The sequence below is a fragment of the Nocardioides nanhaiensis genome, from assembly GCF_039542785.1.
Taxonomy (GTDB): domain Bacteria; phylum Actinomycetota; class Actinomycetes; order Propionibacteriales; family Nocardioidaceae; genus Nocardioides; species Nocardioides nanhaiensis.
Window position 1 is genome coordinate 1,594,068 of the sequence record NZ_BAABIM010000001.1, and the last position, 57,671, is coordinate 1,651,738.

Sequence of the window (57,671 nt, forward strand, 5' to 3'; positions counted from 1 at the left end):
AACCAGAACACCCGCTGGGGCTCGTGCACGCCCGGTGACCGCACGATCCGGCTCTCCGAGCGGCTCCAGTCGATGCCCTCCTGGGTGATCGACTACGTGCTGGTCCACGAGCTGGCCCACCTGCTCGAGCCCGGCCACGACGCCGCGTTCTGGTCGTGGGTCGACCGCTACCCGCACGCCGAGAAGGCCAAGGGCTACCTGCTGGGCTGGTCGGCCGCCGCGCGGCTCGAGCCCCCGCCGTCGGAGGAGGAGCCCGCCGCTCCCGAGGCCGAGCCGGCCTGACCTGCGTGACGGCGGCGCGCCAACGCCCGCGCCACGAACGGAGCGAGCTCGGCGTCGGGGAGGCCGTCGACCGGCCACCAGGCCAGGTCGAGCGACTCCTCGCTGATCGACGGCGCGGCCGAGGCCGCCGCGTGCGCGACGAACATGACGTCGAGGTGGTGCACGTTCTCACCGGGGCCGCAGAAGGGCACGTGGTGCGCGTCGAGCAGCAGCGGCACGGGGTCGAGGGCCAGGTCGGCGCGCGCGATCCCGGTCTCCTCCAGCGCCTCGCGCAGCGCGGCACCGGCGAGCGTGGCGTCCTCCGGCTCGGTGTGGCCGCCCACCTGGAACCAGCGGCCCGACTTGGCGTGCAGCGTCAGCAGCACCGAGGTGCCCGCCGCGTCGAGCACCAGGGTGCTGGCGGTGACGTGGTCGGGTCGGCCCGCACGCAGCATCCCGTCGGGGTGCCGCTCCAGGTGCGTCAGGTAGCGGCGTCGCAACGCCTCCTGCTCGTCGTCCGGCGCTTCCCAGTCACGCAGGGTGGTGAGCGCGTCGGCGTGCAGGCTCACTCGTTCGTGGTGTCGGACCCGGAGCCGCCGTCGCCGTCGAGCAGCTTGCGCAGCTCGGCGTCGAAGTCCTCCTCGCCGAGCCCCTCCGGCGCGACGGCGTCCTCACGGAAGCCGAGCGGGTCGTCGAGGTCGGCGGGAGTGGGCAGCAGGTCGGGGTGCATCCACACGCCGTCGCGCGCCTCGGGGCCCTGGCGGGTGCGCAGCGAGCCCCACAGCGTGGAGGCCTCGCGCAGCCGGCGCGGGCGCAGCTCGAGCCCGACCAGCGCGGCGAAGGTGTGCTCGGCCGGGCCGCCGGCGGCGCGACGACGTCGCACGGCCTCCTGCAGCTTGGCGGCGGCCGGCATCCGCTCGGCGGTGGCCTGGCCGACGACCTCGTCGACCCAGCCCTCCACGAGGGCGAGCGCCACCTCGAGGCGACCCAGGGCGGCCTCCTGCCGCGGGGACTTGGGCAGGTCGAACAGGCCGCCGTCCACTAGCTGCTGCAGCGACTCGGGCTTGGTGGGGTCGATGCCGCGCAGCTGCTCCTCCATGCGCGCCTGCAGGCCCTCGACGTTGATCTCGACGCCCTGCGCGTAGTCGGTGACGGCGCCCACGAGGTACTCGCGCAGCCACGGGGTGGCGGCGAAGAGCCGCTGGTGGGCGGCCTCGCGCAGCGACAGGTAGAGCACGACGTCGTCCTCGGAGACGTCGAGCCCGGAGGCGAACTCGCGCACGTTGCTCATCACCAGGGCCGCGGTGCCCGGCTGCCCCAGCGGGATGCCGACGTCGGAGACGGTGAGCACCTCGCCGGCCAGCGTGCCGAGGCCGGAGCCCACCTGGGTGGCGAGCATCGCGCCCATCGCCTTGCCGATCATGCCCAGGATGGGGCCGGCGGCCGCCTGCGCCTCCGCGGGCAGTGCGCCGGCCAGGCCCTTGGTGGACTGCTCGGCGACGGGCTCGACGAGCACCTTCCAGCTCTCCATCGTGCCCACGACCCACTCGGCGCGGCTCCATGCGGCGGGGGTCGTGACGCCGGAGGGGAAGTGCGTGGTGGCGTCGAGCCAGTGGTCGGCCAGGCGCATCGCGTTGGCGACGGCGTCGCGGTCGCGCGCGGTGGTGGAGGGGTCGTTGCCCGCGGCCACGGTCTTGCGGGCCAGGTCTGCGGCGACGGTCCAGTTCAGGGCGCCGTCGTAGGGCTGCATCATCGACTGCAGCTGGCCGAAGATCTGGCTCAGGTCGAACCCGCCGGCACCGCCCGGGCCGCCTGCGCCGCCGGGAGTGCCGGGCATCCCCATGCCGGGGAACCCGCCGAGCGCGCCGAAGATCTGCTCGAACGGCGTGCCCTTGAAGGGGTTGTTGCGGTCGTCGTCGTCACCTGGGCCGCGGTCACTGCTCATGACTCCACGGTACGCGGATCCGGCAACGCGCCCGACCCGGTTCGCCACGGGCGTACAGCCGGCTGATCGGGGCCGCCGTTACAGTCCCGGCATGCCCCACCCCGCCGTGCGCCTGCTCGACCTGCGTGAGACCCCGCTCGACGTCGCCGAGGTGCTGGCCAGCCTCGACGAGGACGAGGCCGGGGGAGTGACGCTGTTCGTGGGCCGGGTGCGCGACCACGACGGCGGCAAGGGCGTCACCGGCCTGGACTACTCCGCCCACCCCACCGCCCGGCAGAAGCTGGAGGAGGTGGCCGACGCCGTCGCCGAGCGCCACCCGGTCACCGGCGTGGCCGCCGTGCACCGCGTGGGCACGCTCGCCATCGGCGACATCGCCGTCGTGGTCGCCGCCTCGGCCGCGCACCGCGGCCAGGCCTTCGACGCCTCCCGCGACCTGATCGACACCCTCAAGTCCGAGGTCCCGATCTGGAAGCACCAGCGCTTCGCCGACGGCACCGAGGAGTGGGTCGGCTCCCCGTAGCCGCCGGCGACCGCCCCATCGCTGGTCGAGCCGGACGTCACCGAGACCCCGCCGACCAACCGCCCTCCCGCACCCCCGCGTGTCTGCGCCCCCGCAGCAGCACACCTACCTACCCTCGAGCGCATGGAGGTCCTGCTCTGGCTCGCGCCGGCTGCCGTGGTGACGGCGGTCGCGATGGCGTGGGCGGGGTGGGCCGGGCGGCAGAAGCGCGACGTCGTCGACCGCGACGAGGCGGTGCGCCGCCTGGGCGCCGCCCTGGAGCGCGGACGAGGGACGCCGGGCTACGCCGTCCCGCAGGAGCGCGCCCGCACCACCGAGCGCAGCACCGGCGTCGCGGTCCGTCGTGGCACCCCGACGCCGCCGCGCCCCGAGCCCGCGCCGACGCCGGTCACGCCGGTCGAGCCCGTCGAGCCCGTCGAGCCGGCCGCGCAGACACCGACGCCGGCCGAGCGCGACGACCGCCCGCACCGCCGCGCCTCCTGATCCACGCGCCGGTCTGACGCCGGCGAGCCCACGGCACGGCCCAGCCCGATACCCATCTTGGGGCGGATGAGACAGTAGGGGTCATGAACCAGCGCTTGATCGCCGCGATGGTCGCGGCGCCGCTGGTGCTCGGCCTCCTCCTCTCGGCGGCCTTCGTGCCGCTGCCCTACGTGGTCTACCGGCCGGGGCTGACCGTCGACGTGCTCGGCGCGCAGGAGGACGGCCGCGAGATCGTGCAGGTCGATGGCGCGGAGAGCTATCCGCACGAGGGGCAGCTGCGCATGACCACCGTGACCGTGACGCCGCCGAAGCCGGCGAAGGTCAACCTGCTGGAGCTGATGACGGCGTGGGTCGACGGCCAGGACGCCGTCGTGCCCTACGACAACGTCTACCGGCCCGACGAGACGCAGGAGGAGAACGACCAGGAGGGTGCGGCGCAGATGTCGGGGTCGCAGAACGCCGCCGTCGGGGTGGCGCTGACCGAGCTGGGCTACGACGTGCGCGCCGTGGGCGTGGCCGACGTGGAGCCCGACGGTCCGGCCGACGGCGTGCTGCGGGCCGGCGACGTCGTCACGGCCGTGGGGGGCGAGCCGACGGCGCAGCCCGAGCAGCTGATCGAGGCCGTGGGTGCCGCGACGCCGGGTGAGCCGCTCGAATTGAGCGTGCAGCGCGGCAGCGGCGACCGCGAGCTGAGCATCACCCCGGAGCGCACCGACGGCCAGACCCGCATCGGCATCTCGGTGGCGCCCACGTTCACGCGGTTCCCGGTGGACGTGCAGGTGGGCATCCCGCCGCAGATCAGCGGCCCGAGCGCGGGCCTGATCTTCTCCCTGGCCATCTACGACACCATGACGCCCGGCTCGCTCGTGGGCGACCACACCGTCGCGGGCACGGGCGAGATCTTCGACGACGGCTCGGTCGGCCCGATCGGCGGCATCGACCAGAAGATCGCGGGCGCCCGTCGCGACGGCGCCGACCTGTTCCTGGTGCCGGCCGACAACTGTGCCGACGCCGCGGACGCCGACCCCGGCGACATGCGGCTGGTGCTGGCCACGACGATGCACGAGGCGCGGCTGGCGATCGAGGAGTGGGTCGAGGACCCCGACGCCGACCTGCCCAGCTGCGAGGACCTCGAGTCCGCGACGGCGGGGGCGGCCGCGTGACCGGCACCGAGGACCTGCTGGGCAGCGCCGACGTCGACCCGGCCCTGGCCGCGGCGGTGCTCGAGATCGAGCAGCACATCGCCACGGGCGGCTGGGACCAGCCGGCACGGCTCTACGCGCTGGTCGACACCGCGGAGATGGTGCAGCGCGAGCCCGCGCTCGCAGCGATGATGGGCCTGGACTCGCCCTCGGAGCAGGGCTCGCTGACCGCCGTCGAGCAGGACCAGCTGGACCCCACGCAGCTGCTGGAGCAGGTGCTCGAGCAGATCGAGTGGCCGGCCGAGGTGGCCGGCTGCGCCGCCGTCGTCGAGCGCCTGGTGCTGCCGCCCGGCAGCGACGCCGAGGTGCCCGAGGACCCGGCCGCGGCGCAGGAGTTCGCCCGCGACCACCCGGACCGCCAGGAGGTGCGCATCGTCGCCGGCGCCACCCGGCACGGCGCCACCTACTGCGCGCTGCGGCTGCGCGCCCACGACGAGGACACCTCGGTGGTGGGCGGCGTCGACCTGGTGCCGGGTCTGCTGACCCTGCTGGCCGCCACCCTGGACCCGGCCGACCCGCCGGAGAGTCCCGCCGCGGTGCGGGATACTGACCGACCCACGACCTGATCCACCCCGACTGAGCACGACCCGTCACCGCCGGCCCCGCCGCGCGCGACACGGCCCTACCCCCTGACGAGAAAGAGGAGGACCGGTGAGCGAACTGTTCGACGAGGAGCAGCGCGACCAACCCCCCGCGCGCCCGACCCGTCGACCGCGAGCCCTGGTGATCACCGCCGTCGTGCTGGTGGTCGCGTTCTTCGGCGTCACGGCGTTCGCCAACATCTACACCGACCGGCTGTGGTTCCGCTCGGTCGACTACGGGCAGGTCTTCAGCACCCTGATCTGGACGCGGATCCTGCTGTTCGTGGCGTTCTCCGTGGTGATGGCGCTGGCCGTGGGCGCGAGCATCTGGCTGGCCTACCGCTACCGGCCGCTGTTCCGGCCGCAGTCGCCCGAGCAGACCAACCTGGACCGCTACCGCGACGCCGTGACGCCGATCCGCACCTGGCTGCTCCTCGGGGTGGCCGCCGTCGTCGGCGCCTTCGCGGGTGCCTCCGCGGTGGGGCAGTGGCGCACCTTCCTGCTGTGGCGCAACTCCCAGCCCTTCGGCAGCGACGACGCCTACTTCAACCGCGACATCGGCTTCTTCGTCTTCGAGCTGCCCTGGCTGCACTACCTCGTCGACTTCGTGATGGCGGCCGCGATCGTCTCGCTGATGGCGGCCGCGGTCGTGCACTACCTCTACGGCGGCATCCGCCTGCAGGCCACGCACGACCGGCTCTCGGGTGCCGCGCAGGTGCAGCTCTCGACCCTGCTCGGCGTCTTCGTGCTGGCCAAGGGCGTGGACTACTACCTGGACCGCTTCGACCTGGTCAACGAGAACCGGCGGCTGTTCACCGGCATGAACAACGCCGCGGAGAACGCGGTGCTCCCGGCCAAGAACATCCTGATCGGTGTCGCGGTCATCTGCGCGCTGCTGTTCTTCGTCAACATCTGGCGGCGCACGTGGCAGCTGCCCGTCGTCGGGCTGGCGCTGCTGGCGCTCTCCTCGATCCTGCTGGGGATGATCTGGCCGGCGATCGTGCAGCAGTTCCAGGTGCGGCCCTCGGAGGCCGACAAGGAGGCGCCCTACATCCAGGCCAACATCGACGCCACGCGCGCGGCCTACGACCTGGAGGGCGTCGAGACCCAGGACTACTCCAGCAACACCGTGAGCTCCGACCAGTTCGGCAGCGTGCTGCAGCAGATCAGCACCGCGCCGCTGGTGGACCCGCGCCTGGTGCGCCGCACGTTCGAGGAGAACCAGCAGGGTCGTGCCTACTACTCGGTGGCGCCGGTGCTCGACGTCGACCGCTACGACATCGACGGCACCGAGCGCGCGCTCGTGCTGGGTGTGCGCGAGCTCGACCAGGAGGGCCTGAACGAGGGCGACCGCAACTGGTCGAACCTGCACACCGTGTACACCCACGGCTCGGGGATCATCGCGGCGTTCGCCAACCAGCGCAACGAGGCCAACATCGAGCAGGGCGCCGAGACCGAGCGTGAGGGCGCGGCGTGGGCCGAGGGGCGTCAGCCCGGCCAGGACGCGCTGACGACGCTCAGCGGCGGCTACGAGGAGCGCATCTACTTCGGTGAGCTGAGCCCCGAGTACTCGGTGGTGGGCAAGCCGAGCGAGGACGCCCCGAGCGTCGAGCTGGGCCTGGCGGGCTCCGAGGGCGACGACGAGGAGCGCACCACCTACGACGGTGAGGGCGGCGTCGGCGTCGGCGGCTTCTTCAACCAGTTCATGTACGCGGTGAAGTTCGGCGAGCCGAACTTCATCCTCTCGGGCCGCGTGAACGACAACTCCGAGGTGCTCTACATCCGCAACCCGCACGAGCGGGTCGAGAAGGTGGCGCCCTGGCTGACCGTCGACGACGACGCCTACCCGGCCGTCGTGGACGGGCGGGTGCTGTGGATCCTCGACGGGTACACCACCACCGACCGCTACCCGAACAGCCAGCGCGAGTCGTTCGAGACCATGACCGACGACTCGCTGCAGGACGACCTCGGCCTGCAGACGCTGCCGACCGACGAGATCAACTACATGCGCAACGCCGTCAAGGCGACGGTGGACGCCTACGACGGCACGGTCACCCTCTACGAGTGGGAGGAGGACGACCCGATCCTGCAGGCCTGGAAGGGTGCCTTCCCCGACTCGGTGGTCTCCTCCGAGGAGATGCCGGCCGAGCTGATGGAGCACCTGCGCTACCCCGAGGACCAGTTCAAGGTGCAGCGCTACCAGTTCGCGCGCTACCACGTGACCGAGGCCAGCGACTGGTACCAGGGCAACGACCGCTGGGAGGTCCCCACGGACCCCTCGAGCAACGGCAACAGCCTGCAGCCGCCGTACCGGCTCTTCGCCAACCCCGACGGCAACACCGACGGCGCCAACACCTGGGCGCTGACGACGGTCTTCACGCCCTTCCAGCGCGAGAACCTGGCCGCGTTCATGTCGGTGAACTCCGACGCCACGTCGGACGACTACGGGCAGATGTCGGTGCTGCAGCTGGCCAACACCGCGGACGCACCGGGCCCGGGCATCGTGGCCAACGAGTTCGAGCAGGACACCTCGGTGCGTGACTTCCTGCGCGACTTCACGGTCGGCAACACGCCCCCGGTGTTCGGCAACCTGCTGACGCTGCCGGTCGACGACGGATTCCTCTACATCCAGCCGGTCTACGCGCTGCGCCAGGGTGAGGGTGCCTTCCCGATCCTGCAGCGGGTGCTCGTCTCCGACGGCGACAAGGTGGGCATCGGCGAGAATTCCTCGACGCTGACCGCCTCTTTGGCCGACATGCTCGACGTCGACGCGCCGCCGAACGCGACGCCCGACCCCGGCACCCCGCCGGACGGCGGCGAGGGCGAGCCGCAGGAGCCCCAGCAGCCGCAGGGCAGCCTGGACCAGCAGATCACCGACCAGCTGGAGCGCATCCAGACGGCGATCGACGACGCCGCCGAGGCCCTCGACGCCGGCCGCCTGGCCGACTACCAGGAGGCCAACGAGCGGGCGGCCACGCTGTTCGACCAGCTGCAGGACCTGATCGCCCAGCGCGACGCCGCCCAGGGTGGCGGGGCCGCGGGTAGCCAGGACGGCCAGGGCGACGGCGCCACCGGGGGAGCGGGCGAGGAGAGCACTGCTCCCAGCGAGACGCCCGCTCCCGAAGAGGACGCCTCGAACGCAGCCGGCTGATCCCGTCCCCGCCCGGTGCGCCGCCCTCGTGGTGGTGTGCCGGGCGGGGGAGCGGGGGCCGATTTGGCCGCCCGGTTCGGCTTGTGTAACGTTGGGTTCACCGACGCGGGGTGGAGCAGCTCGGTAGCTCGCTGGGCTCATAACCCAGAGGTCGCAGGTTCAAATCCTGCCCCCGCTACAAAAGAATCGAAAGATTCACACCTTGGCCCCCACATCTTGTGGGGGCCAAGCGCATTTCAGACCACATCTAGTGGCTCGAGGTGCCTTCTCAAGGCCAATTGTCGGCTTGATTGTGGGTGGCACGCCCCTGGTGAACCCGGTCGCACCAGGTGCGCCCCACCTCCGATCCACGCTCACAGCGCCTTGGCTCGCGTGCCGGACCTGGGGCGAGCTGGGGCGACCGGGGGCGCCCGGAGTGGCCTCCCGAGGAGGATTGAGCCCGACCGGTGGCGGGCATTGCGGGACTCCGAACGCGCCGGACGGTCCCCCCACATGAGCGCACCGATGAAGCCCGGCGCCACGACGCCGGCCCACTACAGCCCCGACACGACCCTCACCCTCAGCGAGATCGCCGACCTCACCGGCCGCGACATCAAGACCATCAAGACCTGGAACGACTCCGGCAAGGGCCGCTGGCCCAACGCCACCCAGGACGAGACCGGCCGCAAGACCTGGCGTGTCCCGGTCAGCGACCTCCTCGCCTCCGGCGACCTCGACCCCTCGCGGGTTGCGCAGGTCGAGAACGAGCTCGCCGCCCGCCGCGAGTCCAAGGAGACGAAGGCCCTGCGCGAGCAGGTCATCCGCCTCGAGGAGCAGCTCACCGCAGCCGTCGCGCTCGCCGACGAGCGCTCCGCCACCATCGCCATCCTCAAGAACCTCGTCCGCAAGGGCGGTGCAGCATGAGCCGCCCGCTGAAGGGGTCCAAGAAGCTGACGGACAAGGGCTGGACCGCCAGCCTCCCCATCCACCGCGGCGCCACCAAGCGCCAGACCTACACCTTCACCGCCGAAGAGGCCGCCGACCGCTGGATCGCAGCGGGCATCCCCGCCATCGAGAACGGCACCGACCTGCCGGTCCCTGACGCCGAGAGCCGCGTCGCAGGCAAGCGGAGCACCAAGACCGGAACTGCCTTCCGCACGATGGCGGACCCGTGGCACACCGAGTACTACAGCGAGCTGAAGCGCGCGAAGCACGACCTTTCGACGGCCACCAAGGGCCACATCAAGCGCATCGAGGCCTTCATGAACCAGCGGGGTCTGGTGATGGAGACGATGGTGCGTGACGAGGTGAAGGCGCTGCAGGCGTCTCTCACCCGCTCGACGACCGAGGCCACGGTCACGATCCCCGAGGGAGTCGACCCCACCGGTCTCGTCACGATGGCGGAGGCCCTGGAACTTCCCGGAATGGCGTCGAAGTCGACCCTCAAGCGGCGCAAGGCCGACGGCGTGCTCGTCCCCGTCGACCCCACGGCAGCCGTGCACCGCTTCCGCGTCGCAGACCTCTACAGCGAGGCCGTCCTGGGTCCGACTGGTGAGCTCCGCCGCGGACCGCGCACCAACGGCAGCCTCTCGCAGGACGTCGCCAACGACGTCATGTGGGCCTACAACGAGGTGTGCAAGTACGCCCTCGACCACGGCGTCGACGTCCCGCAGGACCGCACCAGCCTGAAGATGCACCGCACCGACAGGGCCCCCAGTGCGCCGCGCCAGCCCGTCAGCCTTAGCCGGTGCGCGGACATCGCCTCCCGCCTGCACGTCGTGCACCAGCTCGTCCTCTGGCTCATGCGCATCCTCGGCCTCCGCATCGGTGAGGCCTACGGCATCCGCGTGTACGACGTCCTCGACCAGGGTGCGGGGCAGTGCGGCGCCGTGGCCGTCAAGGCACAGGGCGGCAAGAAGTTCACGCAGACCGCCCCGGACGGCACGACGCACACGAGCGACCACACGGACGACCTCAAGACCAGGAACTCCGCCCGCGTGCTCGTGGTCCCGCCCACGCTGATGGACCTCATCCGCACCACCATCGCGGTCTTCCACACCGACGCCGACGGCGTGATCCGCCAGGACGCCCGACTCATCCCGGGTCTCACGCGACGCAACGCCGGCGGACAGGAGGCCTTCCGCGCGGCCCTCGCCGGAGCCGCCGAGGCGGTGAGAGTCGACTGCACCACAGAGGAGGACGTCATCGACGAGGTGTTCTCGTGCCAGCCCCACGACATGCGCCGCACGATCCTGTCCGACCTCGACCGCCTCGAGGTCAAGGACAGCCACACGCGACGGTTCGCCGGCCACCTGCCCGGCACCGCCGTCCTGCACCGCCACTACCTGCTCGACGACCCGAAGCTCCGGCCGGCCAGGGCCATCGCCGTCCTCATCGAGGGTGAGCTCAGCGCCAACCTGCCGGCCGGGCTGCTTCTTCCCACGACGGTCCGCTGCACCACAGGCAACCAGCCCGCCCTGCAGAAGGACGGGCTCCGCATCGACGCCGAGCTCGCCGAGCTCGGCTGGCTCGTGCTCATGACGAACGAGGGCGGCGAGCCGCTCCTGGGCTCGGCCGAGGCGGCACAGCTCTGGGACGTCACGCCCAAGACCGCGCGCCTCTGGATGGCTGAGGGTCGCATCCCGTCGATCCCGTGCGGTGGCCGCGGGACGGGCCAGGAGCGGCGCGTACGTCTCTCAGACGCCATGTCGCTGCGCGAGCGGCTGAGGGCCCAGATCACGCTCGTGCGGCTGGCCGAAGAGGTGGAGACGACCTACCACACGGTCTACCAGCTGGTCCGCGCCAAGGGGCTCGAGCTCGAGGCCTGGGGCGAGCGGGACTACATCGTCCCGCCCGCGACCACCACCGTGCTGCGCGAGCACTACGCGCACCAGGCCGAGCTGCACCGCCGCGCAGTGCCGTACTCCGTCGCCGCGAAGGAGCTCGGGACGACTGTGGCTGCGGTCGAGCACCGCGTGAAGGACGGAATGCTGGACCAGGACGAGCGCGCCCATGACGGTCGCCGCATGGTCACCCGCAAGAGCCTCGCCGAGGCCACCCAACAGCCGGTTCGCCGGCGCACTCCCAAGGTCCGCGACGACCTGATGACGTGGGCCGAGGTGTCGGCCGCAACCGGACTGGCGGGCGCCGACATCGACGCGCTCGTTGCGGACGGCCTGCTGGTGCGTGTGCAGCACCAGCGTCGACGCCACGTCACTCGGGTCAGCGTGCTGAGGTACCTCGTCGAGCACGACCCCTCACGCCTCGCGCTGGCCGTCTGACGGGCCAGGCTCGAGACCCCGAGCTCCACACGACCGATGAGGCGATTCGGCTCGCGTGGAGGGTCGTGGGGCGCCGCTCTCAGAGTGGCTTGTTGTTGCGCAGCGCGAGGTGAACGGCACCCGGAAAAAGGTGCCTACGACCCTTGACCGCATACCCCCTAGGGGTATGGTGGGAGACATGAACGCGCACATGCACGAGTCGGACACGGCCACGACGCACCAGGTCACGGACCCGGTGTGCGGAATGAGCGTCGACCCGGCCGCGACCGAGCACACGCTCACCCACGAGGGGCAGGAGTTCTACTTCTGCTCGGCCAGCTGCAAGGACAAGTTCCAGGCCACGCCCGACCGGTACGCAAGCCGCGACCGGCACGGCAAGTACGACCAGCACGACCAGCACGACCAAGCCGGGAACGCTCGCACGCACGCCGGACACCCTGCGACGGCCAGTGGCATTGCCCCGCCCACGCCCGGCGAGGGGGAGGCAGTGGAGTACACGTGCCCGATGCACCCCGAGATCCGCCGACCCGGCCCCGGAGCGTGCCCCATCTGCGGCATGGCGCTGGAGCCGGTGATGGTCACGGTCGACTCGGGCCCGTCGCCGGAGCTGCGCGACATGACCCGCCGGTTCTGGTTCGGCGTGGCCCTGTCCATCCCCGTCGTCATCCTCGGCATGGGCCGCGACCTCATCGAGCCGCTGCACGACGCCGTCTCCGCCACCACGTCCGCGTGGATCCAACTCGCGTTGGCCACACCGGTGGTCCTGTGGGCCGGGTGGCCGTTCTTCACCCGCGGCTGGGCGTCGGTACGCACCATGAAGCTGAACATGTTCACGCTCATCGCGATGGGCACCGGCGTCGCCTGGCTGTTCTCCGTCGTCGCAACGGTGGCCCCGGGCATCTTCCCCGCCGCGTTCCGCGAAGACGGCGCCGTCGACGTGTACTTCGAGGCCGCCGCCGTCATCACCACCCTCGTCCTGCTCGGTCAGGTCCTCGAGCTACGCGCCCGCGAAGCGACCTCAGGGGCCATCAAGGCCCTTCTCGACCTGTCTCCGAAGACGGCCCGGCGGCTGCGTGACGACGGCACCGAGGAGGAAGTGACCCTCGACCAGGTCCAGCTCGGCGACCTGCTCCGCGTCCGCCCCGGCGAGAAGGTCCCTGTCGACGGTGTCGTCGAGGACGGGAAGTCAGCCGTCGACGAGTCCCTGATCACTGGCGAGTCCATGCCCGTGACGAAGGAGCCGGGTGACAACGCGATCGGCGGCACCCTCAACTCCACCGGGGCGCTCCTCGTGCGCGCCAGCGCGGTCGGTCGCGACACCATGCTCGCCCGCATCGTGCAGATGGTCGCTGAAGCGCAACGCTCCCGTGCGCCCATCCAGCGCACCGTCGACAAGGTGTCCGCGGTGTTCGTGCCCGCCGTCATCAGCATCGCCGTGCTCGCGTTCATCATCTGGGCCCTCGTAGGGCCCGACCCGAAGCTCGCCCACGCGCTGGTCGTCGCCGTCAGCGTCCTCATCATCGCCTGCCCGTGTGCCCTCGGCCTGGCCACGCCCATGTCCATCATGGTCGGCGTCGGTCGAGGCGCGCAGATGGGCGTGCTCATCAAGAACGCCGAAGCACTCGAACGGATGGAGAAGGTCGACACCGTTGTCGTCGACAAGACCGGCACGCTCACCGAGGGCAAGCCGGCCGTCGTCGCCGTCGAGCCGGCCACCGGTCACGACGCACGTGAGCTGCTTCGCCTCGCGGCTGCGGTCGAGAACGCCTCCGAGCACCCGCTCGCCCGCGCCATCGTCGACAAGGCCCAAGCCGACATGGTCGACCGGGGCGATGACTCCACGCGGTTGCCTGAGGTGGCTGACTTCGACGCCCCGGCCGGCAAGGGCGTCCTCGGCACCGTCGACGGCCGCAAGGTGCTCATCGGCACCGCAGGGTTCCTCACCAGCCAGAACATCGACCCGGGCGGCCTGACCGAGACGGCCGACCGACTGCGCCGCACCGGCGCGACTGCCGTCCTCGTCGCCGTCGACGGCACCCCCGCCGGTGTCATCGGCATCGCCGACCAGGTCAAGGCCACCACCCCCGCCGCGCTGGCCGCGCTGCGCAAGGAGGGCATCGAGGTCATCATGCTCACCGGCGACAACCAGGTCACCGCGCAAGCCGTCGCAAGCGAGCTCGGCATCGACCGGGTCGAGGCCGAGGTGTTGCCCGACCACAAGGCCGACGTCGTCAACAAGCTCCGTGCCGAGGGCCGCGTGGTCGCGTTCGCCGGCGACGGCGTCAACGACGCCCCCGCTCTCGCCGCCGCCGACGTCGGCCTCGCCATGGGCACCGGCACCGACGTCGCGATGGAGTCCGCCAGCGTCACCTTGCTACGCGGCGACCTCAACGGGATCGCCCACGCCCGCCAGCTCTCCCATGCGGTGATGCAGAACTTGCGAGTCGGGCTCGGCGCGGCATTTCTCTATAATTCCGCGGGCGTCCCCATCGCCGCCGGCGTGCTCTATCCGGCGTTCGGGTGGCTGCTGTCGCCGGTCATCGCCGCGGCCGCGATGGCGTTGTCCTCGGTCAGCGTCATCATCAACGCGCTACGGCTGCGCACCCAGAAGCTGGGGTGAGACCAGCGGCTCCGTACCATCGAGAACGATGAAGCCAGTGCCTTCCACCGCCGTCAGCGCCCGCAGGCGAGCCCTGCGGGCGCTGACGACGGCTGGGCAGGGCGCCGGCCAGGGCTGGCTGGCCGCGCTCGTGGCGGCCCTGGTCCTCGGCATCCTCGGCATGCACGCACTCGCGAGCCACGGCACTCCCACCGCACCCGCAGCCGCGTCGAGCGCGATGAGCATGCCGGGCATGACCGCCGTCCACGAGGCGGCCATGACCTTCGGCGACTCGCACGCCGCGCGCCCCCACCACGCGTCAGCCGCTCAGCTCTCGGACCACTCCAGCGCCGGCTCTGGGTCCGGCCACGGCATGGCCGGCATGGTCATGCTGTGCGTCGTGATGCTCGCCGCAGCCGGCCTCACGCTCCTGGCGGTGCTCGCCGCGGGACTCTTCCGGCCGCTGCTTCCGGTCGCGTTCATGCCCGCCGCAGTACGCGCGCGGGCGCTTCAGTGGGTGCGTGGCACCGGCCCACCCCACGAATGGCAGTTCTCCGTCATCAGGTGCTGACAGGCCCTGCGACCACCCGCCACCGCTGACCTCGACCGTCGAGTTCGACTTTTCGACAGCAGCGTCCGGCCGGGTGTCGCCTCCGCCTGCCCACACCACCCACCTGACTTCTGGAGAACTTCCATGCACGCCAAGAACAAGACCCGCACGCGCGCGCTCAGCGCGTTCGCGCTCACCCTCGCCCTCGGCGCCGGCCTCACCGCCTGCGGCGACGACACCAGCGACGCGGCCGGCCAGGCCGAGGTCAGCACCACCGAGCACAACGACGCCGATGTCGCCTTCGCCAGCGACATGATCACACACCACGCGCAGGCGCTCTCGATGGTCGACCTGACCCTGAAGCGAGAGCTCGACCCCGAGGTCCAGGCCCTCGCCGAGGACATCCGCGACGCACAGGGCCCTGAGATCGAGACCATGGCCGACTGGCTCACGAAGTGGGGTGAGGACGTCCCGGCGACCATGCGCGACCACGTCAACTCCGGTCATGACATGGGCGACATGTCCGACACCATGGACGACATGGGCCATGACGACATGCCCGGCATGATGACGGCCGAGGAGATGAACGAGCTCGAGGACGCTCCGGACTCCGACTTCCAGGACATGTGGCTCGAGATGATGGTCGAGCACCACGAAGGCGCCATCGAGATGGCCGAGACCGAGCAGGCCGACGGCCAGTTCAAGGACGCCGTCGACCTCGCCGGTCAGATCATCGACGCCCAGAAGCAAGAGATCGAGACCATGAAGGACCTGCTCGGCTCCTGAGTCGCGGCGCGCGCGGACGCCACCCTCACCGGTGGCGTCCGTCCGTCGATTCCACCGCCGCATCCCCCCATCCCGCGTCCCGGCCCTGGGCCGACCAGCCTCACGCCCGGACGCCTCGGACACCCACCTGCAGAAGAAGGCCTCATGAAGACACCCCTGGCGGCCGTCGCCGTCACAGCAGCCCTCGCCCTCACCCTGACCGGCTGCAGCAAAGCCGCCGGCCCGACCAGCTCGTCCGGTTCGAGCTCCTCGGATACGGCCGAGGTCACGCCTGACGCCACGTCCCTCCCGCCGTGTCCCGCACCCGGCGACGTTCCCGCCCGGGTCGCCGCCGCCGGCCTCGACCTCGGCCCGATGGGCACCGCCGAGCACTACCACCCCCACCTGGCCATCATCGTCGGCGGAGAACCGGTCCCCGTCGCGCCCAACATCGGCGTCGACCCCGCCACCGGCGCGATGTCCGCGGTCCACACCCACGAGGGCGACGGCACCATCCACATCGAAGCTCACACGGTCGGGGAGACGTTCACCCTCGGACAGCTGTTCACCCAGTGGGGCGTCGCGCTGACCCCCACCCAGGTCGGGGGCGTGAAGGCGAAGGCTCCGGAGATGGTGAGGGTCACCAGCAACGGGACCCCGGTCGCCGGAGACCCAGTCGACCTGCGCCTCGAGCCCGACCAGCAGATCGAGCTCAGCATCGGGTGAGTTCGCCGGCACGGTGACGCCGCCCGGGGTAGCCGTACCCAGGTCCAGCGCTGGCAGGATGCGCCTGCGGACGAGGGGAGTCGGTGTGGACTGGCAGCGGGACTTGGTGGGCCTGGTGGCTGGGTTCGTGCTTGCGACGGTGACCACGCCGGTGGGTGTGTCCGGGGCGGTGTTCCTGCTCCCGGTCCAGTTGTCGGTGCTCCACGTGCCGAACCCGCGGGTGACCCCGACGAACCTGCTCTTCAACGTCATCTCCGGCCCCGGTGGGCTGGCGCGCTACCGGCGGCGCGGGCAGTTCGACCGCGCGCTGACGCGTCAGCTGCTGGCGGGTTCGGTGCCTGGGGTGCTCCCCGGTCGGCATCGGGCTGGCCATCGCGTCGCTGGCCACGACGCCGACAGCGGCGCCACGGGCGACCGGCCCGGCAACCATCACCTCGTCGGCGCCGCAGCAGCCGCCTGTGCCGTGTGCTGCGCAGCTCCCATTGTCGGGTTCCTCGGTGTGGCCGGCTCCGCCGCCACAGCGGTCACGCTGGCGTTCGCCGGTGTCGTGTTCGCCTTCGTCGTCGGCCTGCTCACTGTCGCCGCCGTGCTCACCCGCCGTGCACGCGTGCGACGCATGTCCTGTGCGCCAGCCGACCCAACCGCCAGCTGCCCTGAGCTCGTCGAGCTCGGACCCACGCGCACCACCGACGACGCCTGACCTCTAGCTCGAACGAGAGCTCCAGACTCGACCACAGCGCGGCCGTCGCCACGCGGCCGCACCCTGGTTGGGAGACTGCACGCATGACCGTCGCGAAGTCCCTGCTCCTGTTCGCCCTCGCAGCCGTCGCCGAAATCGGCGGCGCCTGGCTCGTGTGGCAAGGCGTTCGCGAGCACCGCGGCTGGCTGTGGGTCGGCGCCGGCGTCATCGCACTGGGTCTGTACGGGTTCGTCGCAACGCTCCAGCCCGACGCGAACTTCGGTCGCATCCTCGCCGCGTACGGCGGCGTGTTCGTCGCGGGTTCGCTGGCGTGGGGCATGGTCATGGACGGGTTCCGGCCCGACCGCTACGACATCGTCGGAGCGCTCGTGTGCCTGGTCGGGGTCGCCGTCATCATGTACGCGCCCCGACCCGCCTGACCGGTTCGCAGGACCCCAGACAGCGCTTGATCTACCGCGGGCCGCCGGCGGCGGCGTGCTCGACCTCGCCTTGGGTTTCAGGCTCCGCGAGCTTGTGACGCCACGGGAACACCCACCGGAACAGGCTCAGGCCGGGACGGCGGCACCAGCAGCCCTCCGGACATCCGCAACACCTCGCTCCGAGAGCTTCCGCAACGCGAGTGCCTCCGGCTACCGCGACGTACGCCCCGACCACGACGAGGAGACCCTTCCTCACGACAACGCCTCCACGAGCTGCTCGACCTCCGGTGAGCCCCTCAGGCCAGCCGGCGTGGGGTACATGCGGCACGACAGTCCGACCTGTTCGCCGCCAGTGACGAACGGGTCTCGTCCGTTGATGCGGATGCTGGGAGAGCCGATGAAACCCAGCTCGCCGGCCTGCTCGGGGGTCTCGACGCACCGCCGGTGCACGGTGACGTCATCCCGGCCCGCCAGAGAGAGCGCCTCCTGGAGGCGCTGGTCCGCGACCTGCCAGTTCGGGCACCCGTCGAAGTACAACAGCTCGACCTGCACGTAGAGCTCCTCATCGGTTTGAGCTGGAGACGGCTCGGCTTTGTCTCTGGACCTCCACTGTCCCACCTGGGTGCCGAGTCGACACCCCTCGCCAGCAACGGTACGTGGTTGCTGTTCTCAGGGGGGTTCCGCAGGCGGGAGACTGCCTCATGGTGTCGCAAGAGCCGGTCGACCGGGCGAGCATCCACGCCGAGCTGGAGCGGGTGCGCATCGACCTGCACCAGCTCGTCTCTCGCGCCACCCCGGACGACCTACGCCGACGAACGAACGGGACCCGGTGGTCGAACGGTCAGATGCTGTGGCACATGGCGTTCGGGTACCTGATCGTCCGTCGGCTGCTTCCGCTGGTGCGGCTCCTCCGACAGCTACCGGACCCGTTCAGCCGCACCTTCGCCGCCACCTTGAACGCGGGCACACGACCCTTCCATCACATCAACTACGCGGGTGCTGTCGTCGGCGCCCTGGTCTTCCACGGTCCTCGGCTGACCCGTCAGTTCGACCGCACCATCGACTGGCTTCATCGACACCTGGACGTCGAGTCCGACGCGGCGATGGCCCGTGGGATGCACTTCCCGGTCGACTGGGACCCGTTCTTCCAAGAGACGATGACGCTCGAGCAGGTCTACCGCTACGCGACGCAGCACTACGACTTCCACCGCGCGCAGCTCACGCTCGAGTAGGCCCGCTTCGGCTCAGGCTAGGACGGAGGGCGGCAGCTCGATGTCGGAGACGAGCTCGAGGAGGAGCGTGGGGACGCGGCCGCCGATGTCGCCGATGGTGGGCGCGCAGGGTCTCCTCGTCCTGGCCGCCCGGGTCGGCGACCGGCCAGTCGATGTCCTTCACGTCGGGCACGTAGGGGCTTTCTTGCGCCACAAGGCTGCGCTTCCCAGCCCCCTCCTCGCCATCACACGAGAAGGAGGGCCGGCCTCATCGGGGACTTGAGATGGTGCGCGGAGCCTCCCGGAGGCTCCCGCCGCCGCCGGCGCTGGTCCAGCGCCCGAGGTACGTGGCCGGGTACTGCGTCACCGGCCAGGCGCCGTCCTCGGCGGGCGTGCGACGGCAGTGCGAGCAGATGACGCCGTAGCCGCTGGCCGCGACCTCAGGGAGTAGTGAGGCATGGTCGGCGTAGCGACGACGTCGGCACTTGCCATGCGGGCACGGGATCGCCTTGACGTGCGACTTGGCCTGGTTGGCGTACGCCAGGTAGATGGGCCGTGTGAAGCCTCCGGATCGCCGCTGCGGCTTCACCAGCTCCCGGACCTCGTCCTCGGTCTTGCCCAGGGCTAGTGCGACGTCGAGGATGGGGAGGCCGTGCTGGCGGGTAGGTGTGTCGACGGTGAGCAGGGCGATGGCGTCGGTGATCCAGACGGTGTCGTCCGGGACCGCAGCGTCGCCCCACGCCAGGCCCGGATCGGTGTAGGTCGAACGAAGCCGCTCCGTGTAGGCGCTGGTGAGCGACTTCGTGCCGTCGTCTGCTGCCCGCGTCACCCATCGGTGGAGCTCTTGGCGGACCTCGGCGATCGGGTGGTCGACGAGGGCGCACTTGGCTCCGCGTGAGGTGACGCCGTTGGCCACCAGCCAGGGCATGACACGCTTCTTCAGCAGCGTCGCGCGGGTCACCTGCAGCAGGTCTGCCGTTGCGGTCAACTCGCGGCCTTCCTCGAAGAGGTAGCGCACGACGGTGTCGGTGTTGGCGAGGTTGCGTCCGGTGCGGGTGCGGACGTTGCGGATCCGGCCGGTGAGGGGGAGCTGGGCGTGTGCGCCGGACGCGAGTGGGAGCAACGCGGTGCAGGACCACAGGACGTCCTCACCGTCGACATGGAAGCGCCATTCGATGAAGGTCTCGTCGCACAGGGTGCCGAACTTGGAGGGGCTTTCTCCGTTGTTTCGTGCCGCGGACTCGAGTCCGGCTACGAGGTGGACAGCGACGGAGACGTCGGTGTGGTCGTGTCGCACAGTGGCGGATCCGGACTCGTGCTTGCGGATCTTCGCCTTGAGCCGTTCGATCTCAGCGTCGTACGCGGCGACCTTCGTCTTCACCTCGGTGACCTGGGCTGCATAGGCCTTGGCCTCGTCCTCGTCGCCTGCTGCTGCGCTGATGGCTGCCATCGTGCGGTGCCCCTTGATCTCGCCCTCCAGCGGCGTCCTAGCCGGTGTCTTCAGTGCGATCTGGTGGCGCCAGGTCGTGGTGGGGTCGGCGTCGTCGCTGCGTCGCTGCGCCTCTGTGAGCTGGGCGATCGTGGTGGGGTCCAGCAGGCTCCTCACACCGTGGTCGAGGCGGGAGGCGACGGAGGCCTCGAGCTCGATCAGGGAGAACGTTGCGGCGGTGTGGTCGGGGCGGCTCTCACCCACGCCGAAGTAGGACCAACCGCGGCCGGTACGGCTGCCCGCAGCGGCCGACTCACGCCGGAACAGCAGGATGGCGTTGGCGCGCCCACTGGTGTTCACGCGGGCCTGCACGCCCCACTGCGTGGGCTCGTCGTCGTACTTCGACCCGAAGTGGCCGGGCGAGACGACCCAGTTCGGGAAGCACTGCAGCGCGCGGCGAGTCGACGTGTGGTGAGCCTGTCCACCGGTGGGTGCCTTGGGAGCTCGGAGCTCGCGCAGGAGCCGCGCGGCCACTTGGCGGCAGACACGGTCAGGAACTCCGAAGCGGGGGATCTCGTTGCCCTCCTCGTCCGTGGGCCACTCCCAGGGCGCAGAAAGGACGTCGAAGTACCCGTACTCGTCGAGGTCGTCGCGGTAGGTGGCCGGGATGCCGTCGAGGACGATGTTGCGGCCCCGGATGTCGTTGTTGAGGCGCCGGAAGTACCGGCCCGTCCGGATGAGCTCGACCTTCGCGATGAAGAAGCGGACGTCGGCATCGAAGACCTCGGCGGGGTCCTCGCCCTCCAGGTAGCGGGCGATGTCGAGATCGGTGAGGCCCGGGCGTTGTGCATGTCGGGCGCTGTACGGGTGGCTCCCAGGGCGGCCGTGCTCCCTCAAGTTGCTGCGCCGGGTGCACGTCGGTAGAGAGAGCGCGGACCTGCTGTCTGCAGCGTCGGCCGACGAGGTCAGCCACACGTGCTGGCCACTGCTGTGTGAATCCTCACGGCCTCCACCCGGGATCCTGATTGGCAGCTGTCGACGGGCCCCGGTTACGTTGCTGGGGGTGCCCGTGGCCGCACCATCCAGGACAGCGATGCGCGCGTGGCGCGCGTCTGCGTGACCAGTGCCAGCCCGTACCGGGTCGGCTGACCACCCACCCGATCCGCATGCCCTGCCAAGACCGAGTCCGTCCTGGACCCGCCGAGCCGCGCGCCCGTGGTCGATCCGGCTGCCTGACCGCAGCCGTCCCCTACGTGCTCGAGGAGCTGTTGCATGTCCCACCCCCAGGTTCGACGTGGTCTCGTGGCGCTCGCCACCTCCGCCGTCGTCTCCCCGCTCGTCCCCGCGGCCACCGCCGGTGCCGCTGCCCCCGCAACCGGCGACGGCGACAGCGCTGTCACGGCCGCCAGGCAGGCGACCACCAAGGTCCGGCTGCGGGTCGCCAACCAGGAGCCGCGCTCGGTCAGCACCACGCGCTCCTACGCAGCCGGTCTGCTGCGCGACGAGAACGTCACGAAGAAGCGCAAGGACATCGTCGAGGTGCGCCGGAACGGCCGCGTGGCCAAGCCCGCCAACCGCCAGCTGCGCCAGGGCGACGTCGTCCGCCTCGTGCGGGTGACCACGGTGGTCAACACCGCACGCAAGCCCATCGCCCCGCGCACGGTCGAGCAGTACACGACGAAGCTGAAGCCCGGTCGCCGCGAGGTCGTGGCCAAGGGCCGCCCCGGCGCCAAGTTGGTCATCATCAAGCGCACCCGGCACAACTACGAGGTGGTCGACACCGACCGGGCCCAGCGCGTGCTGCGCGCCCCGAAGCCGCGCCGCGTGCTCGTCGGCCGCTCGGCGCGCTTCGTGCCCGGCACCAACCACCTCAACTGGGGTGCGCTGGCCAACTGCGAGTCCGGCGGCAACCCGCGCGCCGTCAACCCGGCCGGCTACTACGGGCTCTACCAGTTCGACACCGGCACCTGGCGCTCGGTCGGCGGCTCCGGCCTGCCCTCGCGGGCCTCGGCACCGGAGCAGACCTACCGCGCCAAGCTGCTCTACAAGCAGCGCGGCCGCTCGCCGTGGCCGTCCTGCGGGCGTCTGCTCTGAGGTAGCCGGGGTCGGGGGCAGCGGTGGTCGTGGCCCGGTGTGACGGCGGCGAAACAACCGCGTGACACGGCGCGCCTAGCGTGCGGGGCAGCAGCCCCCCCACGCCACCACTCGGGCCACCACCAGGAGCACCCTTGACCGCCAACCAGGTCCGCCGCGACGCCATCACCGCCGTGGCCGCCGCCGTGCCGCCGGCCTACTCCTTCGACCCCGGCGAGGAGCCGGGTGCGATCTTCGGCGAGAACGTGTTCAGCCTCAGCGTGATGCAGAAGCGGCTGCCCAAGGGCGTCTACCGCTCCGTGCTGGCCACGATCGAGAAGTCGGTGGCGCTCGACCCGGCGGTGGCCGACGCCGTCGCCTCGGCGATGAAGGACTGGGCGCTGGAGAAGGGCGCCACGCACTACGCGCACGTCTTCTACCCGCTGACGGGCCTCACGGCGGAGAAGCACGACAGCTTCCTCGACCCCGTGGGCGACGGCACCGCCTTCGCGAGCTTCTCGGGCAAGACGCTGATCCAGGGCGAGCCCGACGCCTCCTCCTTCCCCAACGGCGGTCTGCGCAACACCTTCGAGGCGCGCGGCTACACCGGCTGGGACGTGATGAGCCCGGCCTACGTGCTGGAGAACCCCAACGGCAACACCCTGTGCATCCCGACGATCTTCATCTCGATGACCGGCGACGCGCTGGACCACAAGACGCCGGTGCTGCGCAGCCAGCAGGCCATGTCGACGCAAGCCCGCCGCGTGCTGGAGCTGTTCGGTCACACCGACCCCGACAACGTCGTGGCCTACTGCGGCCCCGAGCAGGAGTACTTCCTGGTCGACCGGCACTTCTACGACGCCCGGCCCGACCTGATCAACGCCGGTCGCACGCTCTTCGGCGCGAAGCCGCCCAAGGGTCAGGAGTTCGACGACCACTACTTCGGCGCCATCCCCGAGCGGGTGCTGGCCTTCATGTGCGACACCGAGCGCGAGCTGTTCAAGCTCGGCATCCCCGCCAAGACCCGCCACAACGAGGTCGCCCCCGGTCAGTTCGAGGTCGCGCCCATGTTCGAGCGCGCCAACGAGGCCAGCGACCACCAGCAGCTCACGATGACGACGTTCCGCGCCGTCGCCAAGAAGCACGGCATGGAGTGCCTGTTCCACGAGAAGCCCTTCGACGGCGTCAACGGCTCGGGCAAGCACGTCAACTTCTCCATCGGCAACAGCGAGCTCGGCTCGCTGCTGGTGCCTGGCGACACCCCGCACGACAACGCGCAGTTCCTGGTGTTCTGCGCCGCGGTGATCCGGATGGTGCACCTGCACGGCGGGCTGCTGCGGGCGTCGGTCGCCTCGGCCAGCAACGACCACCGGCTCGGCGCCAACGAGGCCCCGCCGGCGATCATCTCGATCTTCCTCGGCGACCAGCTCGCCGACGTCTTCGACCAGGTGGCCAAGGGCGGTGCCACGCACTCCAAGGAGAAGGGCACGCTCATCATCGGCGTCGACACGCTGCCCGACCTCACGAAGGACGCCGGAGACCGCAACCGCACCAGCCCGTTCGCCTTCACCGGCAACCGCTTCGAGTTCCGCGCCCCGGGCTCCAACCAGACCGTCGCGGCGCCCATGGTCGTGCTCAACACGATCATGGCCGAGGCGCTCGACCACTGCGCCACGGTGCTCGAGACCGCGGTGGGCGCCGGCACCGACTTCAACAAGGCAGTCCAGCAGCTGCTCGCCGAGATCGTGGCCGACCACGGCGCGGTGATCTTCAACGGCAACGGCTACTCCGACGAGTGGCCCGTCGAGGCCGAGCAGCGCGGGCTGAAGAACCTGCGCACCACCGTCGACGCGGTGCCCGAGCTCATCACCGCCGAGGCGGTCGAGCTGTTCGGGCGCTACGGCGTCTTCTCCGAGCGCGAGATGCACAGCCGCTACGAGATCAGTCTCGAGCAGTACATCCTCTCGGTCACCGTGGAGGCCAACCTGACGCTCGAGATGGGCCGCACGACCGTGCTGCCCGCCGCCGTCCGCTACCAGACCGAGCTCGCCACCAACGCCTCCGCGCTGAAGGAGGCCGGCCTCGAGCCGGACCTCGGGGACCTCCAGGTCGTCAGCGGCCTGGTGGCCGACCTGCGCAGCGGACTCGCGCAGCTCGTCGAGGCGGTCGGCCACGAGCACGACGACGACGCGCTGGTCACCGCCACCGCGATCCGCGACGGCGTGCTGCCCGCGATGGCGGCCGTGCGCACCGCGGCCGACGCCCTCGAGGGGGTCGTGGCCGACGACCTGTGGTCGCTGCCGACCTACCAGGAGATGCTCTACCTGCTCTGAGGGTCTGGAGGCGTTTGGGTCACCGGATCTCGATACGCGCCCTCCCTCGTTCCTCGGGAGGGCGCTACTCGATCACCGGGTGAGGAGGCGGGGGCGGCTCGATCCCCTTTCCCGATCACCGGGTGGATGAGGCGTAGCCCTCGCGGTGGCTCGGGTACTGCGGCTCCCAGCCGGTGGCACGCAGCCGCGCGTTCGAGATCCGCTTGCCGTGCGCCCTCGCGGGGTCGGCGGCGGGGGGAGCGGGGGCACCGATCCGCCGGGCGATCTCGGCCGCGACCTCGCCCAGCAGCGCGGGCTCGTCGTCGTTGCCCAGGTAGACGTCGGCGGGAGGGTCGTCGCGGGTGAGCAGGTGCACCGCGGCCGCGGCGGCGTCGTCGCGGTGGATCCGGTTGGTCCAGCGCTCGACGTCGTCGACCTCACCGGCGGCGACCCGCTCCACCATCCGCGAGGGGGCGGCGCCGTCGTAGAGGCCCGAGCAGCGCAGCACCGTGCCGCCGGGCAGGCGCTCGGCGAACAGCCGCTCGGACTCCAGCAGCATCCGCGCGGGTCCGTCGGCGGGGGTGGGCTCCAGGTCCTCGTCGACCAGCGTGCCGTCGGGCACCTCGCCGTACACGCCCGTGGAGGAGACCAGGACGGCGCGCTCCGGCCGCTTCCCGGCCGCTTCGACGGCGTCGAGCGCGCGGCGGAGCCCCTCGACGTAGGTGGCCCGGTAGGACTCCTCGCTGCGTGGCCGCGCGGTCAGGGCGACCACGAGGTACCGCAGGTCGAGCGACGGGAGAGACGGCGTCTCGGCGGTGAGGTCGACCGACAGGGCCTGCAGCGGGGCCGGCACGAGGTCGGCGCGTCGGCGCAGCGCGAGCACCCGGTGCCCGACGTCGGCGAGCCGGAGGCCGATCCGCGCACCCAGGTCGCCGCAGCCGATCATCAGCACGTCAGCGTCGGTCTGCTCCGTCGTCACACCTCGAGCCTAGTGAGGAGCCGGGCGCGTCCAGGTGGTGGTGAGCAGGTAGTCCTTCGCCGGCCCGGTGCAGTGCCACCGGGTGACCCAGCGCCCCGGCAGGCCATCCAGGTCGTAGTGACCGCGGTAGGTGTCCTCGCCGCACAGGTGCACCACCTCCGTGCCGGGCGCCCAGGGGTGGAAGAGGCGCTCGTCGTCGAAGAGCACCTCCCAGCCGGTGCCGGAGGTGGCAGCGGCGAGCAGGTGGGTGCGCGCCACCGTGCTCGAGCCCCCGGCGCGGCTCCAGGTGCCGGACTCCTCCCACCGCAGCAGCGTCGCGGACTCCCGGGCGACCGACCCGGTGCCGCGGACCTCGCTGCGCTGACCGCTCCGCCGGTCCTCGACCACGCGCTCGAAGTGCCAGTCGCCGAGCAGGCGGTGCGGGGTGGGGCCGGGCTCGTTCATCGTCGACCATCATCGTGCACACCGCTCGGGTGTCGGCGGGGTCGGTCATGATGGGCGCCTCATGACGCGATGGACCCACGAGCAGGTCACGAAGCTGGCCCCCGACGCCGCCGCCCTGGCCGCTGCCCGGCGGCTCGCGGTGCCCTCGCCGTGGAGCGACACCGGCGCCAGCGAGACGCTCGTGTGGGGCCGCTGCCAGGGGTCCGGCAAGACCCCCTACCAGGTGTCGGTCGACATCACCGGGCCCGCGTTCCGCTGCTCGTGCCCGAGTCGCAAGTTCCCCTGCAAGCACGCGCTGGCACTCATGCTGCTGTGGGTCGACGGGCAGGGCACCGTGCCTACCTCCGCCGATGCCGCGGCGTTCGCGGGGGAGTGGGCGGCCCGCCGCGCCGCCACCGCGGCGGCCGAGGCCGCGACACCGGCGAGGAAGGCGCCCGACCCGGCCGCCCGCGCCAAGCGGCTCGAGGAGCGGTTGGCGCTCATGGACGGCGGGGTGGCCGACTTCCGGCTCTGGCTCACCGACCTGGTCCGCGGCGGCACGGCGGCCGCGCGCCAGCAGCCCTACCCGTGGTGGGACGCCGCCGCGGCCCGGCTCGTTGACGTCCAGCTGCCCGGGCTCGCGGAGCAGGTGCGCACCCTGGCCTCCGAGGTGCGGGCCCGCGACGACTGGGCCGAGCACATGCTGGTCGTGCTGGGCCGGTGGTGGGCGATCGCGCACGCCTGGGCGGGTCGGGATGCCCTCTCCGAGCACGAGCTCGGCGACCTGCGCGCCGTCCTCGGCTGGTCCTACCCCAGCGACGCGGTGCTCGCCGCCGACGCCGTCACCGACAGCTGGCTCGTGCTCGGCGCCCACCGCAGCGACGACGGTCGTCTGCAGCAGCAGCGCACCTGGCTGTGGGGCGAGACCACCCACCAGACCCTGCAGGTGCTCGACTTCGCGGCCGGCGGCCAGGCACTGCCCGTGGCCCAGGTCGTCGGCTCCGTGCTGCAGGCCACGGTGGCGCGCTACCCGGGAACCACCGCGCGCCGAGCCCGGTTCGTCGACCAGCCCGCGGCCGTGCGCGACGCCGGCGGGCTTCCCGCCGGCGGCGACCTCGACGACGCCTTCCGCGTCGCGGCCGAGGCCTGGGCCCTCAACGCCTGGGCCACGCGGGTCCCCGTGGTGCTCGACGGCGTGCGCCTGGCAGCCGAGCGCCTCGTCGACGGCGCCGGCCGCTCCGTGCCGCTGCTCCCCGAGGCCCGGCCGTGGTTGGCGCTCGCGGTCTCGGGCGGGGCGCCGGTCACGGTGTTCGCCGAGCTGGAGGAGCGCGGGGCCAGGCTGCTCAGCGTGGAGGTCGAGGGGCAGCTGGTGGCGCTGTGACCGTGAGCGAGCACGACACCCCCACCGACCTCGGCACCGACCTCGGCGCCGACCTCGACCAGTGGTGGCGGCGCCTCGGCTCTGCCGTCCTGGTGGGCACCGCCCGCCGACCCGCACCGTCGGTGACCGACCTTCGGCTCGACGACCTGCCGCTCCGGCCGCCCCCGCAGGCGCGACCCGAGGAGGTGGCGCTCGGGTCCGCGGCCGTCGGCGGCGCGCTGCGCCGGGCCGGCCGGGTGCTCGCGGCCGACGACCTCGAGGTGCCGACCGCCCCGCCCGAGCAGCTCGCCGAGGCACCGGCTCGCGCCTGCCAGCTGCTCACCCTGCTGCTCGAGGCGCCGCCCACCGACGCCGCCGGCACCGAGGACCTGCTGCGGCACTGGTGCGCCGCCGCCCGTGAGGCCGGGGTGCGGGTGCCGCACCGGCTGCTGCCCGCGCTGCTCGACCGGGCCTCCTCCACCGAGCTGCGCGCCGCGGTCTCCGCGGTGGTGGGGGAGCGGGGCCGCTGGCTGGCCGACCAGGCGAGCGCCTGGCGGTGGTTGGAGCAGAGCAGTGCTCTCCAGTCCTCGCTCGACCTCGTCGAGCAGACCCTCGGCGCGCCCGCCGTCGACCCGCACCGGTGGGCGCAGCAGAGCACCACGGCGCGCGCCGCGCAGCTGCGCCGGCTGCGCACCGCCGACCCCGCCGCCGCACGTGACCTGCTGGGCACCACCTGGGCGCGCGACTCCGCCAAGGACCGGCGCACCCTGCTCGAGGCGCTGTGGGTCGGGCTCGGCCCGGACGACGAGGAGCTGCTGGAGGCCGCGCTCGACGACCGCGCCGCCTCGGTGCGCGAGCTCGCCGCCGAGCTCCTGGACGGTCTGCCGGGCAGCCGCCGCGCCTCCCGGATGGCGCAGCGGCTGCGGCCGCTGCTCGGCGAGACCGGGCTGCTGCGGCGCCAGCTCGAGGTGCGGCTGCCCGACGACCCTGACGCCGCAGGCCGTCGCGACGGCCTCACCGCGCCGCCGCGGGGCGTCAGCGCCCGCGGCTGGTGGCTGCAGCGCATCGTGGCCGGCGCCCCCTTCGGGGCGTGGGACGCTCCCGCGGTCAGGACCGTGCTGCGGCTGCGCGACGAGGACGCGATCGCCGGGCTGCGCCGCGCGGCCATCGCCCGCAAGGACGCCGAGTGGGCGCGGGCCCTGCTCGACCGCGGCCCCGACCCGCGGCAGCCCACGACGCCTGAGCTGCTGGGCATCCTGCCGGCGCCCGAGCGCGAGGGCCGCGTGCTCGCCGCGCTGCCCACGACGGCGCCCACCGCGCTCCAGCCCCTGCTCGGCGTCCTGCCCCCGGCGTGGTCGCCGCGGGTCAGCGCCGCCGTGGTCGACCGGCTCGCCGCACTGAAGCCCGAGCAGGTCGGCCCGGCCCTCGAGGCCCTGGTGCCCCGGCTGGTCCGGGGGCTCCACCTCGACTCCGCGCCCGCCCTCGAGCGCTGGCGAGCCCGAGCCCAGCTGCTGCCCCACCACGACAGCCGGATCCGGTCCCTCATCCAGTCCCGCACCCTCCGAGCCACGATCAGCGAGGCCTTCCACCCATGACCGACACCCCCGCACCCACCCCGGCCGGCACCCCCACCGGCACCTCCACCGCCGAGGACCCGCTCCGCGCGCACGCCGAGGACGCCTGGGCCGACGAGCTCGCCGCGCTGGCCGCCAGCGACGACCGGCCGCGCCCGGCCCAGTGGCGGCTCTCGCCGTGGGCGGTCACCACCTACCTGCTCGGCGGCACGCTGCCCGACGGCACCGAGATCAGCCCCAAGTACCTCGGCCAGCGGCGGATCATCGAGGTCGCCGTCGCCACCCTGGCCACCGACCGGGCGCTGCTGCTGCTCGGCGTGCCCGGCACCGCCAAGACCTGGGTCAGCGAGCACCTGGCGGCGGCCATCAGTGGTTCCTCGACGCTCGTGGTGCAGGGCACCGCCGGCACGCCGGAGGAGTCGCTGCGCTACGGGTGGAACTACGCCCGGCTGCTCGCCGAGGGCCCCAGCCGCGAGGCGCTCGTGCCCAGCCCGGTGATGCGCGCGATGGAGACCGGTGCGGTGGTGCGCATCGAGGAGCTCACCCGCATCCCGGCCGACGTCCAGGACGCGCTGATCTCGATCCTCTCCGAGAAGCACCTGCCGGTGCCCGAGCTCGACACCGAGGTGCAGGCGCGCCACGGCTTCAACGTCATCGCCACCGCCAACAACCGTGACAAGGGCGTCAACGACCTCTCCTCTGCGCTCAAGCGCCGATTCAACACCGTGGTGCTCCCGCTGCCCGACTCGCACGCGCAGGAGGTCGAGATCGTGCGCACCCGCGTCACCGCGCTCGGTGCCTCGCTGCGGCTGCCCGCCGACCTCTCCGAGCTCGCCGAGATCGACCGCGTCGTCACCATCTTCCGCGAGCTGCGCTCGGGCGTCACCGCCGACCGCCGCACCACGGTCAAGTCACCCTCGGCCACGCTCTCGACCGCCGAGGCGATCTCGGTGATGGCGAGCGGGCTCTCGCTGGCCGCGCACTTCGGCGACGGCGTCGTGCGGGCCGACGACGTCGCCGCCGGGCTGGTGGGCGCCATCGTCAAGGACCCCGTCCAGGACCGCCTGGTGTGGGAGGAGTACCTCGAGGCCGTCGTCAAGGACCGGCGCGAGTGGGCCGACCTCTACCGCGCCTGCCGCGAGCTGGGCTGAGCCGAGCGTGACCCTCACCGTCCTCGGCGTCCGCCACCACGGCCCCGGCTCGGCGCGCTCCGTGCTTGCTGCGCTCGCCGAGCACGAGCCCGACTGCGTCGTCATCGAGGGTCCTCCCGAGCTCGACGCGCTGCTGCCGCTGGCCGGGCACCCCGACCTGGTGCCGCCGGTGGCGGGTCTGGTCTACGACGTCGCCTCCCCGCGCCGCGCCGCCTTCTACCCCTTCGCGGTCTTCTCTCCCGAGTGGGTGGCGCTGCGGTGGGCGGTCGCGCGCGGCGTGGAGGTGCGGTTCGCGGACCTCCCGGCGGTGCACGCGCTGGCACCCGGCGCACCGGACGAGGAGGAGCCCACCAGCCCCGCGCGCCTCGACCCCATCGGCGAGCTGGCCCGGACGGCCGGGTACGACGACCCCGAGCGCTGGTGGGAGGACGCCGTCGAGCACCGCCGCGACTCCACGCTGCATCAGTTCGCGCTGCTCAGCGAGGCGATGGCGCAGGTGCGCGCCCACGCCCCCGCGGACGAGGAGAACGACCGCCGCGAGGCCGCCATGCGTCGCGTCCTGCGCGCGGTGCAGCGCTCGGGGCGCGAGCGGGTCGCGGTGGTGTGCGGCGCCTGGCACGCCCCGGCGCTGGAGGAGGGCGCGTGGCCCACCCAGTCGGCCGACAACCGGCTGCTGGCCAAGCTGCCCAGGACGAAGGTGGCCGCCACCTGGGCGCCGTGGACGGCCAACCGGCTCGCCGTCGCGAGCGGGTACGGAGCGGGGGTGCGGTCGCCCGGGTGGTACCGGCACCTGTTCACGACCCCCGACGACGAGGTGGTCGCGGGCTGGCTGGTGCGGGTGGCCCACGCGCTGCGCGCGGAGGGCGTCGAGGTGTCGCCCGCGTCCGTCGTCGAGGCCACCCGGCTGGCCGACGCCCTGGCCGCGGTGCGGGGGCGCCCGAGCGTCGGGCTCAGCGAGCTCGACGACGCCACCCGCGCGGTGCTCGCCGACGGCTCCGACCTGCCGCTGGCGCTGGTCGACCGCGCGCTCACCGTGGGCGAGGACCTCGGCAGCGTGCCCGAGGAGACCCCGATGGTGCCGCTGGCGGCCGACGTCGCGCGGCAGCAGAGGTCCCTGCGGCTCAGGCCCTCGACCACCGCCACCGTGGTGCAGCTCGACCTGCGCCGCGACGCCGGGCTGGCACGGTCGGTGTTCCTGCACCGGCTGCGGGTGCTCGGCATCGACTGGGCCGAGCAGGTCGAGGTCGGGGCCACCACCGGCACCTTCAAGGAGGCCTGGCAGCTGGAGTGGCGGCCCGAGCTCGCCGTCGCGCTCGTGGAGGCCAGCGGCCACGGCAACACCGTGCTGGCGGCCGCCGAGACCCGGGTCGAGGATCAGGCGGCCGTCGCCGACCTCGACGGCCTGGCGCTCCTGGTGCAGGACTGCCTGCTCGCCGACCTGCCCACGGCCCTCGCCGCGGTCGTTGCCGTGCTCGCCGAGCGCACCGCCCGCCAGCACGACACCCTGACCCTGCTGCGCACCGTCGAGCCGCTGGCCCGCACCTGCCGCTACGGCGACGTGCGCGGCGCCGAGACCGCCGGCATCGCCCACGTGCTCGAGACCGTGGTGCTGCGCGCCTCGCTCGGGCTGCGCGCCGCCAGCCGGTCGCTGGACGACGACGGCGCCGCCGCCCTGCGCGAGGGCGTCGAGGGCACCCAGCGCGGCGTGGCCCTGCTCGACGACCCGGCGCTCACCGGGCCCTGGCACGCAGCCCTGGGCAGGGTCGGCGACGAGGCGGAGGTGCACGGCGCCGTGTCGGGCCGGGTCAACCGGATCCTGCTCGACGCCGGCCTGCTGGCCACCGACGAGGCGGCCCGGCGGCTCTCGCGCCGCCTCTCCACCGGCGCCGACGCCACGGCCGGGGCCGCCTGGCTCGACGGCTTCCTCACCGGCGAGGCGCTGCTCCTGCTGCACGACGAGGAGCTGCTCGACGTCGTCGACGGCTGGCTGGCCGCGGTGCCCGAGCACGCCTTCGAGGACCTGGTGCCGCTGCTGCGCCGGACCTTCGCGCGGTTCCAGCCGCCGGAGCGGCGCCAGATCGGCGACCACCTGCGCCGCCTGCGCGAGCCGCGCTCGGCCGCGGACCGGGGAGCCGCGACGGGCGTCGACCTCGAGCGGGGCCGGCCGGCCGCGGCACTGGTGGCACGGCTGCTCGGGATGGAGGTGGCCTGAGTGGGCGAGCAGCAGCGAGACCCCGCGGGCGACGAGGCTCAGGAGGCCGAGGGGGCCCGCGACCGACTGACCCGCTGGCGCCTGGTGCTCGGCGGCGACGATGCCGACGGGATCGGCGAGGCCGTGGCCCTGAGCGCCGACGACGTGCAGCGCGACCAGGCCCTGCGCGACCTCTACGACGCCCCTCGGCGCGGTGGCCTCGGCGGCTCGGCACCCCGGGTGGCCCGCTGGCTGGGCGACATCCGCGGCTACTTCCCCTCCTCGGTCGTGCGGGTCATGCAGACCGACGCCATGGAGCGCCTCGGCCTGGCCGAGCTGCTGCTGGAGCCCGAGCTGCTCGAGACCGTGCAGCCCGACGTCTCGATGGTCACCACCCTGGTCGGCCTGCGCGACGTGATCCCCGAGCACTCCCGCGAGACCGCGCGACGCGTCGTGCGCGCCGTCACCGATGACCTCGAGCAGCGGTTGCGCCAGCGCACCGTGCAGGCGGTGAGCGGCGCGCTCGACCGGGCCGCGCGCACGCGGCGTCCGCGCCCCCGTGACGTCGACTGGAACCGCACCATCGCTGCCAACCTCAAGCACTACCTGCCCGAGCACCGCACCGTCGTCCCCGAGCGGCTGGTGGGCTTCGCGCGCCGCCGCAGCCAGGTGGAGCGGCAGATCATCCTGTGCGTCGACCAGTCCGGCTCGATGGCGGAGTCGATCGTGTACTCCAGCGTCTTCGGCGCCGTGCTGGCCTCGCTGCGGTCGGTGGCCACCCGCCTGGTGGTCTTCGACACCACCGTGGTCGACCTGACCGACGAGCTGGAGGATCCCGTCGACGTGCTGTTCGGCGTCCAGCTGGGCGGCGGCACCGACATCAACCAGGCCCTGGCCTACTGCCAGGCGCTCGTGGACCGGCCGGACGACACCGTCCTGGTGCTCATCAGCGACCTGTTCGAGGGCGGCATCGCGGAGGAGATGCTGCGCCGCTGCGCCGCGATCGTCGGCTCCGGCGTCACGATGGTGGCGCTGCTTGCCCTCAGCGACTCCGGCCGGCCCAGCTACGACGCCGAGCACGCCGCGGCCCTGGCCGGCATCGGCGTCCCGGCCTTCGCCTGCACCCCCGACCAGTTCCCCGACCTGATGGCCGCCGCGATCGAGCGCCGCGACATCACCGCCTGGGCGGCCGAGAACGACATCGTCACGGCCCATGAGGAGGGCTGAGCCGGTCCGGGTCGGCCTGCGCCGTCCCCCGGCGCCGGGGGCAGCGTCGCGGCAGCCAGACGCCAACCTCGCGTGCGCCATCCTGGCGGCGACCGGTGACGAGGGTCACATCCGAGCGAGAGGTGTCGAGATGAGCGAGTCAGTGCCGCGGTACGACGTGGTCGTGGTGGGCGGTGGATCCGCCGGCGCGGTGATCGCAGCCCGGTTGAGCGAGGACCCCGACGTCACCGTCGCCCTGGTGGAGGCCGGTGGGCCGCCACCGCCCCACGAGGCGATGCCGGCGGCCGTGGCCTCCCTGCAGCTGGACCCCGAGGTGGACTGGATGTTCACCGGCGACCCGGGCGGTGCGGGCAAGGGCCTCACCGACGGACGGATGATGGTGCCGCGCGGCAAGATGCTGGGCGGGTCCTCCGGGCTGAACTACATGGCCTACGTGCGCGGGCACCCCGGTGACTTCGACGGGTGGGCGGCCGACGGCGGCAAGGGGTGGGCCTACGACGACGTGCTCCCGTACTTCGAGAAGAGCGAGGACCTCGCCCCGCCGGACCCGCCCGAGGGCGTGGTGATCGACGAGGATGCGCACGGCACCGGCGGGCCGCTGGGCGTCTCGGTGCGCGCGCCCCGCACGGTGGCCGCCGAGCAGTTCGTCGAGGCCGCCGTGGCTGCCGGCATCCCCATGGGCGACTACAACGGTCGCGACCGGGGCGGCCCGACCGGGCTCAGCTCGCTGTTCCAGACCACGACGCGCGAGGGCAAGCGCTCCTCCACGTTCCACGCCTTCCTCGAGCCGGCGCTCGAGCGGCCCAACCTCACCGTGATCGACCACGCACACGTGGAGAGGGTGCTGCTCGAGACCGACGCCGACGGCGCGGGCCTGCGCGCCACCGGGGTGCGCTACCGCACCGCCGACGGCGTCCACGAGGTGCACGCCGCGCGCGAGGTGGTGCTCAGCGCGGGCGCGATCGGCTCACCGCAGCTGCTGCTGCTCTCCGGCGTCGGCCCGCGCGCCGAGCTGGACGCCGTGGGCGTGGAGTGCGTGCTGGACAACCCGCACGTGGGCAAGCACCTCAAGGACCACCTGCACCTGCCGATGGCCTTCCCGGCGCCGGGCGTCGCGCTGACGATGACCGAGATCGCGATCTCGCTCGGGCCCGACGCGCTGCGGGCGCCCGCCGGGCCACTGCCGGCGGACCCGGCCGACGACGTCGACCTGCCGCCGGAGCTGGCTGCTCTCAAGGCGGAGGCCGAGCGACGGGTGATGGAGTGGGCGACCACCGGCAAGGGTCTCGCCTCCTCGTCGCTCTACGACGCCGTGGCGTTCTTCTCGACCGGGTTGGGCGACCACCACACGCACGACGCCCAGATCGGCCTGCTGACCTGCGGGTACACGCCCGACATCTGGAAGTTCCTGTTCCGCGTCGACCCCGCCGACTACTTCGAGGACCCTGCGGTGGCGCTCTCGCCCGACGCCGAGACCGTCGTCGTGCTGCCCAATCCGGTGCAGCCGCACTCCGAGGGGGAGGTGCGCCTGGCCAGCGCCGAGCCCACCGACGCTCCGGTGATCGACCTCAACTACCTCGACGACCCCCACGACGTGGCGGTGTTCCTGGCCGTGATCCGGCGCGCGCTCGAGGTGGTGGACCACTGGCCCGGCGAGGGTCTCGGCCCGCTGATGGTGCCCCCGGCACTGGCGCAGGCCCACGGTCACGCCTCCGGCGACGTGCCCAGCGACGCCCTGCTCGAGGACATGTTCCGGCACTACGCGCTGACGGTCTACCACGAGACCTCGACGTGCCGGATGGGCGACGTGGTGGACGCCGAGCTCAAGGTCCTGGGCGTGGCGGCGCTGCGGGTGGCGGACGCCAGCATCATGCCGACCGTGGTGAGCGGCAACACCAACGCGGCCGCGATCATGATCGGCGAGAAGGCCGCCGAGATGCTCGCGGAGGACCACGGGATCCGGCTGGCCGGCACCGTGGGCCGAGACGCCGCCCGCGACGCGGCCGGCTGACCGCACCTCGCTCACCCGCTTCGCTCACCCGCCTCGCTCACCCGCGCGCGAGGCGGGTGGGCAGCCGGTCTGGACGGCCGACGGATCTGCCGCCGCTTTCTTGCCGGGGGTCCGGGTCCGCTGCGAGAATCCGGGGGCCGGACGGTCGCAACGCCCGGCGTTGACGAGAGGTCGACATGGGGCGCACTGGCGGATCGCCAGCGGGACGGACGTGGGGTCATCGAGGCCGGCGGTGGCCGTTGCACGCCGTCGTCCTGCTGCTGCTCGTGGCCACCGCGACGGCCACGCTGGCCACCCACCGCAACGTCGAGGCCCAGCAGGAGCAGCGTTTCCAGGCCCAGGCGGAGCGTCTGGACGCCTCGCTGCGCGAGCGCATCAACGCCTACGTGCAGGTGCTGCGCGGGAGCCTGGGGCTGATGCGGTCCTCGGGGACGGTCAGCCGCACCGAGTGGGACGACTACGTCCGGACCCTGCGCCTGGACGAGCGCTACCCGGGCATCAAGTCGCTCAGCTGGGCGCCCGCGGTCGCGCGGGAGGACCTGCCCGCGTTCGTCGCCCGGGTGCGGCGCGAGCAGGTGCCGGACTCCTTCGGCGGTCAGCAGGCGCTGCGCGACTACGCGCTGCGACGACCGGCCTCCGCCGTCGACGGTGCCGCCGGCCAGGAGGCAGGGCCGCCGCCGGTCCACTCGCCGATCCTCTACGTCGCGCCGTGGGACGACGTCAACCGCCGGGTGCTCGGCGTCGACATGATGCGCGACCCCGTGCGGCGAGCTGTGATGCTGCGGGCCGCCCGCGCGGACGAGGCGGTCACCAGCCCGCGATTGCGTCTCTCCGGCAGCGCCGACGACGAGGCGGGCTTCATCATCTACACACCGGTGCGCCGGGGTGGGCAGCTGCAGGGGTGGCTCACCGCCGCGTTCCTGGCCGAGACCTTCATCCGCGGGGTCGACGTCGCCCGTGCCAGCGACCTGGAGTTCGAGGTGCACGACGGCAGCACCGACCCCTCCGGTGCCGCCGGGCTGCTGCACTCCACCGCCGGCACCTCCGACGACGGCGCCCCCCGCCCCCTCGAGCAGCGCGACACCGGACTGGCCACCTCCACGGTGCTGCCCGTGCCCGGTGGGAGCTGGACGGTGATCTACCAGGCACCGCCCGGGTTCGTGCCGCTCGTCGAACGGCTGGCACCCGCCCTGGTCGGTGTCGTCGGGTTGCTGGTCACCGCCGCCATCTGGCTGCTCGTGCTGGGGGTCGGCCGGTGGCGCAGGGTCGCCGGGCTGCTCGACGAGCAGGCGGTGGGACTGCGCGAAGCCCGTGCCGAGGCCGAGCTGGCGACCCGTGCCAAGTCCGACTTCCTCGCGAGCATGTCACACGAGATCCGCACGCCGCTCACGGCCGTCATCGCCTCCAGCGACGCGCTCTCCACCACGGACCTCGACGACGAGCAGGCGCGCTACCAGGCGATCATCGCGCGCAGCAGCAGCCACCTGCTCGAGGTCGTCAACGACGTGCTCGATCTCTCGCGGCTGGAGGCCGGAGCGCTGCAGCTCGAGGACGAGCCGTACGACCTCTCCGCGTGCGTCGCGGACGTCCTCGAGCTCGTGGTACCTGCGGCCGAGTCGAGGGGCGTGGTCGTCGTCGCCGACGCCCCCGGGGTGCGTCTGCGCGGCGACGAGACGCGGCTGCGCCAGGTGCTGCTCAACCTGGTCTCGAACGCGGTGAAGTTCACCGGCCCCGGGGGCGAGGTGCGGGTCCTCGCGCGGGTGCACGACGAGCGGCTGTCGGTCGAGGTCGTCGACACCGGTGTCGGCATCAGCCCGGAGCGCATCGAGGAGCTGTTCGCGCCCTTCGTGCAGGCCGAGGCCGGCACGAGCCGCCGTCACGGGGGGAGTGGCCTCGGCTTGTCCATCACCCGACGGCTGGTCGACGCCATGGGCGGCGTCGTCGAGGCCGAGAGCGAGCCCGGCGTGGGGTCGACCTTCCGGTTCTGGGTGCTCGCACCGGTGGTGGAGTCGGAGCGGGAGTCGGGGCAGGAGGCGACGTCGGCGAAAAGCAGTGGCGCCCGCACCGAGCAACACCCCATCATGGGTTGACGGCGGCAGTCGCCGCCCGCCACGAGGAGACACCATGACACGCATGCAGCAGACGTTGTGCTCGGCCATCAGGCCCAGCATCGAGTCGTTGCACACGCGTCACGGCAACGACTCGGGCAGCGAGCCCCCGAGGCATCCCAGGTAGCGCACCGCGCGCCACCTGGGAGCCGTCACCTGCCGAGAGCGGGTGGCGGCTCCAGTGCGTCAGGGGGTCGCAGCACCACCACGGAAGACGTCGCGACGCGGAGCACCGGTGCGCAGGCGAGGGTTACTTCACTCTCCAGGATCGATGGGTTGCGGGTTCGACCCCCGCCGCCCGGCACAGCCGGGCGTAGCTCAACGGCAGAGCAATCGGCAGACACCTTCGCCGACCTCGGTCCTCGGTGCTCCCGCGTCGCGGGCGACGACACGACGCCACTCCACGACACGACACCGACTCACCACCAGCCAGCACCCTCGGGAGGAGGGACCACCATGAGCAAGTTCAAACTGCGGGGCGTGCCCCGCACCGGCACCAGCGCCGTCCTCACCGAGGAGCGGCCCAGCGGCCTGACCCACGAGGGCGCACCCGGCTACGCACGGGACGCGCGGGGCGAGCTGTTCCTGCTCGCGGTCACCTCCCTGGTGGCCGAGGACACCTTCTACGAGGCCGCGGCCGCGCGGGACGCCCGGCTGCGCGCTCTCGTGGCCCGGGTCGCCGTCGACGACGGCGAGTGGGTGCTGCGGCTGGTGGGCTGGCTGCGAACCGGTGTGCACCTGCGGTCGGTGGCGATCGTCGTCGCCGTCGAGGCGGTGCGGGCACGGCTGGAGGCCGGCATCGCGGGCGGCAACCGGGCGATCGTCAGCGCGGCGCTGGAGCGGGCCGACGAGCCCGGGGAGCTGCTGGCCCACTGGGCCTCGCGCTACGGCCGGGCCTTCCCGCAGCCGGTCAAGCGGGGCGTCGCCGACGCCGTCGCGCGGCTGTACTCCGAGCGGAGCCTGGTGAGGTACGACGGCCAGGCACGGGGCTACCGGTTCGCCGACGTGCTCGAGCTGACCCACCCGGCGCCGCGCGACGCGAGGCAGAGCGCGCTGTTCCGGTACGCCCTCGACCGCCGGCACGACCGGGCCGACCAGGTCCCCGGCGAGCTCGAGGTGCTGCGGGCCCGGCAGCGGCTGCTGGCGGTGCCGGTGGAGCACCGCAGGGCCGTGCTCGTCGGGGGTGCCGAGGCGCTCGGGCGGGCGGCGATGACCTGGGAGCAGGTCGCCGGGTGGCTGCAGGGTCCGCTGGACGCGGGGGTGTGGGAGTCGCTGGTGCCCTCGATGGGCTACATGGCGCTGCTGCGGAACCTGCGCAACCTCGACGAGGCGGGAGTGTCGGACGACGTCGCGGCTGCGGTCGCGGCGCGCCTCGCCGATCCTGGCGAGGTGGCCACGTCGCGGCAGCTGCCGCTGCGGTTCCTCGCGGCGCACCGGACCGCGCCCTCGCTCCGCTGGGGCTGGGCGCTGGAGCGGGCGCTGCAGGCGAGCCTGGGTGCGGTGCCGGCCCTGCCGGGTCGGACGCTGGTGCTCGTGGACCGGTCGGGCTCGATGTTCTGCCGGCTCTCGCGGCGGTCGGTGCTCACCCGGGCCGACGCAGCAGCCGTGTTCGGCTCAGCCCTGGCCGTCCGGGCGCAGCGGGCCGACCTGGTGGAGTTCGGAAGCACCAGCCGGGTGCTGCGTGTCCGGCGAGGGGAAGCAGTGCTCTCGCTCGCCGACCGGTTCGGTGACCTCGGTGGCACCGACACCGCGGAGGCGGTGCGGCGCCACTACCGGGGCCACGACCGGGTCATCATCGTCACCGATGAGCAGGCCTGGGCCGGCCGGCGGGGTGCCGACCCCACGGCGGCGGTGCCGGCGCAGGTGCCGGTGCTCACCTTCAACCTGGCGGGCTACCAGCACGGCCACGGCCCCTCGGGCGTGGGCAACCGGCACACCTTCGGCGGTCTGACCGACGCCGGCTTCGCCGCGATCCCGCTCCTCGAGGCGGGTCGCGACCAGCACTGGCCGTTCTGAGGACGGCCGACCCCGCGGCGGCGGGACCTCGCTCGGGCGAGGCCCCGCCGCTCGTGGACACCCACCACCAGGAAGGAGCCTGCCCCGCGGGGCAGACTGAGCGCGTGCTGCTGACCCTCACCACCACCCACCGGCCGGCGACCGATCTCGGCTACCTGCTGCACAAGCACCCCGACCGGGTGCAGTCCTTCCGGCAGTCCTTCGGCACCGCGACGGTGCTCTACCCCGAGGCCTCCGAGGAGCGCTGCACGGCCGCGCTGCTGCTCGAGATCGACCCGGTGCGCCTGGCCCGCACCCGCGGCAGGAACGCCCCCGACTTCAGCCTCGCGCAGTACGTCAACGACCGCTCCTACGCGGCCTCCTCGCTGCTGGGTGTGGCCATGGCCGACGTGTTCAGCACCGCCCGCAGCGGCCGCTGCGCCGCCCGCCAGGAGCTGGCCGACGTCGCGATCCCGCTCGAGGTGGAGATCCCCGTGCTGCCCTGCCGCGGCGGCGCCGCCGTCGCCCACCGCGTCTTCGAGCCGCTGGGGTGGTCGGTGCTGGCCGAGCCGATCCCGCTCGAGCAGACCCATCCGGAGTGGGGCGACTCCCGCTACGTGCGGCTGCACCTCACGGGCACGGTGCGCGTCGCCGACGCGCTCAACCAGCTGCACGTGCTGCTGCCCGTGCTGGACGAGTCCGTGCACTACTGGCAGGGCCCCGACGAGGTCGACAAGCTGCTCCGCTCGGGGGAGGGCTGGCTCGCCACCCACCCCGACGTCGAGCTGATCACGCGGCGCTACCTCGCGCGCCGCGGCTCCCTGGCGCGCACCGCACTCGACCGGCTCGCGCGGCTCGCCGAGGTCGGCGACGAGACCGAGGACGCCCTGGACGTCGATCCGAGCCTGGCGGAGGAGACCGAGCAGGTCGCAGAGCGACGTGCACCGCTGAACGCCCAGCGCCATGACGCCGTGCTGCGACTGCTGACCGAGGCCGGCGCCACCTCCGTGATCGACCTCGGCTGCGGCTCGGGGCAGCTCCTGGACCGGCTCGTGCGTCAGCCGGGCCTGACCCGCGTGGCCGGCGTCGACGTCTCCACGCGCTCCCTCCAGCACGCCGCGCGGCGCCTGCGCCTGGAGCAGATGGGGGAGCGCCAAGCCGAGCGGGTCCAGCTTTTCCAGAGTGCGCTGACCTACGAGGACGAGCGCTTCGCCGGCTACGACGCCGCGGTGCTCATGGAGGTCGTGGAGCACGTCGACCCTCCCCGGCTCGAGGCGCTGGAGAGGGTGGTGCTGGGGGCCGCCCGGCTGCGGGTCGTCGTCGTCACCACCCCCAACGCCGAGTACAACGTGCTCTACGAGCACCTGCGCGGACGACGCCACCCCGACCACCGCTTCGAGTGGACGCGCGCCGAGTTCGCCGCCTGGTGCGACCGGGTGGCGGCCGCCCACGGCTACACCGTGACTCTGCACGGCATCGGCGAGCACCACGAGGTGCACGGATCGCCCACCCAGGCCGCGGTCCTGACCCGGAAGGAGAGCGCAGATGACTGAGCAGCCGGCCACCACCAGGCGCGTCACCGTGCCCGCGATGGGCCTCGTGGTGCTCGTCGGCGTCTCCGGCAGCGGCAAGTCCACCTTCGCGCGCACGCACTTCAAGCCCACCGAGGTGATCTCGAGCGACTTCTGCCGCGGCCTCGTGGCCGACGACGAGAACGACCAGGCCGCCACGCCCGACGCCTTCGACGTGCTGCACTACATCGTCGGCACCCGACTGCGCCGTGGCCTGCTGACCGTCGTCGACGCCACCAACGTGCAGCAGGCCGCCCGGGCCTCCCTGGTCCGGCTGGCCAGGAGCCACGACGTCCTGGTCGACGCCGTCGTGCTCGACGTCCCGGAGGGCGTGGCACGCGATCGCAACCGGCAGCGCGCCGACCGCGACTTCGGCGACCACGTGATCACCCGCCAGCACCGCGACCTGCAGCGCTCGCTGCGACGCCTCGCCAAGGAGGGCTTCCGCCGCGTCCACGTGCTGCGCGGCGTCGAGGAGGTCGAGCAGGTCGAGATCGTGCGCGAACGTCCGTGGAACGACAAGCGCGAGGAGCGCGGGCCCTTCGACCTCGTCGGCGACGTGCACGGCTGCGCCTCCGAGCTGCGCACCCTGCTGGTCGACCTCGGCTACCGCCTCGAGCTCGACGACGACGGGCGCGCCGTCGGCGCCAGCCACCCGGCCGGACGACGCGCCGTCTTCGTGGGCGACCTCGTGGACCGCGGACCCGACACCCCCGGCGTCCTGCGCCTGGTGATGGGCATGGTGGCCGCGGGCACCGCGCTGTGCGTCTCGGGCAACCACGAGGCCAAGCTGGTGCGCGCCCTGCGCGGGCGCAAGGTGACCGTCTCGCACGGCCTCGGCGAGTCGCTCGCGCAGCTGGAGCGCGAGACCGAGGAGTTCCGCGAGCAGGCGCTGGCGTTCATGGACGGACTGCTGAGCCACTACGTGCTCGACGACGGCGAGCTCGTCGTCGCGCACGCCGGGCTCAAGGAGAGCTACCACGGCCGGTCGTCCGGCCGGGTGCGCGCCTTCGCGCTCTACGGCGACACGACGGGTGAGACCGACGAGTACGGGCTGCCGGTGCGCTACCCCTGGGCGCAGGAGTACCGCGGGCAGGCGATGGTCGTCTACGGCCACACGCCGGTCCCGCGCGCGGAGTGGGTCAACAACACCATCTGCCTCGACACCGGGGTCGTCTTCGGTGGGGAGCTGACGGCGCTGCGCTACCCCGAGCGCGAGATCGTGGCGGTGCCCGCCGAGCAGCAGTGGTACGAGCCCGTGCGCCCGCTGGGGCCCACGGGGGGCGACCGCGAGCCGGCGGTGCTGCGCATCGGCGACGTCGCCGGCACCCGCTGGCTGGAGACCACGCACGCCGGCAAGGTGAAGATCCCCGAGGAGAACGCGGCCGCCGCGCTCGAGGTGATGAGCCGCTTCGCCGTCGACCCGCGGTGGCTGGTGTACCTGCCACCGACCATGTCGCCGGTGGCCACCTCGCAGCGCGAGGGCTACCTCGAGCACCCGGCGGAGGCGTTCGAGGAGTACGCCGGCTGTGGCGTCACCCACGTGGTGTGCGAGGAGAAGCACATGGGCTCGCGCGCCGTCGCCGTGGTGGCGCGCGACGCCGGCGTGGCCGAGCGGCGCTTCGGCGTCGGCGACGGCTCCACGGGCGTCGTCCACACCCGCACCGGTCGCCCGTTCTTCGGCGACCCTGCTCGGCTGGGCGCGCTGGTCGACCGGCTGCGCGAGGTCGCGACCCCGCTGTTCGACTCGCTCGGGACCGACTGGCTGGCGCTGGACTGCGAGCTGCTCCCGTGGTCGGCCAAGGCGATGCCGCTCATCCGCGACCAGTACGCCTCGGTGGGCACGGCGGCACTGCACGTGCTGCCCGAGGTGCGGGCCGTGCTGGCACGGGCCGCGGCCCGGGGACTCGATGTCGGCGGCCTGGCAGCCCGGGCCGAGCGACGGCTGGGCAACGCGGTGGCGTTCCGCGACGCCTACTCCGGCTACGTGCGACCCACCGACGGCCTCGACGGCGTCACGCTCGCGCCGTTCAAGGTGCTCGCCGCCGAGGGTCGCGTCCTCGCGCTCACCGAGCCGCACCCCTGGCACCTCGAGCAGCTGGAGCTGATCACCCGGCAGGGCAGCGACCTCGTCGTCCCGACCCGGCACCGCCTGGTCGACCTCTCCTCGCCGGCCGAGCGGGAGGCCGCCACCGACTGGTGGCTGGGCCTCACCGCCGACGGGGGAGAGGGGATGGTCGTCAAGCCCGTGGGGCCGGCGACCGGCCGGGTGCAGCCCGGCGTCAAGGTCCGCGGGCGCGAGTACCTGCGGATCGTCTACGGACCCGACTACACCGACTCCCTCGACGTGCTGCGCCAGCGCCACCTCGGCAAGAAGCGCCAGCTGGCGCTGCGCGAGCACGGGCTCGGTCTCGAGGCCCTCACCGGCTTCGTGGAGCACCAGCCGCTGTGGCGCGTGCACCAAGCGGTGTTCGCGGTGCTGGCCCTGGAGTCGGAGCCGGTGGACCCGCGGCTCTGAGCCGGCTCGGTCCGGTCGGTCTGGTCGGTCGTCGGTACCGGCGGCCGCCCGAGTGTGAGGCACGGCGCTCGCCGGCGGCCGGTGGGCCTCGGGGCGATCGGGTACTCGGGCCCGTGACCACCGACGCGATCGACCAGGTCGTCCGCGTCCGCGGCGCCAGCGAGCACAACCTGCGCAACGTCGACGTCGACATACCGCGCAACGCGATGGTGGCCTTCACGGGTGTCTCGGGCTCGGGCAAGTCGTCGCTGGCCTTCGGCACCCTGTACGCCGAGGCGCAGCGGCGCTACTCCGAGTCGGTGGCGCCGTACGCGCGCCGGCTGCTGCAGCAGGTCGGGGCCCCGCACGTCCAGGTGATCACCGGGCTGCCTCCGGCGGTGGCCCTGCAGCAGCGCCGCGGGGCACCCTCCTCCCGCTCGAGCGTCGGCACCCTCACCACGCTCTCGAACCTGCTGCGGATCCTCTACTCGCGGGCGGGTGACTACCCCGCGGGCGCCGAGCACCTCGCGGCCGAGGCCTTCTCGCCCAACACCGCGGCCGGAGCCTGCCCGCGGTGCCACGGTCTCGGCGTGGTCCACGACGTCACCGAGGAGCTGCTCGTCCCGGACCCCTCGCTGAGCATCCGCGAGGGGGCGATCGCCGCCTGGCCGGGCGCCTGGCAGGGCGCGAACCTGCGCAGCATCGTGACCGGGCTCGGCATCGACGTCGACCTGCCGTGGCGCCGGCTGAGCAAGCGGGACCGCGAGTGGCTGCTGTTCACCGACGAGCAGCCCTCGGTGCTCATCAAGCCCGAGCGCGACCGCATCGACCACGGCTACCACGGCAAGTTCTGGAGTGCCCGCAAGCACGTGATGCACGTGCTCGCCGACTCCGCGAGCGAGCGGATGCGCGAGCGGGCGCTGCGCTTCGTGGAGGACGCACGCTGCGAGGACTGCCGCGGCAGCGGGCTGCGGCCCGAGGCGCTCGCCGTGACCTTCGCCGGCCGCTCGATCGCCGAGGCCAACAGCCTGCCCCTGGCCGAGCTCGCCGACCTCCTGCGACCCTCCGCCGCGCTGCCGGAGGCGACCCACGAGGTCGAGGTCCGCATCTGCTCCGACCTGGTCGCCCGGGTCGAGGTGCTCCTCGACCTGGGCCTGGGCTACCTCAGCCTCGGGCGCAGCTCGACGACGCTCTCGCCCGGCGAGGCCCAGCGACTGCGGATCGCCACCCAGCTGCGCTCGGGACTCTTCGGCGTCGTCTACGTGCTCGACGAGCCCTCGGCCGGCCTGCACCCGGCCGACGCCGAGCCGCTGCTCGACGTGCTCGACCGGCTCAAGGCCGCCGGCAACTCGCTGTTCGTCGTCGAGCACGACCTCGACGTCGTGCGGCGCGCCGACTGGGTCGTCGACATCGGCCCCGGCGCCGGGGCGGGGGGTGGTCAGGTGCTCTACAGCGGTCCGGTCGCCGGCCTCGAGGAGGTGGCCGGCTCGGCCACCGGCGACCACCTCTTCGGGCGCGCCGCACGGCTGGAGCACGAGCTGCGCACCCCGACGGACTGGCTCCGCCTGGAGGGGGTCTCGCGCCACAACCTGCGGGACCTCACCGTCGAGCTGCCCCGGGGCGTGCTCACCGCCGTCACGGGCGTGTCCGGCTCCGGGAAGTCGACGCTGGTCAGCCAGGTGCTCGCCGACGATCCTCGGGTGCACGCGGCCTTCGACCGGCTGGTGGTCGTGGACCAGCGTCCGATCGGGCGGACGCCGCGCTCCAACCTCGCGACCTACACCGGCATGTTCGACGCCGTCCGCAGGCTCTACGCGTCGACGGAGCTGGCGCGGGCCCGCGGCTACGGAGCCGGCCGCTTCTCCTTCAACACGGCGCCGGGACGCTGCGAGACCTGCCAGGGGGAGGGGTTCGTCTCCGTCGAGCTGCTGTTCCTGCCTGGCACCTACGCGCCCTGCCCGACCTGCCACGGTGCCCGGTACGACGCCGAGACGCTGGAGGTGACCTACCGCGGCAGGAGCGTGGCGCAGGTGCTCGACCTCTCTGTCGACGACGCCGCCGAGTTCCTGGCCGACGTGCCGGCCGCTGTCCGGAGCCTCGAGGCCCTGCGCGACGTCGGCCTGGGCTACCTGGGCCTCGGCCAGCCGGCCACCGAGCTCAGCGGCGGGGAGGCGCAGCGCATCAAGCTGGCCACCGAGCTGCAGCAGGTGCGTCGTGGCCACACCCTCTACCTGCTCGACGAGCCGACCTCGGGGCTGCACCCGGCCGACACCACGCTGCTGCTGCGCCAGCTGCACCGGCTGGTCGACGCCGGCAGCACGGTGGTGCTGGTGGAGCACGACCTCGACGCCGTCGCGACCGCCGACTGGGTGATCGACCTCGGGCCCGGCGGAGGCGACACAGGCGGGCGCGTGGTGGCCACCGGCACGCCGGCCGAGGTCGCCCGGAGCGCCAGCAGCGCGACCGCGCCCTACCTGGCCAGGCGGCTGGCCCGCGCCTGACCTCCCGTCGCGGCGCCTCTCAGAGAAGTAGTGCGAGCAGGAGCACCGGGGGCAGCGAGACGAACGAGGCGATGCTGGTGACCGTCGTCATCGACTTGAGCGCGCCCTGGGTGGTGAGGCCCAGCAGGGACTTGAACATCCAGAAGAAGTTGGAGTTCACAGTGAGGGCGAACATCGAGCCCGAGGCGATCGCGAGCCCCACCGCGATGGGTGCGACGTCGATGGAGGGCAGCACGGGCGCGATGATCCCGGCCGCGGTGATGGCGGCGACCGAGACCGAGCCGATGGCCAGGTGCAGCACGGCGGCGATCACCCACGCGAGCAGGATGCTGGTGAGCACCGCCGCGCCCTCGCTGGCCGAGAACAGCCCCGCCAGGGTGGCGTCGAGCCCGGTGGCCTCGATGACCGCGCCGAGCGAGCCGCCGACACCGGTGATCAGCAGGATCTCGCCCGTGGTGTGGAAGCCGGTCTTCATGGCCTCCTCGGTGCGGTCGGTGCCGCTGGCGGCCCGCGCCAGCAGGTAGGCGCCGAGCAACCCGACGAACAGCGCGATGTTGGCGTCACCGAGGAACGCGATGACCCCGTTGGAGAAGCCCAGCACGTCGGCGAACGCGCCGAAGGCGATCATCACCAGCGGCACCAGGATCGGCAGCAGCGAGACCGGCAGCGGCACGTCGACGTCGTCGCGGGCATGGCGCTCGTCGGGCCCGGTGCCGGCGGTGCCCGGCTCCAGCCCTCGGTCGAGCCCGGGGTCCGCGGGCCGCCGGACGGGCGGCGCGGTGGGGTCGGCCGCGTTCTCGAGCGCCTCGAGGCCCTCGTCCTCGGCCTCGTCGGTGGCGGGGTTCCACCAGCCCATCCGGAGCATCAGGCCGAACAGGAACGTGGTGACCAGCGCGGTGACCGGACCCAGGACGAGGCCGTACCCCAGCCAGGTGCCCAGCGGGACGTCGAGCAGCCCGGCGATCGAGACGGCCGCCAGCCCGGGGATGACGAAGACGTAGCCGGCGAAGATGCCGGTGCCGATGCCGCCGGCCAGGTGCGCGAGGCCGCGCGGGCCGACCGCCTCTGCCGAGGACCGCGCGATGGGGGCGGCGAGGACCACCTGCACGTCGACGTAGATGGAGGGGAACACCGTGGCCAGGGCGCCGCTGAGGGCGTAGGGGAGCCGCTTGGCGCCCACCGCGTGCAGCAGCACCCGGACCAGCTTGCGGAACGTGCCCAAGGAGTGGAGCAGTGCTCCGATCAGCACGCCGAAGCCGATCAGCAGCCCGACCTCGACCATGATCGACCCGAAGCCCTCGGTGATCGCGGTGACGGTGCCCTCGAACCCGACCCCGGCCGCCAGGCCGAGGTAGAGCGAGGCGATCACCAGCGAGATCACCGGGTCGACCTTGACCCAGATGATCAGGCCGACGACGAGGCCGATGGCGATGACGGTGTGCACGACCTCCACGGCCGGCCTCCTCGAGTCGACGTTGACAGCGGTGCCGTCACCCTAGGCGGTGCCGAGCAGTCGTGCGTCGACCCTTGTCGGTGTCGGGGCCCGGTGCGATGCTGCCGAGATGCTCCCGCCCCTCGGGCGTCGCCGGACCGGCGCCCTCCTCACGGCCCTGCTCGCGATCGCCCTGGCCCTGACCGGCACCAGCGCCGCCACGAGCAGCGCGCGCACCGAGGAGCCCCGCCGGCCGGCGGGGGAGGGGCGGACGGTCGGCCCCGGTGGCGGCGTCGTCCTGCCCGGACTGCCCCTCAACGACCTCACCTCGCTGCTCTCGCTGACGGCGAGCCAGCGTGCCCGCGAGACCACGCCGGTCACCCTGCGCAGTCCGAGCCCCCGACCCACGCCCCGCGCCGCCTGCGGTCGCGGGTCGCGACCGCTCGCCGGGCTGGACGGCCGGGTCAGCGCCGCCGCGATGGCCACGCCCGAGGCCCGCCGCGGCTGGACGTGCAACCTGCGCCGCGTCGCGCGTCACGACACCCCGGGCGGCTTCCGCACGTGGCGCTACACCGACCGCAGCGGGCGCACCTGCGCCTACTACGACACCTCGTTCGCCTCGCCGCTCACCTTCGGCTCCGCGCTGGTGGGTCCCTCGCCCGGCGTCGTCGTGCTCGACATGAGCAACCCGCGGCGCCCGAGGCACACGGACACGCTGACCTCCCTGGCCATGCTGTCGCCGCACGAGTCGCTCAACCTCAACGCCCGGCGCGGCCTGTTGGTCGCCGAGGTCGGCAACGGCCTGACACTGCCGGGCACGATGGACGTCTACTCCGTCGCCGCCGACTGCCGGCACCCGCGGCTGCTCTCCCAGGTGCCCATCGCCACCGGGCACGAGAGCGGCTTCACCGCTGACGGGCTCACGTACTGGGTCGCGGGGGCGGCGGGCTACGTGTACGCGTTCGACCTCACCGACCCGCGACGTCCTCGCGAGCTGTGGAAGGGCGCCTACTACTCCCACGGGCTCAGCCTGACCCCGGACGGCCGCACCCTCTTCCAGACCGACCCCATCAACGGCAACCTCGCCGTGCTCGACGTCAGCCAGATCCAGGACCGCCGCCCGGACCCGCGCGTGCGCGAGCTGCGCCGGATGACCTGGCCGGTCGTCTCCATCCCGCAGAACTCGCAGTACTTCACCCGCGACGGGCGTCGCTACCTGCTGGAGTTCGACGAGTTCGCCTTCCGGTTCAACCCGGTCACGGTGGCCAACCGGCCCGGCGGGGCCCGGATCATCGACATCTCGGACCTGCGCCGTCCGCGCCTGGTCTCCGAGTTGCGTCTGGCGGTGCACGTGCCCGCCACCCAGCGCCGGGTGGCGGGCGACCCGAGCCCGCTCGGCAGCAGCGGGGTGCTCGGCTACGCCAACCACTACTGCGCGGTGCCTCAGGTCCGCAATCCCACGATCGCCGCCTGCTCGACGCTCAACTCCGGCCTGCGCGTCTTCGACATCCGCGACCCCGCCCGCCCGCGCCAGGTGGCCTACCACGTGGCGCCGCCGCGCCTGGGGAGCCGGCTGTTCGCCCTGCAGGGCAACGTGGCCTTCTCGATGCCCGCCTTCGACGTGCGGCGCCGCCAGGTCTGGTACACCGACGCCGCCTCGGGGCTCTACGTCGTGCAGCTGGCGAAGCGGGCGTGGCGGTGAGGCGACCCCGACTCGCGGCGGCGGTGCTGGTGCTGGGTCTCGCAGCCACCTCCTGCTCCGACGGGGGCGCCGCACGGACGCCCTCTGCCACCGCGGGCCTGGAGCAGACCGCCCCGGGCGGGGAGTCGCCCGTGCCGAACGCCACCGACATCGGGTTCAGCCAGGACATGGCCACCCACCACGACCAGGCGTTGCTGATGGCGCAGCAGGCGCTCGTCCGTGGTGGGCCCGCCGTGCGCTCCCTGGGTCTGTCCATCCTCTCCGCGCAGGCTGTGGAGAGCGGTGCTCTGCGGGGTTGGCTGCGCCTGTGGGACGAGCCCCCGGTCAACGCGGAGCCGATGGCGTGGATGAGCCACGGTGACGACGAACACCACGCGGGCGGCGGTGCGAGCATGCCCGGCATGGCGAGCGCGGAGGAGCTGTTCGAGCTCAGCCGGCTGCGCGGCGCGGAGTTCGACCGGCTGTTCCTGCAGCTGATGGTCCGTCACCACCTCGGCGGCGTCGAGATGGGCACGGCCTGCCTGGAGAGCGACGCCTCGCCGCTGGTGCGCGACAGCGCCAGGGCGATGGTGGCCGAGCAGGTGGAGGACCTCGGCGTGATGCGTGCGCTCCTGAGCGACGCCGGGGCTCCCGAGCTCGCCTACCCGTAGCCGCTGCGGTCAGGCGCGCGAGCGCGCCAGCAGGAACACGAAGTAGGGGGCGCCGATGAGCGCGACGACGAGTCCGGCCGGCACCTGCGCGGGCGCGATGACGGTGCGGCCCAGCGTGTCGGCGACGACCAGCAGCAGGGCGCCCACGAGCACGGCCACCGGGACCACGCGCGCGCTGCGCCCGCCCACCAGGGCGCGGGCGATGTGCGGTGCCACCAGGCCGACGAACCCGACGACGCCGACGGCGGCGACCGCCATCGCCGTCAGCACGGCCGCCAAGAGGAGCACCATCAGCCGCACCCGCTCCAGCGGCACGCCCACCACGCGCGGGGTGTCGTCGTCGAGCGCCAGCAGGTCGAGCTCGCGGCGCACCACCAGCGCCAGCGGCAGCGCCACGGCCAGCGCAATCGCGACCGGCACGACCTGCTCCCAGCTGCGGCCGTAGGTGGAGCCCGAGAGCCAGGTGTAGATGCGTGGGGTGTCGAAGGGGTTGGAGCGCACCAGCAGGAAGGTGCTGAGGGCGGTGGTGCCGTACCAGATGCCGATGCCGATCAGCACGAGCCGATCGGCGTCGAGCCCGCCCCGCCAGGCCAGCCCGTAGACCAGCCCGAACGCGATCAGGGCACCCGCGGTGGCGGCGATCAGCATCGTCGAGTTGCCGACGGCGGCGCTCGCCCCGCTGCTGAAGCCGCTGGCCAGCCCGGTCACGACGATGACGGCACCCAGCCCGGCGCCTCCGGTGATGCCCAGCAGACCCGGCTCGGCCAGCGGGTTGCGGCAGGTGGCCTGCACGATCGCACCCGAGAGCGCCAGGGCACCGCCCGCCAGGACCGCCGCCGCCACCCGCGGCGCGCGCTCGTCGAGGGCGAACTGCACCAGCGGCAGGCCCTCGCCGCCCAGCCACGCGGTGACGTCGCCGAGCAGCAGCCACCGCAGGCCGGCCAGCAGACCGACGACGGTGGCGGTGACGGTGAGGAGCGAGGCGAGTACCAGCACCACCACGAAGCGGGTGCGGCTGCGGGCGGTGACGGCTGCGCCGGGCGGGCGGCGGCTGGGGCCCGCGTCGCGGCTGGAGCGGGCCAGCAGCACCATCACCACCGCTCCCGCCAGGGTGGTGGTGATGCCGGTCGGGATGGAGATCGCCTCGTCGGCGCCCACTGCCGCGCGCACCAGGGCGTCGGCCAGCACCACCACGACGGCGCCCAGCAGGCCCGCCGTGGGCAGCAGGACGGCGTGTCGGTGCACGGCGGGCACGTAGCGGCCGAGCAGCCGAGCGATCACCGGGGCGAAGAGCCCGACGAAGCCGATCGGGCCGGCCAGGGTCACGGCGGCCGCCGTCAGCACGACCGCGAGCACCGTGGCGATGGCACGGGTCGAGCGCACCGGCACGCCCAGCACCGAGGCGGCGTCGTCGCCCATGGCCAGCAGGTCCAGCCGGCGCGCCAGCAGCAGGCCGGCGGCGGTGGCCACGACGACGATCGGCGCGGCCTGGGTGAACGCCTGCAGCCCGAGCTGGCTCAGCGAGCCGCTGCCCCAGGCGAAGAGGCTGGTGGTCTCCTCCTCGAACAGGATGAGCAGGGTCGAGGTGCCCGCCTGCAGGGCCAGGGCGACGGCCGAGCCGGCCAGGATCAGCCGGGTCGTGGAGGTGCCGGCGCCTCCGGCCAGCGCCAGCACCAGCGCGGCGGCGGCGAGCCCGCCCACGAACGCCGTCAGGCCCGAGGCCCACAGCGGCACGGCCAGCCCGAGCGCGGCGACCGCCACGACGGCGAAGTAGGCACCGCCGGTGACCGCGAGGGTGTCGGGGGAGGCGAGGGCGTTGCGGGCCAGCGACTGCAGCAGCGCACCGGCCACGCCGAGCGCGAACCCGACGGCGATGCCCGCGGCCAACCGCGGGATGCGCGAGCCGGTGAGGATGTCGAGCGTCGAGGCGGTCGAGCCGTGCGAGGCCTCACGGCCCAGCGCCAGGTCGACCAGGTCGCCGAACCCGACGCCGCTGGTGCCCTGGGTGAGGTGCCAGCCGGCCACCAGCACCAGCGACCCGGCCAGGCCGAGCAGCACCAGCAGGGCGCCGCCGAGGCCGCTGCGGGGCCGAGCCGCGCTCACGGCACCGCCCGGCTCCGCGCCACCCGGAGGGGAGGGCACGGAGCGCGCGAGCGGCGTCTGGGTCACGGTGTCGGTCGGCCTCGGGTCACTGCTGGGTCAGCAGGTCCACGTACGCCTCGACCGCCTGGCTGGCCGAGGCAGGACCACCGAAGGTCCACACACCCTCGGGGAAGGCGTAGGCCCGGCCGTCCTCGACGGCGGGGATCGAACCCCAGACGGGGTTGCCCTCGAGCTCGGCCATCACGTCGCCGGCGGGGTCCACGGTCCCGGTGTAGAAGAAGGTGGCGTCACCGACGGCCGACATGCCCTCGATGTCGGTGCCGCCCAGGCCGTAGGCGGGGTCGACCTCGCCGTCCCAGGCGTTGACGAGGCCGAGCTCCTCGCCGATCTCGCCCATCAGCGAGCCCTGGCCGAACGGGCGCAGCGCCACGTTGGCGCCGTCGATGTAGCCGTCGAAGTAGACGAACTCGGTGCCCTCGGCGTCGGTGCCGGCCAGCGCCTCCTGGCCCTCGGCCAGCGCCGCGTCGAACTCGGCGACGATCTCCTCAGCGCGCTCCTCGCGCCCGGTGGCCTGGGCGATCAGGCCGAAGGTCTCCTTCATGTTCGCGATCGGGTCGGCGGCGTCGGCACCCTTGGTGGCCAGCACCGGCACGCCGTACTCGGCCAGCTGGGTGAGGATCTCGTCGTCGGGCGTGTAGGCCTCGACGACGACCAGGTCGGGCTCGGCGCCGAAGAGCGCCTCGAGGTTGGGCTCGCCACGGGTCCCGACGTCGGTGACGCCCTCCGCCGGCAGCTCCTCGGAGGAGACCCAGGTGCCGAAGCCCTCGACGTCGGCCACCGCGACGGGCGTGACGCACAGGCTGAGCAGGTCCTCGGTCTGCTGCCACTCCAGCACGGCCACCCGCTCGGCGGGCTGCTCGAGCTCGACCTCGTTGCCGTAGGAGTCGGTGAGGCTGACCGGGCCCTCGGAGGTGGCGACGTCGTCGCAGCCCTCGGCGGTGGAGGAAGCACTGCTCTCGGCGGAGCTGCTGGAGCCGGAGCTGTCTGCGTTCTCGTCGCCGTCGGTGGTGCTGGTGGTCTGTCCACAGGCTGCCAGGGCAAGGGCGGTCAGGCCCAGCAGCGGGGTCAGGGCGGCCGTGGTGTGGCGGGCTCGGGTCGTGCGCATGGGTGGTCCTCTGTGTGAAGGGCGGTCAGGCGGTCAGGCGGAACGGGGAGGCGACTCAGGGGTTCGCGTGGTGGCGGCTGCGCGGGTCCACGCGCAGACGTCCGGTGACGGCGTCGCGGGCGACGTCGATGGGCAGGCCGTAGACCTCGGAGAGGTGCTCGGCGGTCAGCACGTCGGCGGGGTCTCCGTCGGCGTGCACGCGGCCGTGGTGCATCAGCACCACGCGGTCGGCCACGGCGGCGGTCTGGTTGAGGTCGTGCAGCACGACGCCCACCGCGGTCGCGTGGTGGGAGGCGAGGTCGCGCACCAGGTCGAGCGTCTCGACCTGGTAGCGCAGGTCGAGGTGGTTGGTCGGCTCGTCGAGCAGCAGCACCCCGGTGTCCTGGGCGAGGCAGCTGGCCAGCCAGACCCGCTGCAGCTCGCCGCCGGAGAGCTGGTCGACCGGCCGGTCGGTCATCGCCGCGGTGCCGGTGAGCTCGAGCGCGTGGGCGATCGCGACGCGGTCGGCCTCGGTGAGGGCGGCGAAGCGGCGTCGGTGGGGGTGTCGCCCGAAGGCGACGACGTCGGCCACGGTGACCCCCGAGGGGTGCGGCCGCGACTGCGAGAGCAGGGTGACCCGGCGGGCGAAGGCCTTGGCGTTCAGCGGTGCGCTGTCCTGGCCGTCGAGGTGCACCGCGCCCTCGGTGATCGGGTGCAGCCGCGCCAGGCAGCGCAGCACCGTGGACTTGCCGGAGCCGTTGGGGCCGATGACCGCGGTGACCACGCCGGGTCGCAGTGCCACCGAGACGCCGTGCACCACGGTGGCCCGGGGGTAGCCGAGGACGAGGTCGTGCCCCGCCAACGCTGCGCCCGCCGACTCGTCCATGATCGGTAAGGGTAGCCTCACCAATCTTCTCGCGCGACGTGGGTCCGACGCGCGGCCGCTACCGCGGCGGGCCCGCCTCCCCGAGGGCCGCCAGGACCGCCTCGTGGGCGGTGCCCCCGAAGGCGACCAGCCGGGCCTCCTGCACCCGGGTGCCGGTCTCCTCGGCAGCGGCGAACGCCTCACGGGCCGCCGCCACGGACTCCGAGCGCGACCACCCGTAGACACCGGCACCCACGAGCGAGAACGCCACGGTGCGCGCCCCGAGCTCGTCGGCCACCTCGATGGCGCGTCGGTAGCAGGCGACCAGCAGCCCGCGGTCGGTCTCGCCGCGGTGGCGGTTCGGCCCGACGACGTGGATCACCCAGCGCGCGGGCATCCGGCCCGCCGTGGTCCACCCGGCCTCGCCGGTGGGCAGGCCGTCGGGGAAGCGACGCCGGCAGTCCTCGAGCACGGCCGGACCGCCGGCGGCATGGACGGCGCCGTCGACCCCGCCACCTCCGCGCAGGCGGCGGTTGGCGGCGTTGACGACGGCGTCGACCTGCTGGGTGGTGAGGTCGCCCTCGACGGCGGTGATGCGCATGCCCGTCACGGTAGGTGGGGGCTCCGACAGCCCCGTGGCGCCGACCGGAGCCGACGCGCCGGGTCACCACGGCATCCGTCACGTCGATGTGGGGCACTGTGGGGGCATGGACCCCCTCGAACCGGCCTATCCCACGGCGGTGATGCTGCTGATCGCCGCGGCCGCCGTCGCCGTCCTGCTCGTCCTGATCGTCCTGGTGCGCCTGCACGCCTTCCTGGCGCTGGTGCTGGTCAGCCTGCTCACCGGCCTGGCCGCGGGGATCCCGGTGGCCGACGTGCCGGCGGTGATGCTGCAGTTCTTCGGCAGCACGCTGGGGGGCGTCGCCCTCCTCGTGGCACTGGGCGTGATGCTCGGGCGCATCCTGGAGCTCACCGGCGGCGCCCAGGTGCTGGCCGACACCCTGGTGGGCCGGTTCGGCGAGAAGAGAGCACCGTTCGCGCTCGGCGTCGCGGCGCTGATCTTCGGCTTCCCGATCTTCTTCGACGCCGGCCTCGTGGTCTTCCTCCCGATCATCCTGACCGTGGCCCGTCGCTTCGGCGGCTCGCTGCTCTACTACGCGCTCCCGGCCGCCGGCGCGTTCGCCGCCATGCACGCGATCGTGCCACCGCACCCCGGCCCGGTGGCCGCGGGCGACGCGATCGGGGCCGACCTCGGGCTGGTGCTGCTGCTCGGCGTCCCCGTCGCGCTGGTCTCCTGGTACGTCGGCGTCTACCTGTTCTCCCGCTACGTCGGTGCCCGCATCGAGGTCTCGACCGCCGACCTGATCTTCGGTGAGGAGCGCGACAGCGCGGGACGCACCGCCGCGCAGGGCGCGGAGGCCGGATCCGGTTCAGCGGGTGGCGTCGCGACGCGGCGCCAGGCGCCCTCCTTCGGCGTCGTGCTCGGCCTGCTGCTGCTGCCGATGGTGCTGATCTCGTTCAACACGGTGCTCGACACGCTGCTGACCGCGGGGACGATCGAGCAGTCCACGCCGGTCGACCTGCTGATGGTGCTGGGCAACACCCCGGTCGCGCTGCTCATCACCCTGCTCGCCGCCATGGCGCTGCTGGGCTCCCGGGTGGGCAGCCGCAGCGAGCTGCAGGGCGTCGTCGACGACGCCCTGGCACCGATCTGCTCGATCATCCTGATCACCGGGGCCGGCGGCATGTTCGGCGGCGTGCTGCGCACGAGCGGGATCGGCTCCTCGCTGACCTCCTCGCTCAGCGACGTGGGGATCCCACTCCTCCTCCAGGCGTTCCTGATCGCGACCGCCCTGCGCGTGGCCCAGGGGTCGGCGACCGTGGCGCTCACGACCACCGCCGGCCTGATCGCCACCCAGGCCGAGGGTGCCGGTGCCGTCCAGCTGGCCGCCCTGGTCTTCGCGATCGCCGGTGGATCCACCGTGCTCTCGCACGTCAACGACTCCGGCTTCTGGCTGGTGAGCCGCTTCTTCGGCATGGACGAGCGCACCACCCTGCGCACCTGGACGGTCATGGAGACCACGCTGGGCCTGATGATGTTCGGTTGCGCCGCACTGCTGTGGGTCGCCGGATGAGCGAGGGTGAGGCGGCGGCGGGGGAGCCCGTGCACGTCGTGGTCATGGGGGTCTCCTCCACCGGCAAGACCACGGTCGCGCGCGGTCTCGCCGAGCGGCTGGGCGCCCGGTTCGTGGAGGGTGACGACCTGCACCCCCAGGCCAACATCGACAAGATGGCCGCCGGGACACCCCTCACCGACGAGGACCGCTGGCCCTGGCTCGAGGCCATCGCCGCCCGCACGCGCGAGGTCGCGGGCCAGGGGGGCTCGACCGTCGTGACCTGCTCCGCGCTCAGGCGGGCCTACCGCGACGTGCTGCGCACCGCCGCCGACGACACGTTCTTCGTACACCTGCACGGCACGTTCAACCTGCTGGCGCAGCGGATGCGCGAGCGGCAGGGGCACTTCATGCCCCCTGCCCTCCTGCAGTCGCAGTTCGAGACCCTCGAGCCGCTCGAGTCCGACGAGCGCGGTGCTCTCGTCGACGTGACACCGACGCCGGACGTCGTCGTCGAGCACGCCCTCGACGCGCTGCGCGGCGAGCCCTGGCCCCGACCCACCGGCTGACGAGACCCGAGGAGCCCCCGTGTCACTCCCGCGCAGCTACCCGCCCGACTCCTACCACGGCACGGACGGCGAGCCGAGTGCCTGGCTGCGCCGTGACGACGAGAGCCCCGACCTGACGTTGGCCACCGGCGGCACCTGCGAGTACCTGGCCACGGGTGACCAGACGCAGGGCCGCTTCGGCCTGTACCGCTGGACCTTCGGCGAGGACGAGTCGGGTCCGGACCCGCACTTCCACCGGTCGATCTCCGAGCAGTTCTACGTGCTCTCCGGCGAGGTGGTGCTCCACGACGGGCGCGCCTGGGTGACGGCGCGACCCGGCGACTTCCTGTACGTGCCCGAGGGCGGCATCCACGGGTTCCGCGGCGGGGGAGGGGCCTCCATGCTGCTGATGTTCGCCCCCGGTGGGCCGCGCGAGGACTACTTCGAGACCCTCGCCCGCGGTGAGCAGATGAGCGCCGAGGAGCGCGCGGGCTTCATGGACCGGCACGACACCTACTGGGTGTGACCTGACCGGTCTGCTCGTCCGCCTGTTCCCCCACGTCGTCCTGCGAGCTGTGCCACGCTGGGTGCGCACGTGCGGTGGAGTGCCGTCCGGTGGGGACGTGCGGCGGTGGAGGAGTCCGCGGTGGTCGAGCACCCTGCACCGGAGCACCTGTGGCAGGTGACGGTGGAGCACCCGCCCATCGGCATGTGCCTGGTCAGCACCGACGGCGTCATGCTCAACGTCAACCGTGCCCTGTGCCAGATGCTCGGCTACGCCGAGCACGAGCTGCGCGGGCGGACCTTCCACGAGATCACCCACCCCGAGGACCTCGACGCCGACCTGGCCCTGGTGCGTGCCGCCCTGGCCGGGGAGTGCGGCACCTTCAGGCTGACCAAGCGCTACCTGCACGCCGACGGGTCGGTGGTCTGGGGCGACCTCTCGGTCGCACTCATGCGTGACGACGACGGCGCACCGCTGCACTTCGTGAGCCAGGTTTTCGACGTCACCGAGCAACGCCTGGACCGTCTGCGCCTGCTCGAGGCCGTGGCGGCCGTGGAGCGGCACCGTCGCAAGGCACAGGCCATCCTCGACACGGTCGACGTCGGGCTGGTCCTGGTCGACAGCGAGGGCAACTACGAGGAGATGAACCGGCGCCACCACGACTTCCTGGCGCTGGCCTTCCCGCACGGGCACGGCGGCCTGGCCGGACAGCTCGGTGCGGTCTACGCCGAGGACGGCTTCCGGGTCCTGGGCCGCGACGAGATGCCCTCGGTGCGGGCCGTGCGGGGCGAGGAGTTCGACGACTACCGGATCTGGGTGGGTGCCGACCCGCT

General features: G+C 73.0%; 45 protein-coding genes and 1 tRNA gene (2 of these 46 cut by a window edge). 35 read left to right on the forward strand and 11 right to left on the reverse strand.

All coding sequences use genetic code 11. The features are described 5' to 3' along the window. On the forward strand, window positions 1-282 hold the 3' portion of the coding sequence (locus ABD948_RS07635; protein ID WP_345264270.1) for a M48 metallopeptidase family protein. 270 nt of this gene lie to the left of the window's left edge; only the last 282 of its 552 coding nucleotides appear in the window; its start codon lies beyond the left edge, outside the window; it ends in the stop codon at window positions 280-282. On the opposite strand, the gene ABD948_RS07640 is transcribed toward ABD948_RS07635, so the two are convergent. Both ABD948_RS07640 and ABD948_RS07645 read right to left on the reverse strand, forming a co-directional pair. Further along, window positions 195-830, reverse strand: coding sequence for an NUDIX hydrolase (locus ABD948_RS07640; RefSeq protein ID WP_345264272.1), 636 nt, complete (start codon window positions 828-830; stop codon window positions 195-197). The genes ABD948_RS07635 and ABD948_RS07640 overlap by 88 nt on opposite strands. Beyond that, window positions 827-2,206 (reverse strand): zinc-dependent metalloprotease, encoded by a 1,380-nt coding sequence (locus tag ABD948_RS07645; protein WP_345264274.1) that lies wholly within the window; start codon window positions 2,204-2,206, stop codon window positions 827-829. Before ABD948_RS07645 ends, ABD948_RS07640 begins: the two co-directional genes overlap by 4 nt. 91 nt (window positions 2,207-2,297) lie before the next feature. Here ABD948_RS07645 and ABD948_RS07650 point away from each other — a divergent pair, with 91 nt between their 5' ends. The 14 genes from ABD948_RS07650 (at window position 2,298) to ABD948_RS07715 (ending at window position 17,162) form a co-directional block, all read left to right on the forward strand. Further along, window positions 2,298-2,726, forward strand: a complete 429-nt coding sequence (locus tag ABD948_RS07650; RefSeq protein WP_345264276.1) for a molybdenum cofactor biosynthesis protein MoaE — start codon at window positions 2,298-2,300, stop codon at window positions 2,724-2,726. 123 nt (window positions 2,727-2,849) lie between these two features. Next, a complete protein-coding gene (locus ABD948_RS07655; RefSeq protein ID WP_345264278.1) occupies window positions 2,850-3,209 on the forward strand; it encodes a hypothetical protein in 360 nt (119 codons plus the stop codon). A gap of 83 nt (window positions 3,210-3,292) precedes the next feature. Next, window positions 3,293-4,372, forward strand: coding sequence for a YlbL family protein (locus tag ABD948_RS07660; protein WP_345264280.1), 1,080 nt, complete (start codon window positions 3,293-3,295; stop codon window positions 4,370-4,372). After that, window positions 4,369-4,977 carry a PPA1309 family protein gene (locus tag ABD948_RS07665; protein WP_345264282.1) on the forward strand — a complete coding sequence of 203 codons (609 nt, stop codon included), beginning with the start codon at window positions 4,369-4,371 and terminating at the stop codon, window positions 4,975-4,977. The genes ABD948_RS07660 and ABD948_RS07665 overlap by 4 nt, the downstream gene beginning before the upstream one ends. Before the next feature lie 85 nt (window positions 4,978-5,062). Then, on the forward strand, window positions 5,063-8,143 hold the full coding sequence (locus tag ABD948_RS07670; protein ID WP_345264284.1) for a UPF0182 family membrane protein: 3,081 nt from the start codon (window positions 5,063-5,065) through the stop codon (window positions 8,141-8,143). A gap of 104 nt (window positions 8,144-8,247) precedes the next feature. Further along, a tRNA-Met gene (locus tag ABD948_RS07675) sits at window positions 8,248-8,321 on the forward strand. 314 nt (window positions 8,322-8,635) lie between these two features. Beyond that, entirely contained in the window at window positions 8,636-9,046 is a 411-nt protein-coding gene (locus ABD948_RS07680) for a hypothetical protein (RefSeq protein ID WP_345264286.1), read from the forward strand. Next, window positions 9,043-11,403 carry a helix-turn-helix domain-containing protein gene (locus tag ABD948_RS07685; protein ID WP_345264288.1) on the forward strand — a complete coding sequence of 787 codons (2,361 nt, stop codon included), beginning with the start codon at window positions 9,043-9,045 and terminating at the stop codon, window positions 11,401-11,403. The genes ABD948_RS07680 and ABD948_RS07685 overlap by 4 nt, the downstream gene beginning before the upstream one ends. 109 nt (window positions 11,404-11,512) lie before the next feature. After that, the gene (locus ABD948_RS07690; protein ID WP_425576538.1) at window positions 11,513-14,023 is read left to right on the forward strand and encodes a heavy metal translocating P-type ATPase; all 2,511 of its coding nucleotides are present in this window, start codon (window positions 11,513-11,515) and stop codon (window positions 14,021-14,023) included. A 28-nt stretch (window positions 14,024-14,051) separates the two neighbouring features. Then, window positions 14,052-14,573: a DUF6153 family protein gene (locus ABD948_RS07695; protein WP_345264290.1), complete on the forward strand. Its 522-nt coding sequence runs from the start codon at window positions 14,052-14,054 to the stop codon at window positions 14,571-14,573. A gap of 123 nt (window positions 14,574-14,696) precedes the next feature. Further along, the gene (locus ABD948_RS07700; RefSeq protein WP_345264292.1) at window positions 14,697-15,338 is read left to right on the forward strand and encodes a DUF305 domain-containing protein; all 642 of its coding nucleotides are present in this window, start codon (window positions 14,697-14,699) and stop codon (window positions 15,336-15,338) included. A gap of 144 nt (window positions 15,339-15,482) precedes the next feature. Then, the gene (locus ABD948_RS07705; RefSeq protein WP_345264294.1) at window positions 15,483-16,043 is read left to right on the forward strand and encodes a hypothetical protein; all 561 of its coding nucleotides are present in this window, start codon (window positions 15,483-15,485) and stop codon (window positions 16,041-16,043) included. Between the two features lie 85 nt (window positions 16,044-16,128). Continuing rightward, window positions 16,129-16,743, forward strand: a complete 615-nt coding sequence (locus ABD948_RS07710) for a TSUP family transporter (RefSeq protein ID WP_345264296.1) — start codon at window positions 16,129-16,131, stop codon at window positions 16,741-16,743. A gap of 83 nt (window positions 16,744-16,826) precedes the next feature. Continuing rightward, window positions 16,827-17,162, forward strand: coding sequence for a YnfA family protein (locus ABD948_RS07715; protein WP_345264298.1), 336 nt, complete (start codon window positions 16,827-16,829; stop codon window positions 17,160-17,162). Between the two features lie 252 nt (window positions 17,163-17,414). On the opposite strand, the gene ABD948_RS07720 is transcribed toward ABD948_RS07715, so the two are convergent. Continuing rightward, window positions 17,415-17,714 (reverse strand): DF family (seleno)protein, encoded by a 300-nt coding sequence (locus ABD948_RS07720; RefSeq protein ID WP_211732882.1) that lies wholly within the window; start codon window positions 17,712-17,714, stop codon window positions 17,415-17,417. Between the two features lie 149 nt (window positions 17,715-17,863). Between ABD948_RS07720 and ABD948_RS07725 the strand changes: the two genes are divergently transcribed. Then, window positions 17,864-18,394 carry a DinB family protein gene (locus ABD948_RS07725; protein ID WP_345264305.1) on the forward strand — a complete coding sequence of 177 codons (531 nt, stop codon included), beginning with the start codon at window positions 17,864-17,866 and terminating at the stop codon, window positions 18,392-18,394. 247 nt (window positions 18,395-18,641) lie between these two features. On the opposite strand, the gene ABD948_RS07730 is transcribed toward ABD948_RS07725, so the two are convergent. Next, entirely contained in the window at window positions 18,642-20,777 is a 2,136-nt protein-coding gene (locus ABD948_RS07730) for a hypothetical protein (RefSeq protein WP_345264307.1), read from the reverse strand. A gap of 297 nt (window positions 20,778-21,074) precedes the next feature. Between ABD948_RS07730 and ABD948_RS07735 the strand changes: the two genes are divergently transcribed. Both ABD948_RS07735 and ABD948_RS07740 read left to right on the forward strand, forming a co-directional pair. Beyond that, on the forward strand, window positions 21,075-21,896 hold the full coding sequence (locus ABD948_RS07735) for a resuscitation-promoting factor (protein ID WP_345264309.1): 822 nt from the start codon (window positions 21,075-21,077) through the stop codon (window positions 21,894-21,896). 134 nt (window positions 21,897-22,030) lie between these two features. Then, window positions 22,031-24,208 carry a glutamine synthetase III family protein gene (locus ABD948_RS07740; protein WP_345264311.1) on the forward strand — a complete coding sequence of 726 codons (2,178 nt, stop codon included), beginning with the start codon at window positions 22,031-22,033 and terminating at the stop codon, window positions 24,206-24,208. Window positions 24,209-24,323: 115 nt separating this feature from the next. On the opposite strand, the gene ABD948_RS07745 is transcribed toward ABD948_RS07740, so the two are convergent. Both ABD948_RS07745 and ABD948_RS07750 read right to left on the reverse strand, forming a co-directional pair. Beyond that, window positions 24,324-25,166: a Rossmann-fold NAD(P)-binding domain-containing protein gene (locus tag ABD948_RS07745; protein WP_345264313.1), complete on the reverse strand. Its 843-nt coding sequence runs from the start codon at window positions 25,164-25,166 to the stop codon at window positions 24,324-24,326. Window positions 25,167-25,175: 9 nt separating this feature from the next. Beyond that, window positions 25,176-25,610, reverse strand: a complete 435-nt coding sequence (locus ABD948_RS07750; RefSeq protein WP_345264315.1) for a DUF6314 family protein — start codon at window positions 25,608-25,610, stop codon at window positions 25,176-25,178. A gap of 61 nt (window positions 25,611-25,671) precedes the next feature. Here ABD948_RS07750 and ABD948_RS07755 point away from each other — a divergent pair, with 61 nt between their 5' ends. The 11 genes from ABD948_RS07755 to ABD948_RS07805 all read left to right on the forward strand — a co-directional run bounded on the left by ABD948_RS07755 (window position 25,672) and on the right by ABD948_RS07805 (window position 45,775). Beyond that, a complete protein-coding gene (locus tag ABD948_RS07755) occupies window positions 25,672-26,970 on the forward strand; it encodes an SWIM zinc finger family protein (protein ID WP_345264316.1) in 1,299 nt (432 codons plus the stop codon). 2 nt (window positions 26,971-26,972) lie between these two features. Next, window positions 26,973-28,544 (forward strand): DUF5691 domain-containing protein, encoded by a 1,572-nt coding sequence (locus tag ABD948_RS07760; protein ID WP_345264318.1) that lies wholly within the window; start codon window positions 26,973-26,975, stop codon window positions 28,542-28,544. Then, window positions 28,541-29,674 (forward strand): ATP-binding protein, encoded by a 1,134-nt coding sequence (locus ABD948_RS07765; protein ID WP_345264320.1) that lies wholly within the window; start codon window positions 28,541-28,543, stop codon window positions 29,672-29,674. The genes ABD948_RS07760 and ABD948_RS07765 overlap by 4 nt, the downstream gene beginning before the upstream one ends. Before the next feature lie 7 nt (window positions 29,675-29,681). Continuing rightward, on the forward strand, window positions 29,682-31,886 hold the full coding sequence (locus ABD948_RS07770) for a DUF5682 family protein (protein WP_345264322.1): 2,205 nt from the start codon (window positions 29,682-29,684) through the stop codon (window positions 31,884-31,886). Continuing rightward, on the forward strand, window positions 31,887-33,092 hold the full coding sequence (locus ABD948_RS07775) for a VWA domain-containing protein (RefSeq protein ID WP_345264324.1): 1,206 nt from the start codon (window positions 31,887-31,889) through the stop codon (window positions 33,090-33,092). Between the two features lie 130 nt (window positions 33,093-33,222). After that, window positions 33,223-35,103 carry a GMC family oxidoreductase gene (locus ABD948_RS07780; protein ID WP_345264326.1) on the forward strand — a complete coding sequence of 627 codons (1,881 nt, stop codon included), beginning with the start codon at window positions 33,223-33,225 and terminating at the stop codon, window positions 35,101-35,103. Between the two features lie 239 nt (window positions 35,104-35,342). Beyond that, entirely contained in the window at window positions 35,343-37,193 is a 1,851-nt protein-coding gene (locus tag ABD948_RS07785; RefSeq protein ID WP_345264327.1) for a sensor histidine kinase, read from the forward strand. Window positions 37,194-37,667: 474 nt separating this feature from the next. Beyond that, a complete protein-coding gene (locus tag ABD948_RS07790) occupies window positions 37,668-39,227 on the forward strand; it encodes a TROVE domain-containing protein (protein ID WP_345264329.1) in 1,560 nt (519 codons plus the stop codon). Window positions 39,228-39,331: 104 nt separating this feature from the next. Further along, window positions 39,332-40,759, forward strand: coding sequence for a 3' terminal RNA ribose 2'-O-methyltransferase Hen1 (locus ABD948_RS07795; protein ID WP_345264331.1), 1,428 nt, complete (start codon window positions 39,332-39,334; stop codon window positions 40,757-40,759). Further along, the gene (locus tag ABD948_RS07800; protein WP_345264333.1) at window positions 40,752-43,295 is read left to right on the forward strand and encodes a polynucleotide kinase-phosphatase; all 2,544 of its coding nucleotides are present in this window, start codon (window positions 40,752-40,754) and stop codon (window positions 43,293-43,295) included. The genes ABD948_RS07795 and ABD948_RS07800 overlap by 8 nt, the downstream gene beginning before the upstream one ends. Before the next feature lie 113 nt (window positions 43,296-43,408). Beyond that, window positions 43,409-45,775: an excinuclease ABC subunit UvrA gene (locus tag ABD948_RS07805; RefSeq protein ID WP_345264335.1), complete on the forward strand. Its 2,367-nt coding sequence runs from the start codon at window positions 43,409-43,411 to the stop codon at window positions 45,773-45,775. A gap of 19 nt (window positions 45,776-45,794) precedes the next feature. Here the strand turns inward: ABD948_RS07805 and ABD948_RS07810 are convergent, their stop codons facing one another. After that, window positions 45,795-47,228 (reverse strand): GntP family permease, encoded by a 1,434-nt coding sequence (locus ABD948_RS07810; protein ID WP_345264337.1) that lies wholly within the window; start codon window positions 47,226-47,228, stop codon window positions 45,795-45,797. Between the two features lie 109 nt (window positions 47,229-47,337). Between ABD948_RS07810 and ABD948_RS07815 the strand changes: the two genes are divergently transcribed. Together ABD948_RS07815 and ABD948_RS07820 are read left to right on the forward strand one after the other, a co-directional pair. Next, entirely contained in the window at window positions 47,338-48,909 is a 1,572-nt protein-coding gene (locus tag ABD948_RS07815; RefSeq protein ID WP_345264339.1) for an LVIVD repeat-containing protein, read from the forward strand. Next, window positions 48,906-49,559 (forward strand): DUF305 domain-containing protein, encoded by a 654-nt coding sequence (locus ABD948_RS07820; RefSeq protein WP_345264341.1) that lies wholly within the window; start codon window positions 48,906-48,908, stop codon window positions 49,557-49,559. Before ABD948_RS07815 ends, ABD948_RS07820 begins: the two co-directional genes overlap by 4 nt. A 9-nt stretch (window positions 49,560-49,568) precedes the next feature. Here ABD948_RS07820 and ABD948_RS07825 read toward each other — a convergent pair whose 3' ends face one another. The 4 genes from ABD948_RS07825 to ABD948_RS07840 form a co-directional block, all read right to left on the reverse strand. Beyond that, window positions 49,569-51,662: an iron ABC transporter permease gene (locus tag ABD948_RS07825; protein WP_345264343.1), complete on the reverse strand. Its 2,094-nt coding sequence runs from the start codon at window positions 51,660-51,662 to the stop codon at window positions 49,569-49,571. A gap of 85 nt (window positions 51,663-51,747) precedes the next feature. Then, window positions 51,748-52,827 (reverse strand): iron-siderophore ABC transporter substrate-binding protein, encoded by a 1,080-nt coding sequence (locus ABD948_RS07830; protein WP_345264345.1) that lies wholly within the window; start codon window positions 52,825-52,827, stop codon window positions 51,748-51,750. Between the two features lie 55 nt (window positions 52,828-52,882). Next, complete coding sequence (locus tag ABD948_RS07835) at window positions 52,883-53,692, reverse strand: ABC transporter ATP-binding protein (RefSeq protein ID WP_345264347.1); 810 nt, start codon at window positions 53,690-53,692, stop codon at window positions 52,883-52,885. Between the two features lie 58 nt (window positions 53,693-53,750). After that, complete coding sequence (locus tag ABD948_RS07840; RefSeq protein WP_345264349.1) at window positions 53,751-54,272, reverse strand: macro domain-containing protein; 522 nt, start codon at window positions 54,270-54,272, stop codon at window positions 53,751-53,753. 106 nt (window positions 54,273-54,378) lie between these two features. On the opposite strand from ABD948_RS07840, the gene ABD948_RS07845 reads away from it, so the two are divergent. The 4 genes from ABD948_RS07845 to ABD948_RS07860 form a co-directional block, all read left to right on the forward strand. Beyond that, a complete protein-coding gene (locus ABD948_RS07845) occupies window positions 54,379-55,806 on the forward strand; it encodes a GntP family permease (RefSeq protein WP_345264351.1) in 1,428 nt (475 codons plus the stop codon). After that, complete coding sequence (locus ABD948_RS07850; protein WP_345264353.1) at window positions 55,803-56,354, forward strand: gluconokinase; 552 nt, start codon at window positions 55,803-55,805, stop codon at window positions 56,352-56,354. Before ABD948_RS07845 ends, ABD948_RS07850 begins: the two co-directional genes overlap by 4 nt. Before the next feature lie 19 nt (window positions 56,355-56,373). After that, window positions 56,374-56,859 (forward strand): cupin domain-containing protein, encoded by a 486-nt coding sequence (locus tag ABD948_RS07855; RefSeq protein WP_345264355.1) that lies wholly within the window; start codon window positions 56,374-56,376, stop codon window positions 56,857-56,859. A 120-nt stretch (window positions 56,860-56,979) separates the two neighbouring features. Beyond that, window positions 56,980-57,671, forward strand: the beginning of a protein-coding gene (locus ABD948_RS07860; protein ID WP_345264357.1) for a PAS domain S-box protein. It continues 802 nt past the right edge of the window; only the first 692 of its 1,494 coding nucleotides appear in the window; it begins with the start codon at window positions 56,980-56,982; the stop codon falls past the right edge of the window.

Bases quoted from the DNA above. Each gene is read 5' to 3' on its own strand.
- ABD948_RS07645 (WP_345264274.1), bottom strand. From the start codon at position 2,206: ATGAGCAGTGACCGCGGCCCAGGTGACGACGACGACCGCAACAACCCC.
- ABD948_RS07650 (WP_345264276.1), top strand. From the start codon at position 2,298: ATGCCCCACCCCGCCGTGCGCCTGCTCGACCTGCGTGAGACCCCGCTC.
- ABD948_RS07655 (WP_345264278.1), top strand. From the start codon at position 2,850: ATGGAGGTCCTGCTCTGGCTCGCGCCGGCTGCCGTGGTGACGGCGGTC.
- ABD948_RS07660 (WP_345264280.1), top strand. From the start codon at position 3,293: ATGAACCAGCGCTTGATCGCCGCGATGGTCGCGGCGCCGCTGGTGCTC.
- ABD948_RS07680 (WP_345264286.1), top strand. From the start codon at position 8,636: ATGAGCGCACCGATGAAGCCCGGCGCCACGACGCCGGCCCACTACAGC.
- ABD948_RS07685 (WP_345264288.1), top strand. From the start codon at position 9,043: ATGAGCCGCCCGCTGAAGGGGTCCAAGAAGCTGACGGACAAGGGCTGG.
- ABD948_RS07695 (WP_345264290.1), top strand. From the start codon at position 14,052: ATGAAGCCAGTGCCTTCCACCGCCGTCAGCGCCCGCAGGCGAGCCCTG.
- ABD948_RS07700 (WP_345264292.1), top strand. From the start codon at position 14,697: ATGCACGCCAAGAACAAGACCCGCACGCGCGCGCTCAGCGCGTTCGCG.
- ABD948_RS07705 (WP_345264294.1), top strand. From the start codon at position 15,483: ATGAAGACACCCCTGGCGGCCGTCGCCGTCACAGCAGCCCTCGCCCTC.
- ABD948_RS07715 (WP_345264298.1), top strand. From the start codon at position 16,827: ATGACCGTCGCGAAGTCCCTGCTCCTGTTCGCCCTCGCAGCCGTCGCC.
- ABD948_RS07725 (WP_345264305.1), top strand. From the start codon at position 17,864: ATGGTGTCGCAAGAGCCGGTCGACCGGGCGAGCATCCACGCCGAGCTG.
- ABD948_RS07735 (WP_345264309.1), top strand. From the start codon at position 21,075: ATGTCCCACCCCCAGGTTCGACGTGGTCTCGTGGCGCTCGCCACCTCC.
- ABD948_RS07750 (WP_345264315.1), bottom strand. From the start codon at position 25,610: ATGAACGAGCCCGGCCCCACCCCGCACCGCCTGCTCGGCGACTGGCAC.
- ABD948_RS07755 (WP_345264316.1), top strand. From the start codon at position 25,672: ATGACGCGATGGACCCACGAGCAGGTCACGAAGCTGGCCCCCGACGCC.
- ABD948_RS07765 (WP_345264320.1), top strand. From the start codon at position 28,541: ATGACCGACACCCCCGCACCCACCCCGGCCGGCACCCCCACCGGCACC.
- ABD948_RS07780 (WP_345264326.1), top strand. From the start codon at position 33,223: ATGAGCGAGTCAGTGCCGCGGTACGACGTGGTCGTGGTGGGCGGTGGA.
- ABD948_RS07790 (WP_345264329.1), top strand. From the start codon at position 37,668: ATGAGCAAGTTCAAACTGCGGGGCGTGCCCCGCACCGGCACCAGCGCC.
- ABD948_RS07800 (WP_345264333.1), top strand. From the start codon at position 40,752: ATGACTGAGCAGCCGGCCACCACCAGGCGCGTCACCGTGCCCGCGATG.
- ABD948_RS07815 (WP_345264339.1), top strand. From the start codon at position 47,338: ATGCTCCCGCCCCTCGGGCGTCGCCGGACCGGCGCCCTCCTCACGGCC.
- ABD948_RS07830 (WP_345264345.1), bottom strand. From the start codon at position 52,827: ATGCGCACGACCCGAGCCCGCCACACCACGGCCGCCCTGACCCCGCTG.
- ABD948_RS07835 (WP_345264347.1), bottom strand. From the start codon at position 53,692: ATGGACGAGTCGGCGGGCGCAGCGTTGGCGGGGCACGACCTCGTCCTC.
- ABD948_RS07840 (WP_345264349.1), bottom strand. From the start codon at position 54,272: ATGCGCATCACCGCCGTCGAGGGCGACCTCACCACCCAGCAGGTCGAC.
- ABD948_RS07845 (WP_345264351.1), top strand. From the start codon at position 54,379: ATGGACCCCCTCGAACCGGCCTATCCCACGGCGGTGATGCTGCTGATC.
- ABD948_RS07850 (WP_345264353.1), top strand. From the start codon at position 55,803: ATGAGCGAGGGTGAGGCGGCGGCGGGGGAGCCCGTGCACGTCGTGGTC.